General features: G+C 61.1%; 49 protein-coding genes (2 of these 49 only partly in view). 32 read left to right on the top strand and 17 right to left on the bottom strand.

Going from position 1 to position 57,671, the window contains the following annotated elements; translation table 11 throughout:
- Nucleotides 1-3,251, bottom strand: partial view of a CheR family methyltransferase gene (locus ABE571_RS06970; protein WP_346493431.1) — the 5' portion only. 73 nt of this gene lie to the left of the window's left edge; only the first 3,251 of its 3,324 coding nucleotides appear in the window; it begins with the start codon at nt 3,249-3,251; its stop codon lies beyond the left edge, outside the window.
- A gap of 62 nt (nt 3,252-3,313) precedes the next feature.
- On the opposite strand from ABE571_RS06970, the gene ABE571_RS06975 reads away from it, so the two are divergent.
- From ABE571_RS06975 to ABE571_RS07030, 12 genes are all read left to right on the top strand, one after another.
- Entirely contained in the window at nt 3,314-3,667 is a 354-nt protein-coding gene (locus tag ABE571_RS06975; protein WP_346493432.1) for a hypothetical protein, read from the top strand.
- A 45-nt stretch (nt 3,668-3,712) separates the two neighbouring features.
- The gene (locus tag ABE571_RS06980) at nt 3,713-4,228 is read left to right on the top strand and encodes a hypothetical protein (protein ID WP_346493433.1); all 516 of its coding nucleotides are present in this window, start codon (nt 3,713-3,715) and stop codon (nt 4,226-4,228) included.
- A gap of 63 nt (nt 4,229-4,291) precedes the next feature.
- On the top strand, nt 4,292-6,013 hold the full coding sequence (glgA, locus tag ABE571_RS06985) for a glycogen synthase GlgA (RefSeq protein WP_346477604.1): 1,722 nt from the start codon (nt 4,292-4,294) through the stop codon (nt 6,011-6,013).
- The gene (gene glgB, locus ABE571_RS06990) at nt 6,010-8,247 is read left to right on the top strand and encodes a 1,4-alpha-glucan branching protein GlgB (RefSeq protein ID WP_346493434.1); all 2,238 of its coding nucleotides are present in this window, start codon (nt 6,010-6,012) and stop codon (nt 8,245-8,247) included. The genes glgA and glgB overlap by 4 nt, the downstream gene beginning before the upstream one ends.
- The gene (treZ, locus tag ABE571_RS06995; protein ID WP_346477602.1) at nt 8,244-9,977 is read left to right on the top strand and encodes a malto-oligosyltrehalose trehalohydrolase; all 1,734 of its coding nucleotides are present in this window, start codon (nt 8,244-8,246) and stop codon (nt 9,975-9,977) included. Before glgB ends, treZ begins: the two co-directional genes overlap by 4 nt.
- An 83-nt stretch (nt 9,978-10,060) precedes the next feature.
- Nucleotides 10,061-11,890, top strand: a complete 1,830-nt coding sequence (malQ, locus tag ABE571_RS07000; RefSeq protein WP_346493435.1) for a 4-alpha-glucanotransferase — start codon at nt 10,061-10,063, stop codon at nt 11,888-11,890.
- Nucleotides 11,887-14,451: a malto-oligosyltrehalose synthase gene (gene treY, locus ABE571_RS07005; protein WP_346493436.1), complete on the top strand. Its 2,565-nt coding sequence runs from the start codon at nt 11,887-11,889 to the stop codon at nt 14,449-14,451. The genes malQ and treY overlap by 4 nt, the downstream gene beginning before the upstream one ends.
- Before the next feature lie 10 nt (nt 14,452-14,461).
- Nucleotides 14,462-14,626 carry a DUF2934 domain-containing protein gene (locus ABE571_RS07010; RefSeq protein WP_141056944.1) on the top strand — a complete coding sequence of 55 codons (165 nt, stop codon included), beginning with the start codon at nt 14,462-14,464 and terminating at the stop codon, nt 14,624-14,626.
- On the top strand, nt 14,623-16,734 hold the full coding sequence (gene glgX / locus ABE571_RS07015; RefSeq protein ID WP_346493437.1) for a glycogen debranching protein GlgX: 2,112 nt from the start codon (nt 14,623-14,625) through the stop codon (nt 16,732-16,734). The genes ABE571_RS07010 and glgX overlap by 4 nt, the downstream gene beginning before the upstream one ends.
- Before the next feature lie 141 nt (nt 16,735-16,875).
- Nucleotides 16,876-17,202 (top strand): KGG domain-containing protein, encoded by a 327-nt coding sequence (locus ABE571_RS07020; protein WP_346493438.1) that lies wholly within the window; start codon nt 16,876-16,878, stop codon nt 17,200-17,202.
- A 201-nt stretch (nt 17,203-17,403) separates the two neighbouring features.
- Nucleotides 17,404-17,913: a ferritin-like domain-containing protein gene (locus ABE571_RS07025; RefSeq protein ID WP_346477598.1), complete on the top strand. Its 510-nt coding sequence runs from the start codon at nt 17,404-17,406 to the stop codon at nt 17,911-17,913.
- A 246-nt stretch (nt 17,914-18,159) separates the two neighbouring features.
- Entirely contained in the window at nt 18,160-19,062 is a 903-nt protein-coding gene (locus ABE571_RS07030; protein WP_346477692.1) for a manganese catalase family protein, read from the top strand.
- A gap of 117 nt (nt 19,063-19,179) precedes the next feature.
- Here the strand turns inward: ABE571_RS07030 and ABE571_RS07035 are convergent, their stop codons facing one another.
- The 3 genes from ABE571_RS07035 to ABE571_RS07045 are packed head-to-tail and all read right to left on the bottom strand — an operon-like array spanning nt 19,180 to nt 21,483.
- Entirely contained in the window at nt 19,180-20,316 is a 1,137-nt protein-coding gene (locus ABE571_RS07035) for a zinc-dependent alcohol dehydrogenase (protein ID WP_346493439.1), read from the bottom strand.
- 58 nt (nt 20,317-20,374) lie between these two features.
- On the bottom strand, nt 20,375-20,878 hold the full coding sequence (locus ABE571_RS07040; RefSeq protein ID WP_346477596.1) for a hypothetical protein: 504 nt from the start codon (nt 20,876-20,878) through the stop codon (nt 20,375-20,377).
- A gap of 17 nt (nt 20,879-20,895) precedes the next feature.
- On the bottom strand, nt 20,896-21,483 hold the full coding sequence (locus ABE571_RS07045) for a DUF4142 domain-containing protein (protein WP_346477595.1): 588 nt from the start codon (nt 21,481-21,483) through the stop codon (nt 20,896-20,898).
- A 243-nt stretch (nt 21,484-21,726) separates the two neighbouring features.
- Between ABE571_RS07045 and ABE571_RS07050 the strand changes: the two genes are divergently transcribed.
- The 4 genes from ABE571_RS07050 (at nt 21,727) to ABE571_RS07065 (ending at nt 23,021) form a co-directional block, all read left to right on the top strand.
- A complete protein-coding gene (locus ABE571_RS07050; RefSeq protein ID WP_346477593.1) occupies nt 21,727-22,008 on the top strand; it encodes a DUF3247 family protein in 282 nt (93 codons plus the stop codon).
- A gap of 10 nt (nt 22,009-22,018) precedes the next feature.
- On the top strand, nt 22,019-22,213 hold the full coding sequence (locus tag ABE571_RS07055) for a DUF3606 domain-containing protein (RefSeq protein WP_181406109.1): 195 nt from the start codon (nt 22,019-22,021) through the stop codon (nt 22,211-22,213).
- A gap of 3 nt (nt 22,214-22,216) precedes the next feature.
- Complete coding sequence (locus ABE571_RS07060; protein WP_346493440.1) at nt 22,217-22,465, top strand: hypothetical protein; 249 nt, start codon at nt 22,217-22,219, stop codon at nt 22,463-22,465.
- Between the two features lie 109 nt (nt 22,466-22,574).
- Nucleotides 22,575-23,021, top strand: coding sequence for a hypothetical protein (locus ABE571_RS07065; RefSeq protein ID WP_346477591.1), 447 nt, complete (start codon nt 22,575-22,577; stop codon nt 23,019-23,021).
- Nucleotides 23,022-24,114: 1,093 nt separating this feature from the next.
- Here ABE571_RS07065 and ABE571_RS07070 read toward each other — a convergent pair.
- The 3 genes from ABE571_RS07070 to ABE571_RS07080 form a co-directional block, all read right to left on the bottom strand.
- The gene (locus tag ABE571_RS07070) at nt 24,115-24,600 is read right to left on the bottom strand and encodes a DUF4126 domain-containing protein (RefSeq protein WP_346477590.1); all 486 of its coding nucleotides are present in this window, start codon (nt 24,598-24,600) and stop codon (nt 24,115-24,117) included.
- Between the two features lie 39 nt (nt 24,601-24,639).
- Entirely contained in the window at nt 24,640-24,804 is a 165-nt protein-coding gene (locus ABE571_RS07075) for a hypothetical protein (protein WP_346493441.1), read from the bottom strand.
- A 602-nt stretch (nt 24,805-25,406) separates the two neighbouring features.
- Complete coding sequence (locus tag ABE571_RS07080) at nt 25,407-26,612, bottom strand: tyrosine-type recombinase/integrase (RefSeq protein WP_346493442.1); 1,206 nt, start codon at nt 26,610-26,612, stop codon at nt 25,407-25,409.
- A gap of 270 nt (nt 26,613-26,882) precedes the next feature.
- Here ABE571_RS07080 and ABE571_RS07085 point away from each other — a divergent pair, with 270 nt between their 5' ends.
- The 4 genes from ABE571_RS07085 to ABE571_RS07100 all read left to right on the top strand — a co-directional run bounded on the left by ABE571_RS07085 (nt 26,883) and on the right by ABE571_RS07100 (nt 34,986).
- Nucleotides 26,883-28,334 carry a site-specific integrase gene (locus ABE571_RS07085; protein WP_346493443.1) on the top strand — a complete coding sequence of 484 codons (1,452 nt, stop codon included), beginning with the start codon at nt 26,883-26,885 and terminating at the stop codon, nt 28,332-28,334.
- Between the two features lie 150 nt (nt 28,335-28,484).
- Nucleotides 28,485-29,207, top strand: coding sequence for a hypothetical protein (locus ABE571_RS07090; protein WP_346493444.1), 723 nt, complete (start codon nt 28,485-28,487; stop codon nt 29,205-29,207).
- 516 nt (nt 29,208-29,723) lie between these two features.
- Nucleotides 29,724-33,767 (top strand): hypothetical protein, encoded by a 4,044-nt coding sequence (locus ABE571_RS07095; RefSeq protein ID WP_346493445.1) that lies wholly within the window; start codon nt 29,724-29,726, stop codon nt 33,765-33,767.
- 187 nt (nt 33,768-33,954) lie between these two features.
- Entirely contained in the window at nt 33,955-34,986 is a 1,032-nt protein-coding gene (locus ABE571_RS07100) for an ankyrin repeat domain-containing protein (protein WP_346493446.1), read from the top strand.
- Between the two features lie 84 nt (nt 34,987-35,070).
- On the opposite strand, the gene ABE571_RS07105 is transcribed toward ABE571_RS07100, so the two are convergent.
- Nucleotides 35,071-36,462 carry a site-specific integrase gene (locus tag ABE571_RS07105; RefSeq protein ID WP_346493447.1) on the bottom strand — a complete coding sequence of 464 codons (1,392 nt, stop codon included), beginning with the start codon at nt 36,460-36,462 and terminating at the stop codon, nt 35,071-35,073.
- Nucleotides 36,463-36,982: 520 nt separating this feature from the next.
- Here ABE571_RS07105 and ABE571_RS07110 point away from each other — a divergent pair.
- Both ABE571_RS07110 and ABE571_RS07115 read left to right on the top strand, forming a co-directional pair.
- Nucleotides 36,983-37,252, top strand: a complete 270-nt coding sequence (locus ABE571_RS07110; RefSeq protein ID WP_197579814.1) for a hypothetical protein — start codon at nt 36,983-36,985, stop codon at nt 37,250-37,252.
- A 1,247-nt stretch (nt 37,253-38,499) separates the two neighbouring features.
- Nucleotides 38,500-39,153 carry a type III toxin-antitoxin system ToxN/AbiQ family toxin gene (locus ABE571_RS07115; protein WP_346493448.1) on the top strand — a complete coding sequence of 218 codons (654 nt, stop codon included), beginning with the start codon at nt 38,500-38,502 and terminating at the stop codon, nt 39,151-39,153.
- Nucleotides 39,154-39,504: 351 nt separating this feature from the next.
- On the opposite strand, the gene ABE571_RS07120 is transcribed toward ABE571_RS07115, so the two are convergent.
- Both ABE571_RS07120 and ABE571_RS07125 read right to left on the bottom strand, forming a co-directional pair.
- On the bottom strand, nt 39,505-40,365 hold the full coding sequence (locus tag ABE571_RS07120; protein WP_346493449.1) for an ImmA/IrrE family metallo-endopeptidase: 861 nt from the start codon (nt 40,363-40,365) through the stop codon (nt 39,505-39,507).
- A 20-nt stretch (nt 40,366-40,385) separates the two neighbouring features.
- Nucleotides 40,386-40,706, bottom strand: a complete 321-nt coding sequence (locus ABE571_RS07125) for a helix-turn-helix transcriptional regulator (RefSeq protein ID WP_019184228.1) — start codon at nt 40,704-40,706, stop codon at nt 40,386-40,388.
- Between the two features lie 660 nt (nt 40,707-41,366).
- On the opposite strand from ABE571_RS07125, the gene ABE571_RS07130 reads away from it, so the two are divergent.
- The 3 genes from ABE571_RS07130 (at nt 41,367) to ABE571_RS07140 (ending at nt 42,905) form a co-directional block, all read left to right on the top strand.
- Nucleotides 41,367-41,537 carry a hypothetical protein gene (locus tag ABE571_RS07130; protein ID WP_019184226.1) on the top strand — a complete coding sequence of 57 codons (171 nt, stop codon included), beginning with the start codon at nt 41,367-41,369 and terminating at the stop codon, nt 41,535-41,537.
- 65 nt (nt 41,538-41,602) lie between these two features.
- The gene (locus tag ABE571_RS07135; RefSeq protein ID WP_346493450.1) at nt 41,603-41,821 is read left to right on the top strand and encodes a hypothetical protein; all 219 of its coding nucleotides are present in this window, start codon (nt 41,603-41,605) and stop codon (nt 41,819-41,821) included.
- A gap of 286 nt (nt 41,822-42,107) precedes the next feature.
- Nucleotides 42,108-42,905, top strand: coding sequence for a MobA/MobL family protein (locus tag ABE571_RS07140; RefSeq protein ID WP_346493451.1), 798 nt, complete (start codon nt 42,108-42,110; stop codon nt 42,903-42,905).
- 147 nt (nt 42,906-43,052) lie between these two features.
- On the opposite strand, the gene ABE571_RS07145 is transcribed toward ABE571_RS07140, so the two are convergent.
- The 4 genes from ABE571_RS07145 to ABE571_RS07160 all read right to left on the bottom strand — a co-directional run bounded on the left by ABE571_RS07145 (nt 43,053) and on the right by ABE571_RS07160 (nt 46,301).
- The gene (locus tag ABE571_RS07145) at nt 43,053-43,277 is read right to left on the bottom strand and encodes a hypothetical protein (RefSeq protein WP_346493452.1); all 225 of its coding nucleotides are present in this window, start codon (nt 43,275-43,277) and stop codon (nt 43,053-43,055) included.
- Nucleotides 43,278-43,350: 73 nt separating this feature from the next.
- Nucleotides 43,351-44,274, bottom strand: coding sequence for a hypothetical protein (locus ABE571_RS07150; protein WP_346493453.1), 924 nt, complete (start codon nt 44,272-44,274; stop codon nt 43,351-43,353).
- A gap of 1,270 nt (nt 44,275-45,544) precedes the next feature.
- On the bottom strand, nt 45,545-45,928 hold the full coding sequence (locus ABE571_RS07155) for a hypothetical protein (protein ID WP_346493454.1): 384 nt from the start codon (nt 45,926-45,928) through the stop codon (nt 45,545-45,547).
- A gap of 64 nt (nt 45,929-45,992) precedes the next feature.
- Nucleotides 45,993-46,301, bottom strand: coding sequence for a hypothetical protein (locus ABE571_RS07160; RefSeq protein WP_346493455.1), 309 nt, complete (start codon nt 46,299-46,301; stop codon nt 45,993-45,995).
- A gap of 240 nt (nt 46,302-46,541) precedes the next feature.
- Between ABE571_RS07160 and ABE571_RS07165 the strand changes: the two genes are divergently transcribed.
- Together ABE571_RS07165 and ABE571_RS07170 are read left to right on the top strand one after the other, a co-directional pair.
- Nucleotides 46,542-46,901, top strand: coding sequence for a helix-turn-helix transcriptional regulator (locus ABE571_RS07165; RefSeq protein ID WP_346493456.1), 360 nt, complete (start codon nt 46,542-46,544; stop codon nt 46,899-46,901).
- A gap of 161 nt (nt 46,902-47,062) precedes the next feature.
- Complete coding sequence (locus ABE571_RS07170) at nt 47,063-48,901, top strand: DUF4209 domain-containing protein (protein ID WP_346493457.1); 1,839 nt, start codon at nt 47,063-47,065, stop codon at nt 48,899-48,901.
- Here the strand turns inward: ABE571_RS07170 and ABE571_RS07175 are convergent.
- Complete coding sequence (locus ABE571_RS07175; protein ID WP_346493458.1) at nt 48,898-50,646, bottom strand: ATP-binding protein; 1,749 nt, start codon at nt 50,644-50,646, stop codon at nt 48,898-48,900. The genes ABE571_RS07170 and ABE571_RS07175 overlap by 4 nt on opposite strands.
- A 455-nt stretch (nt 50,647-51,101) precedes the next feature.
- On the opposite strand from ABE571_RS07175, the gene ABE571_RS07180 reads away from it, so the two are divergent.
- The 3 genes from ABE571_RS07180 to ABE571_RS07190 all read left to right on the top strand — a co-directional run bounded on the left by ABE571_RS07180 (nt 51,102) and on the right by ABE571_RS07190 (nt 53,797).
- Nucleotides 51,102-52,694, top strand: coding sequence for a MobA/MobL family protein (locus tag ABE571_RS07180; protein ID WP_346493459.1), 1,593 nt, complete (start codon nt 51,102-51,104; stop codon nt 52,692-52,694).
- A gap of 550 nt (nt 52,695-53,244) precedes the next feature.
- On the top strand, nt 53,245-53,481 hold the full coding sequence (locus ABE571_RS07185; protein ID WP_346493460.1) for a hypothetical protein: 237 nt from the start codon (nt 53,245-53,247) through the stop codon (nt 53,479-53,481).
- A 145-nt stretch (nt 53,482-53,626) separates the two neighbouring features.
- Nucleotides 53,627-53,797 (top strand): hypothetical protein, encoded by a 171-nt coding sequence (locus tag ABE571_RS07190; RefSeq protein ID WP_346493461.1) that lies wholly within the window; start codon nt 53,627-53,629, stop codon nt 53,795-53,797.
- 546 nt (nt 53,798-54,343) lie between these two features.
- Here the strand turns inward: ABE571_RS07190 and ABE571_RS07195 are convergent.
- A complete protein-coding gene (locus ABE571_RS07195) occupies nt 54,344-55,309 on the bottom strand; it encodes an AraC family transcriptional regulator (RefSeq protein ID WP_346493462.1) in 966 nt (321 codons plus the stop codon).
- Between the two features lie 104 nt (nt 55,310-55,413).
- On the opposite strand from ABE571_RS07195, the gene ABE571_RS07200 reads away from it, so the two are divergent.
- Both ABE571_RS07200 and ABE571_RS07205 read left to right on the top strand, forming a co-directional pair.
- Entirely contained in the window at nt 55,414-56,658 is a 1,245-nt protein-coding gene (locus ABE571_RS07200) for an MFS transporter (RefSeq protein ID WP_346493463.1), read from the top strand.
- Nucleotides 56,659-56,797: 139 nt separating this feature from the next.
- Nucleotides 56,798-57,481, top strand: a complete 684-nt coding sequence (locus ABE571_RS07205; protein ID WP_346493464.1) for a thermonuclease family protein — start codon at nt 56,798-56,800, stop codon at nt 57,479-57,481.
- A gap of 5 nt (nt 57,482-57,486) precedes the next feature.
- Here ABE571_RS07205 and ABE571_RS07210 read toward each other — a convergent pair whose 3' ends face one another.
- A protein-coding gene (locus ABE571_RS07210; protein WP_346493465.1) for a hypothetical protein crosses the window boundary here: on the bottom strand, nt 57,487-57,671 show its 3' portion. Its footprint extends 178 nt past the window's final position; only the last 185 of its 363 coding nucleotides appear in the window; its start codon lies off the right edge, out of view — the gene reads right to left on this strand; its stop codon occupies nt 57,487-57,489.

The following is a 57,671-nucleotide window of genomic DNA, read 5'->3' on the forward strand; positions in this document are numbered from 1 at the left end:
GCGTTGAGTGTGTGGGACATGGCGTGAACGATAAGTTGCGTGCCAAAGCCGATGCGTGAAGGCGCATCGTAAATAGGTACGCCGGTTTCCTTCCACGTCAGCGCAAGCCATTGTTGGCCCTCGTTCTCCTTCAGTTCCCACTGCACCAACAGCTGTCCGCCGTCCACTTTGAAGGCGCCGTACTTGGTGGCATTGGTGGACAGCTCGTGAAGCGCCAGGCTGAAGGTCTGCGCCATGTCGAAGCTCAGTGCAACGCTGCGCCCCCTCATGGTGACCCGCTCCATCGGCACACCCAGCGAGCCAAGCTCTGTGCGGACCATCTCACCCAGATCGACCTCGCCTGCCAGGGTGCCGCCCAGAAGGCTCTGCGCGCGCCCGAGCGCAGCAAGGCGCAGGCCGAAGTCGGCCACTCCCTCGCCCTTGCCCAGCGTACGCAGTGCGATGGCCTGCACGATACCCAGCAGGTTGCGGGTGCGGTGCTGCAGTTCCGCAATGAGGACCTGCTGGCGCTCTTCCGAGCGCATCAGGGTGGTTACGTCCAGGAAGGTCACCACCACACCGTTCGAGCGCTCGGCGGCATCCACGTAAGGGCCCACCCGCACCAGATAACTGCAGCCACGATCCGGGCAGGAGGCGCGGCGTTCGATCATCACCTCTTCCTTCAGCACCCGCTTCAGGTCGGCGTCGAAGCCAGGCAATGCCACGCGCACCGACAGGTCGGTGATGGGACGGCCAAGGTCGCTGTTGCGGATGTTGAATATGGATTCCACCGCAGGCGTAAACGAGCGGATCGCCAACCGTTCGTCCAGGAACACCGTGGCCACTTCGGTGGCGCGGAACAAGTTGACCAGATCGCTGTTGGCACGGTCCAGGGCCTCCAGCTTGCCGTGCAGTTCCGCGTTGACGGTATGCAGTTCCTCGTTGACCGACTGCAGCTCCTCCTTGGAGGCCTCCAGTTCCTCGTTGGTGGACTGCATCTCTTCGTTGACCGACACCAGTTCCTCGTTGGAGGACTTCAATTCCTCCAACGCGGTCTCGTATTCCTCGATCAGCGACTGGAGGCGGTCGCGCGTTTCATGCAGCTCGCGCTCGGTCTGCGAGTGATGGTCGGCCCGGCCGCCAGACTGTCCCACCATGCGGTCGGAGGCCTCTTCCCTGGACAGCGCTGGCCCTTGGTCCACGAACAGCACCAAGAACAACGCTTCGCTGCCGATGCGCTCGTTGAGCGGCTCGATGATCATGTTGACCAGCTGGACACGGCCGTCCTCGACTTCCACCGGGAGCCCGCTGCGGTGGGCGCTGCGCCCACTCTCCACAGCCTCGCGGAAGATCGTACGCAGATCCAGCCGAAGTTCACGCCGCGCCAGGGTCAGCAGCTGTCGCGTGGGTGCGCCGGCGGGCACTTCCAGGTACTTGCCGGTCCGCCCGGAGAAATACACCACGTCACCGTCGCTGCTGACCACTACGTGCGGCGGCGCATAGCGATCCAACACCTGGGTTTCTGCGCTGTGCCGCATCGAGCCCGCTGGCGGCAGCCTGCGAGTGCTGCCTTCAACGGCCGCCTGCTGGCGGGGCAGCACCAACGACATGGGCAACCTCACCGTTGGCGTGGACCCGTTGCGACGCCGGAAGATCCGGTTGCGCTTGTCCACTGCCACGAACAGCTCGTCGAACTGGCTGAGGTTCTCGGCCGTGCCCAGGAACAGAAAGCCCTCCGGACGCAGCGCGTAGTGGAAGGTGGGAATGACCTGCGCCTGCACGTCCGGACCGAAATAGATCAGCAGGTTGCGGCAGGAAACCATGTCGATGCGCGAGAAGGGCGGGTCGCGGATGACGCTGTGGGGGGAAAAGATGCACAGCTCGCGGACCTGCTTGGAGACCACCATGCTCTCGCCGTCGGCGATGAAAAAGCGGTCCTGACGTTCCTGGCTGACCGAACTGAGCAGTGGCCGCGGGTAGCGAGCCGTCCGCGCGACCGCCAAGGCGCGGTCGTCGATGTCGGTCGCAAACAACTGTACGCGCGGCGGCGACTGCAGCGTATCGATGTGCTCAAGCATCAGAATGGCCAACGAATAGACCTCCTCGCCGGTGGCACATCCGGGTACCCAGACCCGAACGGTGTCCTCGGGACCACGCGCGGCCAGCAACTGCGGGATCACTTGCTCTTCAAGACTCTTGAATGCGTCCTTGTCGCGGAAGAAGTTGGTCACGTTGATCAACAGATCCCGGAACAGCAGGCCGGCTTCCTGCGGGTCTTTGCGCAGCACCTCGACGTAGGCGCCCAAGTCGCGCAGCCCCAGCACCTGCATCCGCCGGTGTACGCGGCGCAGGAAGGTGCGGGTTTTGTATCCACTGAAATCGTGGCCCACCTGGCTGCGCAGCAGCATGTAGATCTCGGCGACCGAGTCGGCGTCCTGTGCCGAGGAGCGCTGCGTCTGGGCGCTCTCGATGGCCTGGTCGAGCATGCTGATGTTCGCCGCGAACTCGGCGATCTTCGGCCCCATCGCCTCGGCCGGCAACGCGAAATCCACAAAGCCGAGCTGGATGGCCGAATCGGGCATGTCCGGGTATTGCGGGCCGAAGCCATCGGCCACCTGCGCCAGGGTCATGCCGCCCTTTTCCTGGATGGCCTTCAGGCCCAGCGTGCCATCCGCATCGCCCCCGGACAGGATCACGCCCACCGCCAGCGCCTGCGCGTCATCGGCAAGTTCGCTCATGAAGATGTCCACCGGCTTCGGCTCGCGGTGCCCCTCCAGGTCACGCAGCGTCAGCGTGCCGTGTTCGATGCCAAGCACGCTGTCCTCTGGCATCACGTACACATTGCGGGGTTCGACCACCATGCCGGCCGCGGCCTGCACTACCGGCAGCGGCGTGAACCGGGCCAGGATTTCCGGCAGCAGGGTCGTGCGTGAAGGATTCAAGTGGGTCACCACCACGAACGCCATATCGGTATCGGTGGGTACGCCGCGGAAGAACCCCTCCAGCGCCTCGACGCCGCCGGCGGATGCGCCGATGCCGACGATGTGGAATTTCACTGCTGCCGCCATGTGGCGATGCGCCCGGAATAGGAGAGGATTGCTCATGCTCGCCGCCGCTTTCGGGTGTGTCAACCAATTCGACAGCCCTGAACACGTGGGTACGATGGTTGCGATAAACGGTTTACGTGACAGGTGGGAACGCGGGCCATGAATGACGTAGAGGGCGCGTGACGATATGTGAGCGTCGCCTTGATGAAATCGTGACGCGGCCACGACCCGGTGTACGACCACAGCGGCCGATAGTGGGGTCAATCCAAGGCTGAAGGACGCGCCCCATGAACTGCACTCCCCAATTCCGCACGGCTACCCCCCGTGTTACCCGCTTGGAACTGACCGAGCTCTACGTAGGCGGCGATACCGTCGCCGTTCAGCTGGATGGCTTTCCCTGTGACGCCTGGGCCCAGGCGCTCACGGACGTCCTTTCGCAGGATCCGGCACTTGCCGCGGTAACCGCCACCATCGACGGTTGCTGGGTGCATTTCACCGGCGTGTGCACCTGCACCGGACCGCTTGCGCCACAGCTGCTTGGTGTGGTGCGGGCCGCCGGTGAGCGGGCCTACACGCCGCGCATTCTCCGGCCGGCGCACGGCGCGGTGCAACGCGCAGGCCACGCGCTGGCCCCCTGCTGAATCGCGCCGTCCCTGCCCATGCAACATGACGCGAGGAAGGATTCGATGCACGCCGCTGCGCCTGGTCCGTTGAACGGCGAAGTGCATCACGGGGCGAGCGACGCGCTTGCAAGGAAGCCACGATGCGCGCCCGCCGATTGGTTTCTGCAGTCACTGATCAGCCTGATCAACCACCGCCCCCACCTGCGGCTTGGTGTCGTACTGCACGTGGGCGGAATGGCGGTGAGTGGAACCATGGTCGCCGGCACCGCTTACTTCGAACGCTTTGCGCGTGCCTTTCCGGACGCACTGGACCTGGTCGACCAGGCGCAGCGGCAGACAGCGCACGACAGTATTGCCATGCACGCAGCAAGGTATGGAATGCGCAACGCGGATGACAGTGTGGATCCACCTGATTACGTTCATCTGATCGATGCGCAGGTGATCCCGCGTGTATCGGAAGGCACGGTCGATGCGCCGGTCGGCGTGCCATTGTGGAGGGGCAGGGTGCACGCGGTGGATGGCTTCCAGCTACGTTGCCGTAGCGCAGTCCCGGATTCCGGCAGGGGGAACGATCCCTGAGCCAGGGCGCTTGCTGCGGCGCGTGACTGGCATGCAAAGAACGCGAGCGCACGAGTCACATGTTTGTCGCGTTTGTTTCACGGGCCTTCCATCAGGTCCAGCAGTAAATTCCACGCCAAGGGCACACGTCCGGATGCAACAGGACGGGCGCAGTGTCCACAACGATTTTCGGCACCACGCCGTGGCGTTCGTTTCCGGTCCCGTTTGCTCCCCCTACCCGAGAGTGCTCCCATGTCGCGCCTGCGTCAGCCGTGCCTGCCTGTTTCTCCGTCCGTGCCGCCGCCTGCCTTTGCCGAGGCCTGCTCCCACGCGCAGCTGGACCACCGTCGCCCTGACTCGCCGTCAGTGGATGCGCAACTTCAGGCGGCGCGCCGCGCGCTGTTTGTCACCTCGGAGATGGCCGACTTCATCAAGGCCGGCGGGTTGGGTGATGTGGCCGCCTCGCTGCCACGCGCGCTGCGTGGCCGCTCCGATGTGCGCGTACTGATTCCCGGTTACGCGGCGGTGCTTGCAGGTGTCCCGGTGCTGCGCAGGGTGGGGCACGTACCCGGGATCGCCGGTATTCCCGCCTGCGACATCGGGGAAGCGATGACCGGCGACGGCCTACCCGTGTACGTGCTGCTCTGCCCGACGCTGTACCAGCGCGACGGCAGCCCGTATGTGGATGGCAGCGGCCACGACTGGGCCGATAATGCGATCCGGTTTGCCGCGCTGTCACGGGCGGCGGCGATGATGGCCTGCGGCGCTGTCGGCCTGGACTGGGTGCCGCAGCTGTTGCACCTCAATGACTGGCCCTGTGCCTTGGCGGCTGCCTACCTGCGCTGGCAGCACTCGCCCGTCCCGGCGCTGTTGACCATCCACAACCTCGCGTACCAAGGGTTGTTTCCGCTAGCGGCGGCATCGCTGCTGGGGATCACGGCTGAACAGCGCGACAGCATCGTCTTCCATGGGCAGTTGTCATTCCTGCAGGCCGGCATCGTTCATGCCGACCAAGTCAATACGGTGAGCATCAGCTACGCGCGCCAGATCACCGGGCCCGAGCAGGGCTGCGGACTGGACGCGTTGCTGGCCCGGCATGCGGACGGCGGGCGGTTGAGCGGCATCGTCAACGGGATTGACAGCAGCTGGGACCCGCGCCACGACCAGCACCTGTGCGAACACTTCGACCTGCACCGATGGGCTGGGCGCGCGGCCAACAAACGCCGGGTGCAACAGCGGTTCGGTCTACCACATCGCGAGGGGCCCCTTTTTGCCGTTGTGTCGCGACTGGTGCATCAGAAGGGCGTGGATCTCAGCTGCGCGGTAGCGCCGCAGATCGCTGCAGCCGGTGGCCAGCTGGTGATCATCGGCGGAGGTGAGCCGATGATTGAGGCACAGGTGGCCGCCCTGTCGCGTCGGTACCCGACCTGTGTCGGCGTACAGCCGGGCTTCGACGAAGCGCTGGCGCGGCAGATGTTCGCCGGCGCGGACTTCCTGCTGATGCCCTCGCGTTTCGAACCCTGCGGTCTGAGCCAGATGTACGCGCAGCGCTTTGGCTGCCTGCCCATTGCGCACGCCACCGGCGGGCTCATCGATACCATCGAGGATGGCGTCACTGGCCTGTTGTTCGACCAGGCCGAGGCCGATGCCTTGCGTCGCTGCGTGCAGCGCGCTTTCCGCATCCATCGCATCCCCGAGCTATTGGCGGCCATGCGTCGGGCGGCGATGCTCCGGCCCAGCAGCTGGGAGACGGCCGGTACGCATTATCTGCACCTGTATGACCGGGTGATGGAGCGCTGCGCATGAGCGAGGGCGCACCAGGCGTCTACGACGGCGGCCCGGCCCATCCACCGCTGGGTGCGGGCGCGGCCCTGGCCGGCAACGACGAGGCCTTGAACGCGGTGGCCCAAGGCGCACCCTGCGATGCGTTCGCCGTACTGGGGCCGCACCGCGTGGGTCCCGGCTGGCGGTTGCGGGTCCTCATGCCCGGGGCGGCCAGGGTGCAGGTCCGGCATCCCGGTGGCGGCTGGATGGCGTTGGCGCCCGGCCCGTTACCCGGTCTGTTCGAGATGGACGCGCCCTGTGCACCTGGCAGCTTGCTGCGGGTGCACTGGTCGGACGGCCGATGCCAGCAGTTCGAGGACGCCTATGCGTTCGGGCCGCAATTGGACGACGCTGCAACGCAGCGTTTGCGGGCCGGCGATCCGGACGTGGTACGGCAGTGGCTGGGCGCTCACGCGACCTGCTGCAACGGTGTATCAGGCATCCGTTTCGCGGTCTGGGCGCCCAATGCGCAGCGGGTGGCACTGGTCGGGGATTTCAATGGCTGGGATGCGCGCCGCCTGCCCATGCGGCTGCACCCTCACGCTGGCGTGTGGGAGCTTTTCGTGCCCGGCCTGACGGTTGGACAGCACTACAAGTACGTCCTCACAGCCGGCGACGGCAGCATGGCGCTCAAGGCCGACCCGGCGGGGCGTGCGTACGAACTGCCGCCAGCGACGGCCTCGGTGATCACGGGCGCGCAGCCTTACGCGTGGCATGACGCGGACTGGTTGGCGCAGCGGAAGCCGGCCGTGGGCCAGGCCATTGCGATCTATGAGGTCCACGCAGGTTCCTGGCGCCGCGACGCGCAAGGACAGCCGCTGGACTGGTGCGCACTGGGTGACCAGCTCATCCCCTACGTTAAGGCGCTGGGCTTTACCCACATCGAATTGCTGCCCATCAGTGAGCATCCTTTCGGAGGCTCCTGGGGCTACCAGCCGCTGGGGTTGTTCGCCCCGACTGCGCGGCACGGTCAGGCGCATGACTTCGCGCGGTTCGTCGACCGCTGCCATCAGGCAGGGCTTGGCGTGATCATCGACTGGGTCGGCGCGCATTTCCCTGCCGATGCCCATGGCATGCAACGCTTCGATGGCACCGCGCTGTATGAGCATGACGATCCCCGGCTGGGCGTCCACCCGGACTGGAACACGCTGATCTACAACTATGGGCGCGCGGAAGTAGGTGCATTCCTGATCGCCAGTGCGCTGGAATGGATCGAGCGCTTCCATGTCGACGGGCTGCGCGTGGATGCCGTGGCATCGATGCTCTACCGTGACTACAGTCGCCCGGAGGGCCAGTGGTTGCCCAACGCCCTGGGCGGCCGTGAGAACCTGGAAGCGGTGGCATTCCTGCGCCGCTTCAACGACGCCATCGCCGCACGCTTTCCCGACGTACTGGTGATGGCCGAGGAATCCACGGCATGGCCGGGTGTGACCGCGCCGACAGCCGACGGTGGCCTGGGCTTTACCCACAAATGGAACATGGGCTGGATGCACGACATGCTCTGCTACCTGGAGCGCGACCCGATCCATCGCAGCCACCACCATGGCGAGATCACCTTCAGTGCGCTGTATGCCTTCTCTGAACGCTTCGTCCTTCCGCTATCGCACGACGAAGTGGTACACGGCAAGGGTTCATTAGTGGGAAGGATGCCCGGTGACCGCGCTCAGCAGCTGGCCAACCTGCGTGCCTGTTACGGGTTCATGTGGGCTCACCCGGGCAGCAAACTGCTTTTCATGGGCGGTGAATTTGCCCAGCCGACCGAATGGAACCATGACGGGCAGCTGGACTGGGCCGTAGCCGCCGAACCCGGGCATGCAGGCGTGGCGCGACTGGTGGCCGACCTGAACCGGTTGTTGGCGACTGAGCCGGCCTTGGCGCAAGGCAATGACGATGAAGCCAGCTTTGAATGGAGCGTCGGCGATGATCGCTGCAACAGTGTGCTGGCGTTCCTCCGCCGGCCGTCGTGTTCAGGCGCCACGCCGCTGCTGGTGGTCTGCAACTTCACCCCGGTCGTGCGCCACGGCTACCTGGTGGGCGTGCCTGCCGCAGGCGGGTGGGACGAGGTGCTCAACACCGACAGTGCGTTCTACGGCGGCAGCAACATCGGGAACGGAGGCCGCCTGCATGCGGTCGAGCAGCCGATGCATGGCCAGCCCCAGGCGCTGTCGCTGACGTTGCCACCGCTGGCGACGGTGTACCTGAGGCCACGCCCATGAGCACCGCACAGCGATGGGGGGCCTGGCCACTGGGCGACGGCCAGTGGTCATTCGCCCTGTGGGCACCGGCAGCCCAGCGCGTCGAGCTGATCCTGGAAGGCGAAGCGCTGCCGATGCCGGCCATCGGCGACGGCTGGTTCGCCACGCAGCTTGCGGCCCACGCGGGCGCCCACTATCGCTTCCGCATTGACGGCAGTATCAGCATTGCCGACCCGGCTTCGCGCTGGCAACCGGAGGGGGTGTGCGGCCCAAGTGCCCTGCTGGCAACCGACTACGCTTGGCAGCACCCGTGGCGCGGCCGTCCTTGGCGCGAGGCGGTTATCTACGAGCTGCATGTCGGTGCGGCCGCGGGCACCTACGCGTCGGTTGGTGAGCAGTTGCCCGCGTTGGCGGCGTTGGGCATCACGGCGTTGGAGTTGATGCCCGTGGCCAGCTTTCCGGGCAACCGCAACTGGGGCTACGACGGCGTGCTGCACTACGCACCTGCGGCCGCTTACGGTGACCCGGCCGACCTGAAGGCACTGGTGGACCGCGCGCATGGTCTGGGCATGATGGTGCTGCTGGATGTGGTCTACAACCACTTTGGCCCGGAGGGCAATCCGCTTTCGGCAGTGGCGCCGGCGTTCTACCGCACCGATGTGACAACCCCCTGGGGGGATGCGATCGACTTCCGGCAGCCGGCGGTGCAGCGCTATTTCATCGATAACGCGTTGATGTGGCTGGACGAATACCAGTTTGACGGCCTGCGGCTGGACGCGGTGCATGCGATACAGCCGCGCAGCTTCCTGCATGCGCTGCAGGCGCAGGTGCGTGCCGCTCTGCCGGGGCGCCACGTGCATCTGGTGCTGGAAAACGAAGACAACCAAGCCTCACTGCTGGCCAATGGCTTTACCGCCCAGTGGAACGACGATTTCCACAATGCCCTGCATGTCCTGCTCACCGGCGAGGACGAAGGCTACTACCGTGATTACGCCGATGGCCCCGCCGAACACCTCCGGCGTGTGTTGGCCGAAGGCTTCGCCTGGCAGGGCGAGGTCAACCATGCCGGACGCCGCCGCGGTGAGTCGAGCGCCGGCCTGCCGCCGGAGCGGTTCGTGGTGTTCAGCCAGAACCACGATCAGGTAGGTAACCGGGCGCATGGCGAGCGGCTGGTAACGCTGGTGGGACAACGCCGTGCATCGCTTGCGGTCGCATTGACCGCGCTGACGCCCATGGTGCCGTTGTTCTTCATGGGCGAGCCCTGGGGGGCGTCGACGCCCTTCCTGTTCTTCACCGACTACCGTCCTCCGCTTGACGCGGTGGTCCGCGAAGGCCGCCGGGCCGAGTTCGCCCCGTTCAGCGCTTACCAGGACAGCGCCGAGCGTGCGGCAATTGCGGACCCCAACGCGGTTGCCACATTCGAGCATTCGCGCTGCGCCTGGCCCGCGGCCGATGACGCAGATGCGGCGGTGTGGCTGGACTGGTTCCGCGCCCTGTTGGCCATCCGCGCGCGGTGGCTTTCGACCGCCAGCCACGTTGCATCGCTTGATGCCCACCTGGTGGCGCCGCGCGCGCTATGCGCCGGCTGGCAGGTGGATGAGCAGCAGTGGTGGTTGGCGATCAACGTGGGCAGCGACGAGGTGCAACTGACGCCTACGCCGGGCGACGTGGTATTCCGCATTGGCGCGCCGCTGCCGGATGGACGACTGGCCCCTGACTCGCTCGTCGCATGGGTGGGCCCCCTGCCATGATCAATGTGCCTTCGCTCTCCGAACTGGCCGGCGCCGCTGGCCTCTGTTGCACCTGGACCGACGTGAATGGCCAGAGCCGACGCGTGGCCGACGCCACCTTGGCCGAGGTACTGCGGGCGCTTGGGCTCCCGGCCACAACCGCGGCTCAGCGTCGTGAGGCAATGCACCAGGCCGTCGGGAGCGTAGCGCCGCCGCTGCGGACGTGCCAGGTACAGGAATGGCTGGAGATCGGGGCGGCCGAGGCGGCCTGCGAATGGCAGCACGAGGACGGCAGCTTGGTGGCCGGGCGGACGGACGCAGCAGGCAGCGTGCAGGCACCTGGCCGCCCCGGCTACTGGCTGTTGCGGCAGGGCACTGCCGAACTGCGTGTAGCGGTGGCACCGCCGCGCTGTTTCGGCATGTGCGATGCGCTGGGACCGCAAGTACGGGGCTGGGGCCTTGTACTGCAGGCCTACGCTGCGCGTGGCGAGCATGACGCCGGGATGGGCGATACGGCTGCCTGCGGCGAATGGGCGTGGCGCGCCGCGGGCGCCGGGGCCGACGCACTGGCGCTGGGGCCGGTGCACGCCGCCGGTGGGATTGATGCCGGGTTCAGCCCCTATTCCCCGAGTGACCGGCGCTTTCTGGAACCGTTGTATGCCGCGCCGGTCGAGCTGCTGGGGGATGGCGCGCGCGCGGTGCTGATGGGCGACCCGGATCTGCGCGGCGAACTGGAGCGCCTTGAGCAGGGCGACTATATCGACTGGCCCGCAGCCGCGGCGGCCAAGTGGCGCTGGCTGGCCCGGGTCCACCGCGCCTGCGGGCAGGCTGCGCCCGACGTAATGACGGACCTGCAGCGCTATGAGCGCGACGGCGGACCGGCACTGGCCGCACACGTCGCCTTCATGCATACCCGGCATGGCCACAACCCGGCCGTGTACCTGTTCGCACAATGGCTTGCCACGCGGGGCTGGCAGCGCGTGCACGATGGCGCACGGCGTGCCGGCATGAAGATCGGGCTGATCGCCGACCTCGCCATTGGCTTCGATCCGCACGGTGCCGAGGCCCATGCCGCGGGCGACACGGCACTGCACGGGCTGTTGCTGGGCGCACCGCCAGACCCGTTCTGTGCGGCGGGCCAGGTATGGGGCATTACCAGCTATTCCCCGACAGGGTTGGCCAGCCGTGGCTTCCTGCCCTTCATCCAGTTGCTGCGTGCGGTCATGCATGATCGCGGCGGGGTCCGTATCGATCACATCCTCGGGTTGCAGCGGTTGTGGGTAGTGCCCGGCGGCGCGGACGCGGGGGAGGGCGCCTACCTGCGCTATCCGGTACGCGATCTGCTCAACCTGGTTGCGATCGAGTCCTGGCGGCAGCGCTGCATCGTCATCGGGGAGGACCTTGGCCTGGTGTCGCCGGACATCCGCACGCTGTTAGCCAAGCGCGGCGTGCTGGGAACCGACGTGCTTGCCTTCTGTCGTGACGCCGCCGGCGCGTTCCTGCCCCCGCAGGCGTGGCGCCGCGATGCGGTGGCCATGACAGGCACTCACGATCTGCCCACCCTGGTGGGTTGGCGGCGGGGCTGCGACCTGCGCTGGCGTGAGCGGCTCGGGCAGCTGGACGCGTCCACGCTGCGCCACGAACAAATGCAGCGACGGCATGACGTGGCACAGCTTGATCGTGTGCTGCCGATTGGATCCCACAAGGATGCCGCTGCCGTCCGGCTGGCTGCTCTGCGCCATGTGGCGTCCAGCGCGGCGCCGCTTGCGTTGGTGCCGGTGGAGGACGCGCTGGGCCTGGATGGGCAGGTGAACCTGCCAGGCACCGTCGACCAACATCCCAATTGGCGCAGACGCCTGCCACGGCGTCTGGGGGCAGCCCTGCAGGAGGCGATGGCGTGCATGGCCGAGGTGCGCGGGAGGAACAGTCCATGACGCCGGTACGTGCGACCGCGCGGCTGCAGTTGCATGCCGGGTTTACATTGGCCGACGCTGCTCACCAGGTGGACTATTACGCGCGCCTTGGCATCAGCCATCTGTACTTGTCGCCGGTGACGCGCGCCGTTCCCGGGTCCACCCACGGTTACGATGGCGTGGACCCGACCACGGTGAGCGATGCGCTGGGCGGGGAGCCGGCGTTGCGCGCGCTGTCCCGCCAGGCTCGTGCGCACGGCATGGGGCTGGTGCTGGATATCGTGCCGAATCATCTGGCCGCCCATCCGGACAACCGCTGGTGGTGGGATGTACTGGCGCACGGGCGCGGCAGCCGCTACGCCAGCTGGTTCGACATCGACTGGCGGGCGCCCGGTGCCAACGGCCGCGTCATCCTGCCCGTGCTGGACCGCCCGCTGGCGGCCGCCCTGGATGACGCCGTGCTGCGGCTGGCCACGCGCGATGGCGGGGTGGTGCTCATGCATCACGACGTCATGCTGCCGCTGACCCTGCCCATGTCGGCGGAGGGTGCCGGCGGCGACGCTATCGCGGCGCGTTGCGCGGCCCTCAATGCGCGGGTATCGAGCGCAGACCCGGACTGGCGCGCATTGCTTGAGGCGCAGGCTTACCTGCTTACTTGGTGGCGCCAGGGCGACGACCGGCTGAACTATCGGCGTTTCTTCACCATCGCCAGCCTGGTGGCACTGCAGGTGCAACACGAGGATGTGTACCAGGCGGTGCACCGTCTGCCGTTGTCGCTGCTGGAAGCCGGGATCATCGACGGTCTGCGTGTGGACCATGTCGACGGATTGGTGGACCCGCGTGGCTACCTGGCGCGGCTTCGCCGGGACATGGCGCAGGCCTGTGCGGGGCGGGGGACTTCGCCACTGTTGTGGGTGGAGAAGATCCTGGCGCCGGACGAATCGCTGCCTGACGACTGGTCCTGCGACGGCACCACCGGCTACGACTTCATGGACCAGGTATCTGCGTGGCTGCACGACGCACGCGGGCAGACACCGCTGGCCCGGCATTGGCACCGCGCTTCCGGACGACCGTCGTGCTTTGCCACGGTTGAACAGGCGTGCAGGCGCGAGGTGTTGCAGACCGGCCTGCGCAGCGAGCGGGATGCCACGCTGGCCGTGGTGCGTCGCCTCGGCCGCGCTGGCCACCTGGACACTGCAGCGCCGGGCGCGCCGGTGGTGGAGCGCGCCATGACCGAGCTGCTGGTGCATTTCCCGGTGTATCGCAGCTATGTGCATGGTCGGCGGCACGGCCCAGGTGATCGCGCGAGTTGGGCGCAGGCATTGGAGGCGGTCGAACGAAGCACGCCCGAAGACACGGCGCTGGTGGCCCGGCAGCTGACAGACTGGTTCTGGGGTGACGCGGAGGCGCCCGCACAGAAGCGCGCGCGCGACCGGTTGCGTCGGCGCATCCAGGCATTGAGCGCTCCGCTGAACGCCAAGGCGGTGGAGGACCGCGCGTTCTACCGCCATGGCGTACTACTGTCACGCAACGAAGTGGGCAGCGACCCGGACCGGTTCGCCCTCGACACGGCGCAGATGCACGCCTGCGCCCTCGCCAGGCGCGAACGCCACCCCTACGCACTGCTGGCCACCGCCACCCACGACCACAAGCGTGGCGAGGACGCGCGGGCCCGGTTGGCCGTGCTGTCGGAGCGACCGCCGTGGTGGGTGCGGCAGACCGGCGTGCTGCGGCGTCTGGCTACGCGCAGCGGCATGCCGTTGCCCCCGCCGGACGTAGAGCAGATGCTCTGGCAAACGCTCGTGGGCGCATGGCCGGTAACGCCGGTCGACATGTCGTGGTTCACCGCGCGCATCGTGCAATGGCAGGCCAAGGCACTGCGTGAGGCCGCGCTGCACTCCAGTTGGGCCGATCCTGTGGAAGCGGTGGAGCGGGATGTGAAAGCGTTCGTGGAGGGCGTGCTGCTTTCGCCGCGCGGCGAACCGATACGGCGGCGTCTGCACCTCTGCGTCAGCGCGGTGGCGGCGGCCGGCGCGCGCAATGCCCTGGCCCAGACCGCGCTGCGGCTGACCTTGCCGGGAGTGCCGGACCTGTACCAAGGCACCGAAGGCTGGGACCTGTCGCTGGTGGATCCGGACAACCGCCAGGACGTGGACTACCCGCTGCGCCGCGGCTGGCTGGACGACACACGCACGTGGTCGCACCTGCTCCAGCACTGGCAGGACGGCGCGGTGAAGGCGCGCCTGGTGCAACGGTTGTTGGATTGCCGGGCACAGCAGCCCGCGCTGTTCGCCCAGGGCGACTACCAGCCCCTTCAGATCCCCGCGCACGTGCCGCTGCTGGCATTTTCCCGCCAGCACGGCCAGGTGCGGCTTCTCGTGTTGGTGGCCAGGCACACTCATCGCAGCCCCGCAGTACTCGGTGCCGGGCTCGCCGACTCGCACTGCCGCGGGGCGGCGCTGCAGGTTCCACCGGGCCGGTATCGCAACGTGCTGACCGGCGCCACGATCGACGCCGGGCGACGGCCCGTGCGCCTGCGCACCTTGCTGGGCGGCAGCCCGGTGGCCATTTACCTACGTTGACAGGAGACCCATGGACGACGTGCAGAAGCAGTACCGGACCCAGGAGCTGGCCAGGCAGATCTGGGAAGCCGAAGGGCGACCAGACGGGCAGGCCGACCGGCATTGGCGCATGGCAGAGCAACTGGTCGCCGCCGAAATCGAAGCGGCCCAGCACGACCAGGCGCCGCAGGCATGACCCGCGCCGCCGTGGGAGCCCGTTCACGCGTGCGACAAGGTCAGCCGTTTCCGCTGGGTGCCACCTGGGACGGTATGGGCGTGAACTTCGCCCTGTACAGCCGGCACGCCACCAAGGTTGAGCTGTGTCTGTTCAACGCACGTGGCCGGGAGGTGGAGCGGATCGCACTGCCTGAATACACCGACGAGGTGTGGCACGGCTACCTGCCCGATGCCCGGCCCGGCATGCGCTACGGCTACCGGGTGCATGGGCCGTATGCGCCGGATGCCGGACACCGGTTCAATCCGCACAAGCTGGTGCTCGACCCTTACGCGAAACAACTCGTGGGCGACATCAAATGGGCGCCCCATCTGTTCGGTTACACGATCGGGCACAAGGACGCCGACCTGAGCATGGACCGACGCGACAGCGCGCCGTACATGCCACGATGCGTGGTGGTCGATCCGGCCTATACCTGGGGGCGTGACCGGCGACCCTGTACGCCCTGGGACCGGTCGGTTATCTACGAAGGCCACGTGCGCGGCCTGTCGATGCAGCTGCCTTCTGTGCCGGACGCCCTGCGGGGACGGTTCTCCGCCGTGCACGCCGATGAACTGGTCGACCACCTCCGGTACCTGGGCGTGACCGCGCTGGAGTTGTTGCCCGTGCACGCACACGTCGATGATCAGTATCTGGTCGAGCGTGGTCTGAGCAACTACTGGGGGTACAACACCCTGGGTTTCTTCGCCCCCCACCCGGGCTTCCTGTCCGGAACGGACATCGCCGAGTTCAAGCAGATGGTCGCCGGGCTGCACCACGCCGGGCTCGAGGTGATCCTGGACGTGGTCTACAACCACACCGCCGAAGGCAATGAACTGGGCCCGACCCTGTCGTTCAAAGGCATCGACAATGCCAGCTACTACCGGCTTGCCGACGACCGCCGTTACTACATCAATGACACCGGCACCGGGAACACCTTCGACCTGACCAACGCCGGTGCATTGCGCATGGTCATGGACTCGTTGCGATACTGGGTGCAGGACATGCACGTGGATGGCTTCCGCTTCGACCTGGCCACCATCCTGGGGCGCGAGCACGCCGGTTTCGACCCCTCCAGCAGCTTCCTCGACGCGGTACGTCAGGATCCCGTTCTGAGCCAGGTGAAGTTGATTGCCGAACCATGGGATATCGGGCCGGGCGGCTACCAGCTGGGCCGGTTCCCGCCGGGCTGGTCGGAATGGAACGACCGGTTTCGCGACACCATGCGCGCGTTCTGGCGGGGCGACGAAGGACAGTTGTCGGACTTCGCCACACGGCTGATGGGCTCGGCCGATCTGTTCTCGCACCTCGGGCGCCGCCCGTCGGCGTCGGTGAATTTCGTTACTGCACACGACGGATTTACCCTGCACGATCTGGTCAGCTACAACGACAAGCACAACAACGCCAATGGTGAAGATGGCCAGGATGGCAGCGACAACAACCTGTCGTGGAACCATGGCGCGGAGGGTCCCACCGACGACCCAGACGTGCGCGCGCTGCGCCAACGGCAAGTACGCAACCTGTTGGCCAGCCTCATATTCTCCCAAGGGACGCCGATGCTGCTGGCCGGCGATGAATTCGGACATGGACAAAACGGCAACAACAATGCCTATTGCCAGGACAACCCGTTAACATGGTTGGACTGGGAGCGCGCCCAGAACGCGGAAGGTCGCTCGCTCAGCGCGTTCGTCCGCCGACTGCTGGCGTTGCGACGCCGCTACCCCCAGTTGCGTCGCAGCCGCTTCCTGCAGGCACGCGACGCGCACTCTGAAGAAGGCGTGCACTGGTACCAAGCCGACGGGCAGCCAATGACCGTGGACGACTGGAATCATCCCCAGGCGCGCAGTCTGATGCTTGAGATGCCCGCAGCGTTGGACGCCGGGCAGACGCCCCGCCAGACAAGCCTGCTGTTGTTGATCAATGCGGGCGCCACAGATCAACGGTTCATGCTGCCAGCGCTGGATACCGGTCGTTGGAAGATCATGATCAGCAGTGCGGCTGCGGCGACGGAGATCGGCGACGACGGTTCGGTCGTGTTGGTCGACCGCGCGCTGATGCTGCTTGCACGACGTCATGCTGCGGAACGCTGAAGCGTCCGTGTCATGATGTCGTGGACTACTGCCGCGTCCGGTATCGCGTTTCGTCCTCATGCGCTCGACGGGGTTTTCAAGCATCGCGCTCTACGCTGGATACGTCGGCAGTCCCGCCGACTTCTACGCTAGGAGAACGAAATGGCAAACAGCAACAACCAGTCCAATCGTGGCTTCGCTGGCATGGACGAAGACAAGCAGCGTGAGATCGCCGCGCAGGGCGGTCGCGCCGCGCACGAGTCTGGCAACGCGCATGAATTCACTTCTGAGGAAGCACGCGAAGCAGGTCGCAAGGGCGGCGAGGCCGTGAGCCAGGACCGCGAACACATGTCCGAGATCGGCCAGAAGGGCGGTCAGCAGCGCCAGGACGATGGCGGCAACCAGGGCAACAATCAGGGTAACAACCAGGGTAACAACCAGGGTAACAACCAGGGTGGTCGTCAGCAGGGCGGTCGCCAGCAGAAGTAACCCCTGAGCATCACCCGTTGGCCCGGCACCGGGAGCGCAATGGCTCCGGTACCGGGCCTTTTCTTTATGGCGAACGCTAATTCAGTTGTGGAGGCCCTAACACCTTCTGCACCGGATGGACACGGTGTATCCACCGTCTTTTGGCAGTCGGTTGACAACGCGTCCTGCAAGCTGGACGTCCTTCTAGGGAGAATAGTCACCATGACCGAGATCAAGGAAAACCTGTTGGACTGGCTGCGCGATGCTCATGCCATGGAGCAGCAGGCAGAGCAGATGCTGAAGGCACAGGCGGGTCGCATCGAGCACTATCCCAAGCTGAAGGCGCGTATCGAGGAGCACATCCAAGAAACGGTGGGCCAGCGTGAGCGCCTGGAGCAGTGCATCAACCGCCTGGGTGGCTCGCCCTCCATTCTCAAGGACACGTTGGGGAAGATGGCCGCTGTGGGGCAGGCGATTGGCGGCATGACCGCTTCGGACGAGATCGTCAAAGGCGCCATGGCCGGCTATGTGTTCGAGTGTTTCGAAATCGCTAGCTACACGTCGCTGATCGCTGCGGCGCGGACCGCCGGCGAGCATGAGGTGGCACAGGTGTGCGGTGAAATCCTAGTCCAGGAAGAGGCGATGGCTGCTTGGCTGCTTGAGAACCTGCCCGACGTCACCGAGGAGTTCCTCGTGCGCGACGGTACCCCGGGCGTCACCGCCAAAAAATAGTCCATTGCTACACCGCGTATAGGCGCGTGTATGTACGCCTATCGCACTGAAAAGTTACAGGAAGAACCCCGGCATGACGCCGGGGTTTTTCGTTTCTTATCCCTGCAGCGTTGCGTGAACGATGCATCAGCATCCGCGCGCACGGCATCATCCAACCCCCACATTGCTTCGACGGGCCTGCACGCATCGCACGCGCATTGTCATGCGACCCGGGACGCCCCGGTGACACCCGAGAAGGAGACCGAGATGTTTCTTCACCACAAGAAGTTGATGTACACCGTTCGCGTGCGCCAGAGCGACCCGGCACTGGCGACCTTGATGCTGGAACAGTTTGGCGGTCCACAAGGCGAACTTGCCGCTGCCATGCGCTACTTCACCCAGGCGCTTGGCGAGTGCGACCCCGGGCGCAAGGATATGTTGTATGACATCGCTACGGAAGAGATCAGTCACCTGGAAATCATCGGCACGATCATCGCCATGTTGAACCAAGGCCCGAAGGCGGTGCAGTCCGAGGCCATGGCCGAGGTCGAGGAAATGCGCACGCTCGGCCAGAACAGCACCAGCCATACCGAGCAGATCCTCTACGGCGGTGGACCCGCGCTGGTCAATTCCAGTGGCGTGCCGTGGACGGCGGCCTACGTGGATTCCATTGGTGAGCCCACTGCGGACCTGCGTTCGAACATTGCCGCCGAGGCACGCGCGAAGATCGTCTACGAGCGGCTGATCAACGTTACGGACGATCCCGGCATCAAGGACGCCCTCCGCTTCCTGATGACGCGGGAGGTGGCCCACCAGAAGTCGTTCGAAAAGGCGCTCTACAGCATCAACCCCAACTTCCCGCCTGGCAAGCTGCCCGGCGATCCTGCGTTCACCGACCTGTACATGGACATGTCCCAGGGCGAAGGCGATCGTGAGGGCAGCTGGAACAGCGGCGACTTGTGGGAACGCGTGAGCGACCGCGACGCCCAGGCTGCCCTGGATGGCGGCGATGGATCTTTCTCCGTGGGCCTGACAGCCGCAGAAAAGGCAGCGGTCGAGGAGATGACAACGCGCACGCTGTCCAATCCGGCCGTACAACCGCCCACTGGCGCCGAACTGGGCGCAGGCGTGGGAGCGGGGGCCGTGCTGCGCAGGCCGCGGGAGCCCTGATCAATTCCTGGCGGACGCCGGGTGCGGTCACGCACCCGGCAGGGGACAGGGCACGCTGGAATGGCCGTCCGGTGGCGGGCTCCGACGCGTATGCGGCGCCGACCCGCAATCGCTGTTTCATCCACCCGGAACGAACACCGCCCGAACGCAGCCGTCCTTCTTGTGCTTGAACAGATCGTAGCCGCGAACGGCGTCTTCCAACGGCATCCGGTGGGTGGCCATGAAGCGGGGCAGCAAGCTGCCCTGCTGCGCCAACGCCAGCAACCTCGGCAGGTAGCGCTGGCCGTGCTGCTGAGCGGTGCGTACCGTAATGCCCATATTCATCAACGTGCCCAGCGGGAACTTGTCCATCAGCCCATACACGCCCAGCACCGAGAGCGTTCCGCCTTTGCGACAGGCCATCACAGCTTCGCGTAACGCCTGGCCGCGGTCGGTGTGCAGGTGCAGGGCCTGCTTGACGCGGTCATAGGCATGGCCAAGCCCCTTACCATGCGCTTCCATTCCCACCGCGTCGATGCAGGCGTCGGGGCCATGGCCGCCAGTAAGCTCGCGTAGTGCATCCGGCACGCTGTCCACGGCGCTGTAGTCGATGATCTCGCTGCCCACGATGTCACGCGCCATGACCAGCCGTTCGGGCAGCCGATCAATTCCGATCACCCGTTCGGCGCCCATCAGGCGTGCGCTCTGCTGGGCCATCAACCCGGCCGCCCCACATCCCCACACCGCCACGATGTCCCCGGGCCGGATATCGCAGAAGTCCGCACCCATGAAGCCGGTGGGTCCGGCATCGGACAGGAACAGCGCGTCTTCGTCGCTGACCCCGTCGGGCACCGGGAAGCACCCGACATCCGCGTGGGGAACGCGGATATAGTCGGCGTGCGACCCCGCGTAGCCCCCAAACGCATGTGTGTAGCCAAAGATACCGGCGGTGGGATACCCAAGCGCGGGTTCCTGCAGGTGCCCGTTGGGGTTGGTGTTGTCGCACAGGGAATACTCGAGGCGCCCACAATGCCAACAACTGCCGCAGGATATGAAGGAGGGGACCACGACGCGTTGGCCCGGACGCACGTCCGTCACGGCCGGCCCGGTGTCTACCACGGTACCCATGAACTCGTGGCCGATGATGTCGCCTTCGCGCATGCCGGGGATGTAGCCGTCGATGAAATGCAGGTCAGAGCCGCAGGTGGTGCTCAGCCCGACCTTGATGATGGCGTCGCCTGGCGCAACCAACACCGGGTCCGGGGTGGTTTCCACGCGTAGCTCGTTGACGCCGTTCCAGCACAGCGCTCGCGTCGGTAACTCCTGTTCGGCCTCAGCGTGCGGCCGGGTTGGACGTCAGGGAGGGGATCTCGCCACTTTCGAGCAGCGCGCGAAGCCGTCTCAGAATCTGACCGGCCAGCGCACCCGGCGGCGGATCAAGCAGCCGGGTCAACAGACCTTCGATCAGGCCGTCTGGCGCATAGCGGACGCGCAGCTCAACTTCGACCCCAGGGCGGTGCGCGCAGGGCCGCACCGCAAGTGAGATGGCAGCCTGAGCGCCATCATCTGTTTCAAGCACTTGTTGCACCAGCATGGTTGATGGTGCGTGCGTGCGCAGGCGAACAACCGGATGCCGGCCCAACGGCGCGGTCAGCCGCCACAGACTGGCCTCGCTGCCCAACTCGACGAGCTCGGCAGCGCCGGCAAACAACTGGCGCTGTACCTTTGGGTCGCACCATGCGGTCATGACCTGCGCCACGTCGGCCTGGATGGTCAGGGCGCGCATGATCAGAGCGGGGTCGGTCGCCTCGACGTTGCGCGGATCGGGAACATGCATGGCGTGCTCCGTAAGTGTCAGTCAGCCGCTGTCGCGTTGCCCGCCAGACGCTCGGCCCGCGCAAGGTGGTCGGCGACATGTGTGCGCGTTTCCTTGAGGAACGTGCGCAGATCGGCCTGCGTGGCGGCCGGGATGATCACGGTGTCCAGCGTGTCCAGTGCCTTGCGATGATCTGTCACCATGGCGCTGAGGTAGGCGGCATCGAAGGCAGCGCCTTGTTGCCTGGCCAGCGTCGCCGCCTCGGCCTGCGCTTCGGCGGCCTTTGCCTGTGCCGGGGCGCTACGCTTGTCAGGCTGCCAAGCCTCCAGCGCGCGCTGGTTCTGCGTGTGTTCCTGGATCATGGTCTGGGCGTACTGGCGGGTGGCTGCGTTCTGACCGCGGGCAAGCGCGAGCTGCCCGGCGTTGACCTCTGCCTGGTTGATGGCGGCCAAGACGCCCAATGCTTGGCGCTGGCGCAGCTCGCCCGATGGGTTGGCGCCGGTTGTGGCGTGGGTGGACGTGCGTTCTGCAGGGCGTGGACTCGGGGCGCTCTGTGCATTCAGCGCACCGGCGACCACCAAGCCGAGAACGACGGAGGTAACGCGCAGGCGGACGGTGTAGGACATGGCACATTCCCATCGATGAGGAGTGTGGATCCTGCCGCGACAGGCGCCAAGGCCATGAGACGCTCCCGTGTTCGTGCAGGTAGAAGCCGTCGACGTCATCGTCACGGGCGGTTCACCGCGCCGCCTGCGTCAAATTCAAGTGATGGACAGGGGCGGTGGGATTCGCATGAGCACGACGCCAAGCACAGCAGGTGATCGCAGGCCGATCGCTACAGTGCGCTTTTCCGGCAGGAGAAAAGGCGAATGACCCACCATGCCCCCCGCGTCCACACTGAAGCGGCCGCCATAGACCGACTGAAAGCACTGCAGCTGCAGCTGGGTGGCGAGATCGTCGCCGAACTTCACCTGCGCACCGGTGAGGTGATCGTGGCGACGGTACCGGAGCGACCGACCGTGCAGCAGTTTCTTGATGCAGACGGGAACGAGGGCACCAATGGGGTGGTGCGGCTGGACACCGGCGATGCGGGTGTTCACTTGATCTGGCTCGATGAGGTGGACCATGTGGTCCGCCTGGGTTCCTGTTAGGAGGATGAGGATGCGCAGACCACCCACCCCGGCGGAGACGCCCGGCGGCAAGCCGAAGGATCCGGATCGGATCAATATCAATGAGGAATGGGAGCTTCGGTTCTGGGCCCGGGAGCTTGGCCTGAGCGAAGATCAGCTCAAGCAAGCCGTGGAGGAGGTAGGCGTACTGACGACCGAGCTGCGCAGGTACCGGCCGCCGCATTGAGCCATGTACGACCGCGTCGACATCGACCATATGCTCGAAGAGCTGGAAGTGCTTCTTCCGGTGTGGTCTACACGGTACCCCGAAGCAGAGTTCGTCGCCATGCTCGCTACTGCCTCGGACTACATCTGCCGGGGTGCAGACGCGGAAGCGCGCACGTACGCGCTACAGCGGCTGGGCGTGCTTGTTCCGGGGAGCGGCTTCGACGCATGGGCGTCGCGTTACGGCAACGACACGGGTCGGAACCCAACATAACGCCCCGGCCAGCGGGGCAGAATTGCCTCAATTACGGCCTGAGAATGTTGACGCCGTCTTGGCGCGTGCTGAGTGTACTTTTCCGTCATTGTTCCAGAGGAGAACGGCAATGGCCGCAACAAAAGAAACTCCGTCGGTTCCCAAGGTGTTGAGGATCGAAGCGATGCTGCTGGACTTCGGCGAAGCCGCCGTTGTGATCGAGTTGGAGGCCGAGCCGCCCAGGCGATGGTTCAAGGCACTCAAACGCGAAATGGTTTACGCAGCGGGCCTGGAGACTGCATCGGCGAAGTTCGACGGCTGCTTCGTCTACATCGTGGGGTTGGATTCGTCCCTCGGGAGCGCTGTTCGCTGTGCCAGCCGATTGCTTGCAGCGGTGCAGGACGGCTGGGAGCACAGAGGCGTCACTTCACCGGAGACATCGCATTTGACTGCGGACGGCGCTCGCCCTTCAGCCTCTTGCACGCAGACACCGCTTCGCGCGATGGGCTCAAATGAGGCGGTGGACATGCGTGCGACGGACGGCCGCTCCGTGTCCACACCATCAATATTCGTTTGAAGAGGGCCGGCGTTTTGCCCATACGAAATTGAGCCAATCGCGGACCTTCATTGTACGCCCGAGCGTGCCCCAGCGCGGAGAACCCGTAGATGCTTCAGAGTGCAGGGGCATGCGCAACGCGTGCGGTCTGCATCTATCAGCTGTTCAGGCCCGGATTACTGTTGTGGTGCATCCGGGGAGGCGAGGCCCCCGACCGACCGCCGAGAAAACTCAACGAACCGAGCCGCCGAAATAGCCTGACGGCTCCCGCACGCAGGACACTCCAGCACCGCGCCTCCTCCCGGTATGTTCACAAGGCTGGGCGGGGCGTCGGCCTGAGTGACGTGGTGGCAGGAAAGACATTCGGCCTGAACACGGACCACTCTGGACTCCTTGTCCGAACCTGGCCGCGCTGGGTGCACGTTTACTTCAAACAGATAGAACCGCCCTGTGTTTGGCATGCTCGAACGTTCGCGTCAAGGGGCCCGTGGGTCAATAGGCGCGGGCCTGAGCCTGGGTTTCATCATAGGCGACCGCGACAGGAGGAGCCAAGGGGCTGGTGCTCCCGCCCGGCTTCTTTGCTCCGGGCTTGGGACGAGCGGAAAAAGCACATCCATGCCCAGCCCAAGCCCCACCAGGCTGCTACCTGGTTTCGATCACCAAGGCTTGGCGAGATACAGGAACCACGGGACGGACCCGTATCGGCCCTGCAGGAGCGGGCTGCGCAGTTGCCTTGAAAGGCGGGTGAGCAGCCGTGAGCCGGGCATTGCTGACCGCGTGATGGGACCCACATTGCACACAGCGAAAAAGCGCGCCACCTGGAAGCTCGATCAGGGAGGCTGTGGTCGAGGCAGTGGTCGTTCTGCACTGGCCACACTCAACCGTCAACGACAGTATGCGTGCCACATCGCCGGACGAAGCAAAACTCGCTTCAAAGGAGCGAACGACGAACGATGAGGTTGGCATCAGGCCTCCTGAACAAGGGAACGGTCAGAGCATGTCCGGCCACCCGTGACGGGGCTGTGGTGGCAGATTCTCGTGTCCGCTGCCCAAGCGGACGTCGTCCCGTTCGGAAGACCCGGGACCACCGACGGAGGACCCCACTGCAGGGGTCTCATCTCCGACGTTCTTTCGGTGTGGTGCCCCCGGCAGCCCATTTTGTGATGAGGGCAGCACTGCCGACGGCAATGGCGTCTTCCACGGCTCCTGTGCTGCTTTGGCCGTAGCGGGCGATTGCTCGCATGCGCAGGTTGAAGGTCACGTAGGCCATACCAACGGCGGCGCCGGCACCGAGAAGCGCGCCAAGCTTTCGCTGCCGATGGGGAGCGAGCGCCGCGCCTGCAATGAGCCCGGTAGCGACGCGCGCAACCATGCCTGCCGGAACGATGCGGTCGGGGGCCGATTTCATCTTGTCACCAACGAGCTCTCCGCCTGCCAATGCGAGCATGCCTGCGGAGGCGAGCTTGTCGGCCAGAAGACGAGGGGCACCATTATCGGCGGGCAAGTCACCGCTCCGCGCGGCGTTGGTCACTGCGGCCAAAGGGGTCATCGCGCGCATTCCCGCGACGGCTCCCATCAAAATCGAATGGATCAAGGCCATCTGGCTCTCCTGAATGGGGTGGAATCGCGGAGCCGGCTCTTAGGGCTTTGCCGGACGCTCGTAATCTTCCGTTTTGGCGGTGTGTTCCGCCTCAGGCATGTCCTTGTCTTTCCACGTGGCGTCATCGTTCCGGAGCTTGTCCGGGGTGTGCGCCTTGTCCTGGTCATCCACGCCGGCGCCGGGATTGAGGGGAAGTTTGCTCATGGGGCGCTCCGTGGTGGTGTCGCCCTCTATGCTGCTACCTCCGCCATGAGAACGGCGTTTGGGCGGGCTCCACATTTTCACCACGCTGCCGTCACCGCCTAGCCACGTCGACGCGCCCTCACCTCGGGAGTGCGCTGGTGCCAGTGCTGCGACTTTTCGGGAGGTCGGCGGCTTCATACCGCAGGTCACAGGCGGGGATGTGGCGCCGATTTGGGCACTTCAGCTCTCGCGAGCGAGCAGTGCTTAGCGAGCTCGCTTGGATGTTGGCATTGACACCGGCATGCCGGTTTACGAGGGCTATACGATCGAACGGGGCAGGTTCAACGGAACCATCTACTGGGCCGAGACCCAACTGGACCAGGACGATCACTCGCATCTAATTGATCCGGATGCCGAGCTTCAGGCTGTGATGCGCCACCAGTAGGGCCTCGCCGCCGAGCTACTGGAAGAGGCCTGTCGCACGTTCGGCTTGGGGCTGGTGATCAGTGTCCGCTTCTGGCCGGAAGCGGCTTGCCGGTGGCTATATGGAACAGCACGTACTGGTCCTAGCGCGGACCGCCACGGTAATGAGGCCGGAAGGAGGCTGGCCCCGCAGTCCTGCCTCACCCATAGTTAGGTAGTACGTAATCACTCCATGCCTGCATCATTGGTCGACGCTGTTCCAGCAGGTCGGTGCGGTGGTAAGCCGCTTCCACTTGACTCTTAACAGTATGGGCCAGCGCACGTTCTGCAAGATCTCTGGCGTAGCCATGCTCGCTGCACCAATCTCGGAAACTGGAGCGAAAACCGTGTGCGGTGGCCACTCGACCATTTGAGTCGCTGGGAGCCTCTAGTCGCCGCAACAGCGCCGTCAGGGTCATATCAGACATTACGGTTCTCGCGCGAACAGACGGGAAGGGCAGCTGATGGTGCTGGCCGAACTGCTGTTGGAGCAGAAGCAGCGCTTGCCTTGAGAGGGGTACTCGATGTGCTTGTTTCGCCTTCATCCGGCTAGCCGGAATTGTCCAGACTGCGCCCTGGAGATCCACCTCATCCCAAGTCATCCCGCGGACCTCCCCGGAACGGGCGGCAGTGAGAATAAGAAAGAGCATCGCTCGCCTTGTGACGTCCAGATCCGCAGCGCAGTCAAGCTCTGAGGCCGCAAACGCTGGCAGTGACTGCCATGGCATGGCTGGCTGGTGCTCCCGCCGGATGCTTATGCTCGCCTGTCCAGGAAGAAGGTGCCCCACTACGTCGACGGGGTTCGCGTTGTTGAAGCCATGGGCCCATCCCCATGCCATCACAGCATGAATCCGCTGCCTGACCCTCGAAGCTGTCTCCGCCTTCTCCAGCCAGATAGGTCTTAGTACGTCGGCCACATGACGCGGACTGAGCTGATCGATCCGGATTGCGCCGATCTTGGGAAAGGCATATTCAGTTAACGTGTTGATCCATTGCTGAGCGTGTTTGGCGTTCTTCCAGCCGGGCCTCAGCTCTTCGTGTACTTGGATAGCAGCCTCTTGGAAGGTTGGGACTACTCGTCTCTGTTCCTGAGCCTCCTTCTCAGTCAGCGGGTCTTGCCCGTTTGCGATCTGCTCACGCATCTCGCGGCCGATCTTTGCAGCCGTGGCGATTCCCACAGCGGGGTAGGCGCCCAGCCCGGCATTGCGTCGCTTGCCGCTAACGGGGCTTACGTAGCGGAGTACCCACTTGCCGCTGCCTTTTTGCTTCTTCGAGGGGAGCAGGGTCAGACCGGTTACGCCTCCGTGGGGAACCGGTCGGCTACCGGGGGGAATGCCTCTGGCCTTGAGATCTGTCAGGAGTGCCATGAGGCCCTTGGGTGGTTTCAGTATGCCATTGAGTATGCCATTTGTAGGCCGCTGTGAACGCACGTGCGTGGATGGTGCTGGATGCCATGCGAGCGCAAGGTGTTGACGCGGAGGGATAAATGACCGGTTCGAAGTCCTTCCTGGACTGCTGTGGACCAATACATGGACGTCACTCTCTCCGCCAATGTTCATCTAAGTTATTGATTGTATTTAACTTATTTCGAATACACAGGTCTGCCAGCGGGACACAGATCGGGGCACATCTCCCGAATGCGCATCCCCCATCACCTTATCCGTAACCCTTCTGGCACTTACGCGTTTCGCCAGCGCGTGCCCAGCGACTTGCAGTCTGTCCTTGGGCTCAGGCTCATCAAGCAAACGCTTCGAACGTCGAACTTGGCGTCAGCCAGGTTGCGCGCGATTGTCTTGGCATCAGGCTATGCTCATGCCTACGATCTGCTGAGGGACCAGCGAGTGGACCGCTTTAGTAAAAAGGATTTGGATGCGCTCGTCGACCGCGTGAGCGGCGGTGCAGATCGACGCGATTTGACGCTTCATCGAACGCAAGCGTCGGACGGCACGATCACGGAACGCTGGCAGATCGACAGCGAAAACGATGTCCGTCTGTTCCGGCAAGCGCACAACTTCGCGACGGCGGCAGAGGTGGCGGTCATTGGCATGCTCGACCCCGAGCCGACGCCCGTTCGCGAGCCGCGTCCTCAGGTGAGCGAGACGATTTCGTTGGAGAAGGCGCGCGATGCGTGGCTGGCAAGCATCAAGCCGCGCACGTTGCCCAAGACATACACGATCAAGACAGCCGCAGTAGGGTCGCTCGTTGCGTTCCTGGGGCCCAAGTCAAGGATCCACACCGTCACTAGGCCCGACCTGGCGCGCTGGTATCAACACCTTCGTGATGGCGGGGCGTCGACGCCAACACTGACGAACAAACAGAGTTATGTGGGTGGGAAAGGGGGCTTTTTTGACTGGGCGATTGCGTCTGGCTACTACGCCAAGGGCGACAACCCAGCGACTGGGCATGTGAGCTACTCGCTGCGGGAGAAGCGTGCTAGGCGTAAGCTCGGTTTCAAAGCTTACGACCGTGATCAGATCCAAACGATCTTCTCGCCGAGCAACTTTGAGAAGCTCTCTGAGAATGCTCGATGGGCGTCGCTCCTTGGCCTCTACACAGGCGCACGAGCGTCGGAAGTGGGGCAGCTCTTGATTGCAGACATCTTGTTGGAAGGAAAGCTCCCTTGCATTCGAATTTCCGACGAAGGCGAGAACCAAAAGGTCAAAACGGAGGTCAGCCTTCGAACGGTTCCTCTTCATCCGGAACTCTTGGCACTGGGCTTCATGGATTGGGTTGCAACCCGCAAAGCAGTAGGTCACAAGCGTCTGTTTCCCCAGGCGAAGGGCGACGCGCTCAATGGTCAAGGCAATTGGATCACGAAGGCGTTTAGCCGACACTTGGCTACAATTGGCAAGGACTGGCCGAAGGCAAAGCGGGGCTTTCATTCGTTGCGAAAGACCTTCATTCAAGAGCTCCAAACACTCGGTGTAGCATCCGAACTGCGCGCTCAGATCGTCGGGCACGAGCTCGATGATGAGCATCACGCCACTTACAGCCGCGCCTTCACTGCCAAGGAAAAGCTAAGCGGTATGGGCAAGCACTCCCCCGGGCTCTCTTCGCTGAACTACGGGTTGTTTTTGCGCTCTGCCTAACAAAGTGATGCATCTATGCGGCGATTTCTCCGCCCGTTCGAAGAGGGCTGCAAAGCCGTTTGTATCAAAGTTTCCGATGCCATTGCGACAGGGTGACACCGTGCGAGCGCGCCACTTCGCGCCACTCCTTCTTTTCTGGATACATGATATATGGCCACACTCACAGATACCTTTGATGATCTTTCACACGCGTTGCGGCTTCTCCAAGAGGCAGATTTCCGAGCGAACAATGGTTTGCTACTCCTGGATCGAGCCGAAGCTGTCGGGAACATCGAAATGGCCTGGACTGGGGTGCTGAATTCATTCCACAGCCTATATGATGCGACGGAAAAGGACTCGCGATGTGAGCTGGACTGGTATGCCCACCCCGAACTGGCAACCATCTTGGTGCTCAGAAATGCTCGCCATCATAATCACGCGAAAAAGGTCCGCACGCTCTATACGCACTATATTCAAGAGGCGCAGAAGATTGGTCGGATGGAGATGTATGTCCTGCTTGACTTTGTCGCTGCTGAGGAAGGAGGAGATACGTTCGACCTCCATCTGGCATGGCAAGATCTGAGGGATCTCTTGGAACTGCCCCAAGCCACAACTCGGATTAGACCGTCGTTGGCGTTACAAATTAAGGCCTACCTTGGATCAGGTGAGTTTTGTAGATATGCATCCAGATTCAATTTGCCCGAGGAGCGTGTGGTTTTTAACGTAATTCCTCTAATCTGCAATGCAGCGGCCAGGGTCACCGCCGCAATCCAGGGCTGGATTGAGCCGACTTCAACAGAAGCGAAGACGTTCCTTTCCCTCTTCAAAGATATGCCTCAATCGGACACGCGTTTTCCCGAGGTGAATGCTGGACCCATCGCGTTCGTGTCTTGAGCACATAGCGCTGCCGCTATGAAAGGTGAGCTGGGAGAGATGCCCGGCGATTTGACCAACCTCGATCTTTCATTGCGCTGCTTCTTTTTGCGAATTTTCGCGCTCTGCAAAGACTTGGCTTACAACTTCAGTCGTTGAGGCCAGTCGGAGATGAAACGATGGTTTGTCCTCGTCCTTCGGATGCATCTTCACCCCCCTTGCAGAGGTTTTCTTAACCTCCGCCTGGATGCGATGGGAGCGCGGCGGGTGGCTGTTAGCCGCACGTGCTGGTGTGTGAGGCTGACTCGTAGCTTGCGGCGAGCGATGGAGTTGCCGCGCTCTGGAGAAATCATGCGTCCCTCACAATCGCGTTGCTAGCTGTCATCTTAGTATCGTAATTTCCTTAAACGCTTCCCCGCAAAGTTACGTCCGTGGTCCAATGTGCCGTGTAGAATCGCGGCATAAGGGTGGGGGCCTGCTATCGTCTGGGGGCGCTTGTGTGAGCTGGCCGCTGGCCGATAACTCGAAGGCTGTATTGTGGATCGTCAGGTCAAGCAAGTAGAGCCGAAGTTGGAAGATGGCGGGGCGGCAGCTTTTAGCGCCTTCCGGCACGTCAAGAATATCGTCGTTCTCGGAGATCCAGGGGCTGGCAAGAGCGAGCTCTTCCGCTCGCAAGCCCAGGCGACTAACGGGGCCTTCTTCACGGTCCGTGAGTTGCTCAACACGCCACTCAATGACATCCCATCTGACCAGGTGCTTTGGATTGACGCACTGGATGAGACCCAGGGTGGGCGTGGAGGCCGATCACCCGTTGACGAACTTACGCACAAATTGGCAGAGATATCGCCCTGTGGAATGCGTTTGTCCTGCCGCGCGGCGGATTGGTTGCATACCACTGACTTCGAAGCGTTGAAGCCATACGTTCGTAAGGGCGGCCAGACCCTTGTGGTGCAATTGCTCGCGCTCAGCAGGTCCGAGCAAGCGCAGATTCTCCAAAGCAATGGGTTTGAAGATGCTGAGGACTTTCTTGAGCAAGCTGAGCGCCGAGAACTTGGCGAGCTACTTGGCAATGCCCAGACGCTCCTCATGCTCGCGGCCGTCTCAGGTAGAGGGGACTGGCCTGCAAGTCGCACGGAGCTGTTTCAACGCGCAGCGTTAGGTTTGCTGGACGAGGTCAACGACCAACATGCTGATCGCGATCAAGGCGCCGCTCATATCCCTGGCAGCCAATTGCTCAATGCGGCGGGAGCCCTTTGCGCGCTTCGCCTGACTTCCAGCTGTTTAGGATTCACTTGGAAAGCGCGGTCCGTAGGGAAGGATGTTCCGAGCTACAAGGAGGTAACGCTGGCGTCCCAGGATCATCTTCTGGCGTGTCTGAAAAGGCGCGTTTTCGTCGCGAGCGGGATGGACAGGGTGGACTATGTCCATCGCACCGTTGCCGAATACTTGGCAGCGCGCTGGATTGCTGATCGTGTCCGTGCAGGACTGCCGATGGGGCGTGTATTGGCTTTGATGGGGGTTCGGGAGCGTCCACCGACAGCGCTTAGAGGGCTGGTGGCGTGGCTTACGTCTCAACTTCCCGATCCGTCATCGTTACTCCATCTGGATCTGGTCGGGCTGCTGATGTATGGGGACTTGTCTACATGGTCTACTTCGATGAAGCTGCGCCTGCTAGAGGCGCTGCTTTCGGAGAGCAAGACCAACCCTCTCTTCTTTCGAGAGACGCACCTCCCTTCCGGCGCTTATGCGCTTGCCGACCCGGCACTGCTGGTCAGCTACCAAGAGCTGTTGGGCAGTCCAAGTGCCGAAGTCTCCACCAAGCTCTTGGCGATTGTCGTCCAGAAGTCGGGGAGGATGACGCCTGGGATTGAGGGGGCGCTGGAGCGCCTCATCTTAGATGGGTCGCAAGTGATCGTTCTCCGCATGGAAGCGATCCACGCATTGCTAGAGGGCAGCCTGGCGCACCGACAATTGCTCGTCGCTGCCTACGAGCGGTTGGGGACAAGCGCTGATGACACGCAGCTTCGCTTTCTTTTGCTGCGGGCTCTCTACGACGGCGGGTTGGGTAAGGAGGAAATTGTTGTCCTCCTCCTACATTTTCTCCGCATGAACGAGCGCATCCCCATCGGAGCAAGTTGGGGGTTGACCGATGTTGTGACGCCAGTTAATGCTGCCGAAATCCTTCGCTCAGTCGATCTGCCAGTGCCAAGTGGGCCGCTGCTGGTTAGACGCAATACGAGGGAGTTTGCGCGTATCTATGGCGAGCTCTTTGCCAAGGCGCTGGCTGTTGAAAGCGCGGGGCGCCTGATTTTCGATTGGTATCTGATCTACTGCCATCATCTGAGCGGTGAAAATCCGGGCAAGTCGTTGCTTCTTTCACTCTCAGGAGGTGAGGGCCAAGATTTAAAGCTGCTTCGGAGCGTGTTGCGGCACATCGATTTCGGTGTTGGTGTCAATCTGCCGTGGGATCGTTTTATGCGTCTGTTCGGTTCCGTCTTGGATCCGCAAGTAGTGCTTGATGAGATGGAGTCTGCTCTGCGGGAAACTTGCGATCCGCGTCGTGGTCAGATCTACGCAGCGTGCCTTCGGCAGGCCATACGGGATGATGTGTCACCTTATCCTGTTTTTTGGCGTCTCTACGCGCTGGCAGACAATGACGTAGGGCTAAGCGAAATCAGGTCGTTCCACTCAGCTGCCTACCTGGAAGTGGCGCCCGTCCTGGACATTGAAGAGCTGCACAGGCAAGACAGCGAAGCCGAGGCTGAGCGGTGGTTGCGCGCGCTCGGTGCTGAGTTCTCAACTAAGCGTGAGGAAGTTGTCGCGGGCAAGGCCTCCGCTTTCCTGGATAGCTTGGCAAGAGTCTATTTCGGCCAATGGCTGCCCATTCGATTCGCCGCATCGCTTACGCCGCCCGCCCGGCTGGAACAAGTTTTGGGTGCGGACGATGCTCTGACAACCTTGCGTGGCTTCGCGGTATTTCTCTCCAGCGGCGAGCTACCAAGCATTGGCGCGCTGCTTTCAAAGCGACGACGTCAAGCGGAATTTCGCTGGACAGCGCTGTTGGCAGCACTTGATGATCATTGGCGCAGGAGCGCTCGGATCGCTGATCTTCCGGAGGCCGTTTGGTCTGCGGGGTTGGCGGTTGCTTTGCTTTGTCCGGTGTATGGCGAAGTAGATTCGCATCCCCGCGTGTTGGAGCACGTCTGGTTTGGCCCGCTCTTAGAAGCCAAGCCCGAGCTCGCCATCCAGACATATGAGACTGTTCTTGCTGCTGAGCTCGCGCTTGGTGGTCACGAGCTTCGAGCGCTCAGCGCTCTGGAAAACGTTGAGCTTGCGGGTCAAGATCGGGGTGAGGCCATTGTCCGAGTGCTCCAAGCGCACCCAAGAATGGCTGAGTATGACCTGCTTCGGATGCTTCGCTTGTGCAAGGCCGAGGGCTGCTGGAGCGACCTCCCGGCCTTAGCAAGAACCCAGGTGGATCAGCTTTTGACTGAGCAGGACAACGACACCGAGCATCTGAGGGGCGGCTTGAGGGGCGGTTTGGCTGCGTGGCTTTGGTGTGGCTTCTCGCTCAGTCCAGAAGCTTACTTTGATGTGCTGCAAGGACTGAGTGGTGATCGAGAAGAGTCGGCGATGTGGGCTCTCCTTGAAGACGGCGGTGAAGCATCATGGGGATCTCAGAAGACGTGGACGTATAGCCTCACTCAAATTGAGTTCATCGTGACCTGGGTGGCATCGCGCTATCCCTATATGTCGCATCCAACTGGATCATCGGTGGGAACACGAAATCCTTGGGACGCCGCTTCTATGGTTAACACGATGCTTGCGCAGCTTGGCAGCGATCCGGGCCGGGCGGCGGGAAATGCTCTGACGCGGCTGGCGGATCTGTCGGGTTTGATGAGCTATAGAAAATACATTTTGCACCAGCTTGCAAACCACAAGACGGTTGTTGCGGATACGGAATACGAAATACCGACCTGGGAAAAGGCGATGGGAACCTTGGAGAACGGAGCCCCCAGTAGTGCGAAGGATCTTCATGAACTTGTGTGCTGCCACTTGGAGCAAATTGCCAAGTCACTTTCGACACGCAACGATGACCCGTTTAAGCAATTTTGGAATACCGGGTCGTATGGTGAGATCATTGAGCCGAAAGTGGAGGAAGTTGCCCGGGATTGCCTGCTCGGTATGCTGAAGCCATTGCTAGTCCCGCACGGCGTTCGCGCTGAGCCTGAGGGGCATATGAGCGCAGATAAGCGCGTCGACATCGTTGTTTATGGCAATCAGATCAAGAGCGTCATCGAGATCAAGCGGGACTTTCATAGCGATGTGTGGACGGCGGCAGCTGGGCAACTTCATCGACTGTATTCCATAGATCCGGAGGCCAGTGACTTCGGCATATATCTGGTCTTTTGGTATGGCGAGAAGCGAAAAGCCACTCAACCTCTGCCGCCCAATAGAGGAGTTCGACCAGCCACCGCTAAAGAGATGCAAGCGATGCTTCAAGACGATCTTCCTGCACATCTGCGAGCATCGACGCGAATAGTGGTGATGGATGTGACTGGCGCGCGGGACGATGCTTAGTTGCCCCACGTCAACTGCCCGCAAAAGGCTTGGCCGCGCGGGTTCTGTTGGTAAGTGAGCCACGGTTCTAGCTGGCTCCCTGGCCCGTTATTCCGATAGGCGTTGGCGGCAAGAGATCAGCCTCGGTCGTGACTCACTTGACGAACAATGAGCCTGCCCTAATCTAAGATTCTTTGGGAGATGGCGTGTGACTCTTGGCCGCAGCTTGATCGGAGACATCCAAAGCGCGGATGTCAGCGCCATCATGAAGGTCTTCTCTGAGTCAACTGATAGTGGGCGCTTGGCATGGGAAGTGGTTCACGACGCCATCAATGCCAATCGTGAGGCGGTGATTGAAGCATTGATTCCCATGTTGTCCTCCAACGACAGAGTCTTTGCCTTGGCGTTGGCGGCCGAGGAGGGGCTTGCCAATGTTGTTCGTAAGCTTGTTCCGCTGACTGAGCCAAGGGCAAGAAACTCGCTAGCGCTGGTGTGTGCAGCTCGGGCAGGGCACAAAGAGGTCGTGGAGCTACTGTTGCCCGTTAGTGACGCGCTAGCGGAACACTCCGCTGCACTATACGAAGCAAGCGCCTGCGGGCACGCGGACGTGGTGAAGCTACTAATTCCGCACAGCGACCCTCACGACAAGGACAGTCGAGCTCTTGCTCAGGCTGCTCACGAGGGCCATCTTCGTGTGGTCAAACTGCTGCTTCCGGTGTCGTCATCCATCACATGCGCGACTCAGATCTTTCCAACGGTAGCTGGCTACGGGGCAACAGAGGTCGTCAAACTCATGCTTAAAGCTAAGCTCCCAGACGCTGCGCACACGTATGCAGCTGCTTTTGACGTTGCGGCGAGCAAAGGTCAACTTGAGGTCGTTCAGCTTATCTTGGGTGCAATTGATCAGCTAGGACGCCCGCGACGTTTCGGCGAGAAGGCGATCTACGATGCAGCCAGCAACGGCCACCGAGAGATCGCGGAGTTGCTGGCACCGACCGTAGGTCAAAGCGCGTGTAATGCGGCGTTGGTCGGAGCAGTCGGTCACGCGCAGCGAGAGACAGCCCGAGTTCTCATTCGCCATGCAAGCTTGGATGAAGTCAGGGCGAGGCTGTTCGGTCCTGAGCACCACACGCTACTGGACGAGCTTGTGGCTGAGGTAACTGCACAGCGGGACCGTGAGGCCTTGAACAAGCAGACCCGGCTGCCAATGGGGTCGCGATCAAAAGCGGTGCGGCTCTAATAGGTTCGTCGCGCTCTCCGAAGATCCAGCTTGCGATTGCAGCTTGGCGCTGAGGCAGGCTGGAGCGCAGCTTTCGTTTCGCAGTTACGGATACATCTTCGCCCCTTTCCCTAGCTTTTCTTTGAACTGCCCGCGTTGATACACCGGGAGCACTACGGACGGGTTGTATTTCGCCAATGCCGCGATTTGACGCTCGCGCACCAGCTTCGGCGAGCGGTGGATGTAGTTGCTATGCAGCACGGGAACCTTCTTAGAGATGGAGTGCCCCGTGATGAGAGCAATGTCCTCTTCATTGACGCCAGCAGCTTCCAACTCTGTGGCAAGCGTGTGGCGGAAGCCATGGAAGCCAACACCCTTCGGGAAGCCCAAGTCTTTGAAATAGTTGCTGAGCTGGATGACAAGGGCCTGGCTGTATCTCGCATTGGAGCTGCCCGTTGCCTTGTTCACACCCGCTGAAAGCTGCGGAAACAGGCGAGGGTGACCGCATGCTCGGATGTCAGCAACGAAGTCCAAGAGTCCTGCGTGGAGAAGGGCGGGGTGCACCGGGATCATTCGAATGGCGCTCTTGCCTTTGAGGCGTTGGCGGCTTTGTTGTCCCGTGCTGCCGCCAAGATCGGCATCTTTGGTCATCCGAATTGCGATGCACCAGGTGCCCTGATCCTGAACGATGTCGGTGACCTTCAGTTGCGCGACCTCATTGACGCGCGCGCCCGTATACAACCCGATCATGGGTGCCCACCATCGGTGCGGGAACTTGGATGCCCATGCGGCGAAGGTGTCTCGATTGAAAATCTTCTGCACGTCTGCGGTGCTCAGTAGCCGCTCTACACTCTTGCTGCTTTCCAGCAGGCTGGCCTTGACGGGCCGGAACGCGGACATGGGCGAGTGGGGGATGGCTTTGGTGTTGACGAGTGCTTGGAAGAACGTCGTGAGCATTCGACGATGGAGCTCTAACGTCGCCACGGCGGGGGCAGGCACGTTGAGCTTTTTGCCTAGCGCGATTAACTGCTCAGCGGTCATTCGTTGTAGCACCGGGTCAGTGGTCAGGCTCGGCGGCGATGAGCGCAGCAAGTCCCACATTTGGTGAATATGACGGTGGTCGATCATTGAGGCAGGAATGTCGCCACAGGTCATTTGTAAGATCTTCAACGAGCGCGCAGCTGCTTTGATCGTTGTGTTTTGCAACGCGCGGCGCGACATGTCAGCCAGGTAGTCCGCAACTTCCTCTGAGAGACGACGCGCAGGGCTCGCGATTGGAAGTGTGTCCGGAAAGCGCGTGCTGTTGCGACGGCGTCGAGAGTTTTCGAGCTGCTGGATCGTAAGCTGCAATATCTCGTAGAGCTGGATGCCAGCCTGGCGACTGTTGACGACGACGTCTTTGAGTTCTAGCTTCCCAAGTTTGATGCTGCTGATTTGAAGCGAGTCGGTGGTGCTGAGAGGGATTTTGCGGTTGAAATTGGATAAATCAGAGGTCATCTACGATCCGTATTTGCGAAGGTAGATTGTTGATAAGAGATAAACATTTTCTGTCAATTGGCAATTCTGAACTATTTTCTCGTGGCTGGTTGATGTCCGGGCGTTGAGAAATCTTCCTGCCAGAGGAGACAGTTTCTAATAAATATTGTTGCTAAGAATTTCCGTAGTTCTATTGAGGCGCAAGGCCTCTAGAGGTTATCTGTGCCGTGTTATAAAAGAACTTGCCATAGTGTTTAGTTATCCATGTACGCCAAAAGTAACGGGTGATTAATATGAATTCCAGATAAACGTGGCGGGTTGGGCGCGATGCCATTAATATCTAAAGAGGACCTTTAGGCATTCTAAGGCCAGCCGGATGGATCCATTCGGTGCGCGCTGACCAAAAAGTGGAAATTAAGAATAACTGGCGTTGACGGCGTCTTGTCTGTCTGATTTGCGTATCCAAATAGAAGGTGCTGCTGTCATATCTGGACGCTATGATGCTGTTGCCGGAAATGACTCCGGCTAACAAGGAGGTGTCATGAGTGACATTACGGCCGATGAGGCACGTGCATTGCAGCAGAATGCAGTGGGGAGCTCTGAGGAGCTTTGGGATGAGTATGTGGGCGTCATTCGCGCAAGCGCAACGATCGGCAAATCAGACGCAACCCTTGGCTTGAAGCCGAAGTTCACTGCTGTCCAGATGGCGGCGGCTGCCGAAATGCTCCGTCAGCGCGGTTTCAGTGTTCAGGAGAAGGGGGAACACCTCGAAGTCTCCTGGGCAGATGTGCAGAGCGTCCACGCCCTCTGAGTTTGCTCTCACCGAGCAATCGCGCTCCTTAGGCCCTTCGGCCTGAGGAGCACTAGGCAAGATAGAACAGGTGAGCTCAGTTGATGCTCACCTCATGGACCCCGTTCGCCGGTAAGCGTCCGCCCACCTCACCTACCCAGCAACCTAAACCGTGCGCAGTGGCGACAAAAGAAAAGCCGACAGGCGCCGGTATGCCCTCATTTGCCTGGAAGATGAGTGACCGGCAGATCGCTGAGACGCTGGACTAGATCCGAAATTCCTGGGGCAACGCGGCCAAGCCTGTGGACGAGGCAGGGTTCGCGCGCCTAAGGGCGTTGCTATCGGCAAGAGATCAGTTGCCTGCAAACTAGCAATGGAGTCGTTCGCATTACTAAGCGCTAATCGTGGTGGCCAGAAGCCGGGTCAGTCTGTTTCCCGTTGGGCCCTGGTGATTGCTGGGCAGCGGGCTCTAGGCAATGCTATTCGTCGTGCACGGACGAGCCAAGGGCTGACACGAATTGAGCTCGCCGAGGCGTTGGGGATGCATCGCACGCAGCTTGGCCATGTTGAGCAGGGCTAGAGGGACTTCCAGCTCTCGACCCTAATGCGCTTGGCAGATGCTTTGGGATTGCCGTTGTCGATGTTGGTCAGAAGTGCTCAGCTTTGAGCTCCACGAGGGCGCATAGGCTGAGATCCTCAGGGCTGATGCTCGGTTCAACGGGACGGAGGACCTCGGAGACTCCACTGAGCTGAACCCGTTCATGCTGCGGCGGCTCCATCACCATTAGACGGCGTCAGGGTCAGTCTGTTATTGCTGTTAGGCTATCCTCATCTCGACGGCCCATATGCCTGATAGGCTCGAAAGGCATGGTCCTTCATATGTATGAACGGACCCGAAAGCGCTCCCTCCTGCAAATGGCTAAAAGATCGAGGGACTTGCGCATCGCCTGATAAGCAGCTAGGATGTTGACCAAGGTGACTCGCCACCGTTAAGTGCGAACTTGAAACAGGTGACTCGCCACCATAAGTGCGAACTTGAAACAGGTGACTCGCCACCATAAGTGCGAACTTGAAACGGGTGACTCGTCACCATAAGTGCGAACTTGAAACGGGTGACTCGCCACCATAAGTGCGAACTTGAAACAGGTGAGTCGCCACCATAAGTGCGAATTTTAAACTTGATCGAACAATTCTCTTGTGTTTTGCTTACAAGAGGGGAAGCGGCCCTAGTGGCCGCTTTTTTTGTTGCTCACCAGGGATGTGATGGAATGAAATTCTATGTAATTCAGGATGAATACGTGGCGCATCTTTTAGCTGTTGACCATCGCGTTTCGTACAACAAGAACATGACGCGAGTTTTCATTGGAATTGTCTTTGAGGTGGGTGACTTCGATTATTTCGCACCACTTACTTCCCACAAGCCTTTTCATGAAAGTATCACTGCATCCGATGTGCGCTTCTTCAAATTGCATGAGCCTAATAATTCCGATAACCCATTAGGCATGATTCGTCTTTGCAACATGATTCCTCTCGTTTCAGGAACCTACTCGCTGCTTGATATGAGCAACATTGATGAGCGCTACAAACGCCTCATCCAAAAGCAAATTCGATTCATTGCAAGCCAACAAGACGAAATTAGAAGGCGCGCCGCTCTGCTTTACCAGCGCGTAGGCGAGGGCCGGCCTGCCGACTTGATTGCAGATTGCTGCTCATTCAAGAATCTTGAAGGAGCAGCCCGTTCATACGCGACGAAGAACGGTCTGGCCCTTCGAACTCAACAGGCACCGGTCCGAACCACCGTAAAGAAAGTGGTTTCCCGAGATAAGAGGCCAACACTCACCCTGGCTGGTCGTATCTCAGATCCTGGCCTCATCGCCGGGCCCGCTGCTTCTAAAGACCAAGGTAACGAGAGCCATATCTAGCTTATAGATAGCTCCGCTTCAATCGCAGTTAGTCGCTTTTTCTCTGTGCTGCACTGGCTACGTTTGGCGACGTGCAAGACAGGACACACATCCGGTTTGCGATCTGTTGCAGCGCTTAGGCAGTCCGGCAAGTGCGAGAGGAGTTTACGCTTCGTGATCCGATTGACATCCTATTTCTAGGTGAAATGTTTTTCGCCTGATGCTCTTGGTAACGACGGCGGCAGCGCTCCGTGGGTTTGCCTGGATACGACCGATAGGCTCGAGAGAGGCTAGGTTGATGCAGCCGAAATGCGTCGTAAGCTCTATCCAGCCTTCGTCATTCCCGACGAAAATAGGGCTTGTGAAGCGTGCTTAGTCGTGCCAAGGCGCCCAAACCCTTGAACGTCTGGGGAGCACTAGAAGCGTCAGGGTGTAGTCGAACTGGTCAGCGCTGATCTTCATTTCCTTAAGGCTGAGCCCGTCTTCTGCATGCTTGAACCACACGTGTGCGGGAAGTTCCACACCCAATCGTTCGTTCGCGATCTGACTGTTAGCAGCCAAGGTGTCCTCACCGATGGCAATTGCGCTTTGCCGCGCACGGAAGAACGCGCCACCTTCTCGTGCTGATCGGCTCGAGATTGACCAGTTTATGAAACCATCGGTGTGAGAAATGAGCACGGCGCAATGGTCGGTGTGGTCGATCCAGCGCAATGCAGCAGCAGTGAGCGATACGCCATATCGATCGGCGCAGTCGGCGAGCAGCTCAAAGTCGGCGCCGTCCTGGGTGCTTTGGCGGAAGTCATCCAAGGGCATCAGAAGCGTTGCTGCAAAGGCGTTGGCCTGGGCTTCCATTGATGCCTCTTGCTCGGTCAGACTCACCATGTCTTGCGTGGCGCACTTAAAATCGATGCGATCTTGTCGATGCAGCAAGTAGTGGCCAAGCTCGTGAGCTTGCGTGAAGCGGATGCGGCCTGCGGATTTCAGCGTCTGATTGTAAAGCAGCATCCACTTGCTGCGCGTGTCATTTGCGAAAAGCGCGCCTTCAAAGGTCTCTATATCGGCCGATTCGACATTAGTGATGGGGTCATCCCAGCGGAAGATCTCCGCCGCCCCCTTGGCCAGCGCCACGACATCAACTGGAAATCGTGGATCCCCGTGCGCCGCCGACATTGCGTTGAGCAAATGCGTCAGACGGTAGGCAGCCTTGGAGGGAGTGAGCACATCAGCGTTCATCGGCCAATCCTTTGGCAAAGTTAGGACTTCTTGAAGGTTTCCATGATCCTGCGCATCTGCTCTTTGGCGGTTGAGTCTAGTTCGCCGTAGTTCCTAAAGAACGCTTGGTCGAGATGCCGCTCCTCAGGACTTGTTGCTTCCTCATCCAGGAAATAGGACACATCCATAGACAGGGCCTTAGCTAACGCGGCGAGCTTTTCAACCGATGGGCGAGGGGACTCTCGGTTCTCCAACTCCCATAAATAGCTCTTACTCATGCCAGCAGCATCAGCAAGCGAGTCAAGTGTGAACCCCTTCTCGCGCCTTAGGTTCTTGATTTTATTGCCAAAAATGGTGGACATCGACGGTTCCTTGAAGGCCGGCACAGCGCCAAGTGCCACTATACCGAACAAAAGCTTTGACAGGAGCGAACGACGCGGGCAAGATCGTACTGAAAGTTCGCTGCACCGAACAAAAAATATTGCTATAAAAACGTGACTCAGTTCACATTCTGCCTAGGAGCTGTGCTAGAGTCCAACGCAAAAGGGCCCGACCGGATGGTCGAGCCCAATATATAGGGGGTCTTAATTTTTTCACCACAACATGCAGTGGTTCAGAAGGTCACTGCGTAAAGCAAAAAAACCTCACCTGTACGGCGTTCAGCCGGTGGGGTCTTGAAGACTGGCTGCCTCGTAAACAGCCGTAAAAGTATAGCGCTCCGCAAAAGAGTGTCAATACACCAGTCTTGAAGTTGTCGGATGAGCGCCCTCAACCAAGAAGACTACCGGCCGTGTCTACAACGACCGCTACCCCTCGTCCTGGCTACAAGCTCATCTTCCGGGCAGTCATTACCTTGAAGAACGGCAAGAAGCTCCACGCTTCTGCTGCGGGCTTGAAAGCTTGGCCGATCTGGGTTCCTGACGTGTAGTCAGGTGATGTGCGGGGCAGCGATGCTGCCCCGCCTTCAACGGTCAGGACCAGTCGCCTCTTGTGCTTTTCTTCCTCAACTACCGAGAACTTCAATGGCAACTAATCCACCGAAAGGCGACGGTCACCGCAATGGCGCGGTGCGCAACCGGTCGCAAACCCAGACCCCGGCCGGCAATTTCGTCAAGCGAGATACGGGCACCGGTCGCTTCATGGACGTCAAAGCAGACAAGACGCCCTTCAAGGGCGTGCGCAAGGAAAAGTAAGTAACGGTCGGTGGTGCTAGGGCGCCACCAACCTCTTAGCTGCTGACAATTTCAGGAGAAGCGCTTTGCCGAACTTCATCATCAACAAAAACGCCCAGACCAACGGCGATCACGAGGTGCATAACACCACCACGGGATGCACCTTCATGCCGCTGTCGGCTAATCAGATCAGTCTGGGCTCCCACTTGACTTGCAAGCAGGCCGTGGCCGACGCGAAAGCCCGTTGGCCGCAGAATCGCATCAACGGGTGCTATTACTGCGCCAACGCGTGCCATACCAGCTGATGCGTCATCCAGGGTGCCGGCCTATGCCGGCGCCCTTTCTATTGCATGCCGAAAGCGCGACAGCCGAAGCCAAGGCTGATGCTCTTCAACCGAGTCGATTTCGCTGAGGCATGTGCGTGGTGTTTGGCCCCGGCTGGCCGCCATGCTGAACGTAAGAAAACGATGAAACGGCGCGCCAAATCCCATGGCCTTTAGGCGTCACGCTTGTGCTGATTTGTTATCGCCCAGACTCCTTGTTTGTTAAGCCCCGCCGCCTATACATGGATGCTCAATCAACGGAGCATTTATGGCCATTTATCACACTCGCGTCAAAACCTTCAGTCGTGCCAAACAACACTCAGCCGTCGCGGCTGCCGCCTATCGCGGCGCACTCTGTCTCACCGATACACGCACCGGCATCGTGCACAACTATCACACTCGTTCGGGCGTCCAGCGTGTCATCTGCATCAGTCCCATCGGTGCGCCTGAGTGGACCGAAGATCCGGAGCAACTGTGGAATGCTGTCGAAGCTGCTGAGAAGCGCAAAGACAGCACTGTGGCTCGCGAGTTTGAAATGGCACTGCCTCATGAGCTTGATGATGATCAGCGCTGGGAACTCGCGTTGGATGTCGCTCGCAAACTTGTGCTGCGCTTCCAGTTCGCCATCCAAGTCAGCATGCACGAGCCGCCTAAGAATGCAGATGCGCGCCACTACTACGCCCACCTCCTCGCAACGACACGCAGGGTGGATGCGCAGGGACTCGCTCAGAAGACGCGTGAGCTCGATGGCGTCATCAATGGCAAGCCACAAGTCGAATGGATTCGTGCAACCATCGCCCAATCGATCAACGACCACCTTCGACAAGCCTCAGATGCAGGGCGAGCGGCGCTGGGTGCGGGGCAATCGAAGGTTCAACCCACATCCCCGGGGCATCTGTTGTCGAAACTCGTCAAAGAGTTCGAGAGCGCAATGCTGGCTCACCAGAGAAAGGACGTAACTCAGCCGTGGTCTGCTTCTGACGATTCGGTTGTCTTGAACAACAACGATGCAGTGTTCGCGGCGCGGCAGAAAGCAAACAACGCTCCATCGCAGCGCCCGTCGTAGCGCGTTGGCACCGCTGTGCAAGAGTCCCAACAACGAGTCCTCTGCTGGTGGCTCGCGCGCCAAGCATGTCGTCAACGAGCGATCTTGCTAAGCGCCGCAGACACGGTTCCGCGTTAAAGCGCCTAGTTGTTAGCGGTCAGCCAACAGTCAATGCAGGTAAGGCTTGATCACTGCTTGGCTGAGGGCATGGAGATCATAGCTGCCATCCACATAGCGATCTAAAGCCGCATGTATGCGGGCGTCGGGTTGCTCCCCTTGATCAGCTAAGCATCGAAGCCAGAAACGCACATGTATTCGGCGCGATTCCGGGGTGTTCGGCTCGTCGAAGTCGGGAAAATCTGAGGTGTTGAGGTTATAGGAGACTGTATTCATGCCTGATTCCTAACGGGAATCACCCGCTTGTCAAGTCGCGCTTCCTTGGTCAGCGACCTCAGGCGGGCTTGCGTCAACTGACGTAGCCTTGGATCGAGTTCTTTAGCTTCCCATCGCCTCCCTTTTCGTGAGTGACCAGATCTAGCGTCTGGGGAAGACGTTTCATGAGTCTGTGCGTTTCCAATTTCCGCGTTGTATACGCCTTATCGTCATACCCCATCGTCTCGACGATTAATGCACCCCTCTTCAGTATATCGCTAGCATGGAGGATGAAGTCCGGCCTGACCTTGGCCGCCGTCTCCCCGTCCATTACTGTCAAGTCAGTCAGCGGCTTGGTGATGGTGTAGGGCTTGGATGCCTGCTTCATCTTGGATAGTTCGCGCCGGAGTATGCCCAAGGTCTGGCGCTCCAAGTCGGAATCGACGAGGAAGTATTCCCTGTCCGAATCCATTGGGTGCAGGTAGACCTGGTCAAACTCTGCGCTTACCCCTGGTCGCTTGGATGCCAGCGCGATGGCCAGCCAAGGCCCCGGTGTGTTGGCGCCTGGAACGATGAGCCGTCCGGAAAAAAAGAACTGCTCTCCATGCACATTCGTCAACGCATGTGATGTTGCGTTGCTCTGGTAGTCGATCACTTGCTCAATGATGAATCCTTGGGGAACGGTCCTGCCCCAATCCTTCTGGTCTTGCTTATCGAGTTTCTTAATGAGCGGTTGAGCAGCGTAGAAGCTAAGTTTGCACCAGTCGAACAGCGATTTTCCCGGAGCGATGACATGCTTGCGCAGCTCCACCACAATTAGTGATTTCGCGTCAGTTGTGCTTAGCTTTCCTTGTTGAAGAACATTGAGCCCGGCGCCCTCAAGAATTGTGAAAAGAACAGCGGCGAGCTTGGGCGTTCTCTTGGCCGCGCGCGCTTCCGATGTGCCGTGGGGTCTGGGAGCCGCGGCAACCAAAGGTGCCGTCGCACAGGGACCACCCATCGCTGGAAGCACACTCATCATTCCAGTGATTGATGAGCGAGGCTGATGAGTCGGAGTGTCCGTGAGGTCAGGCCTCTCGCGTTCAAAGTCGCAGCCCTCTTTATGGGGGTTGCGACCATACAAAGGAACGAGAACGGCCGGCCTACTTGCGCTTCGGGGAACGGACCGTGGAAAGAGCAGCGGGGTTTCCGCACTCAATGCTCCGGTGCAGCCGCAAGCTGCCCACAAGCGCTTTGCGATGAGTGACTGAATGCGCGCAACAGCAGCGTGCTGCGCGGTCCCTGCAACGTTCCCGCCCTTAAAATACTCGGAAAGGTGATCGACTTCGACAGGTGTGAGCTGCTCAACCAAAGCAGGTGTGTCACCGCTTTCGGCGGGCTTAACGATGTAAAAGGCGTATTGGGCTGGCATCGGCCAACTGTGCTGGACCGAGCACCGTTGGGTCAATAGGAAAAAACGTCTTAAAGGCGAGTAGCCGCTTTTGTCAGGCTTACGGCCCGCGTCTGTCTAGCGAGTCTCTCGCGATTCGCGCGAGATGTGAGCGTGCCGAGCCAATCGAAGTAGCCTCGAACATCATGAGGTAAGCGCTGAGAAGAATTGCAGGCATTCTTAAGGCCAAGTAGCTCACCGGAAGACAGCCAATGATAGGGCGTCGTTGCCCATGGCCATCCGGTGCGAAGCAATGTGCCGCTCGCATGGTCCCATCGCGCATTGCGCCATGGCCAAGGTGGACTTGTCTTTCGCCTCAAGTCGATGCTATCACCTTCGGCTTCAAGCCAGGCACGAAACAGGTGTTGATCATGTGGGCTGGCGTGGATATAGCGTGCGATGATCTGTTTGGCGCATCGACGCTCAAAAAGGCGGTCCGACTGATCCCTCCACCAGTCTGCCCAAAGCTGGTCAAACGTCCGGCCGCCGCAGCGGCCATCAATTGCATAGAGCGTTCTGCTGTCGTTGACTTCTATCCACAGATACGCGTTTTGATTGACCATTGTCTGCGTCAGGGCGGCCCCCTGCGTGGCAAAGTAGGTGTCGAAACAGCGGGGTTGCATTGGCAGCGAGGGGAACGCTTTTGCAAATGTCGGTGGAAGAAGTGGCATGGAAGATACATAACCGGAATCTTGTTTCGGTCAAGTCTCACGAACGTATATTGACGTCGTGCAACAGCGTCGTTAGCCGGTGTGAAGCAATGAGCTTCGGCAATTTTCTAGCGAAGCACAATGCGGACGCTCGTTGTTGAGTGATGCTGGTTGCTAATAGTTCGCGATACGTTTGGAGTGTCCGCAGCCTACCTGTCGTTAATCGCTTGGTTCAACAGCTCATACCAGCGATTCATCTCCGCTTCGTTGCCGAACTTGATCGTCCAGACAGGCTGGTCGACGTCGCGCACGCTCACCGTCAGCGTGCCTTCGCGCTTAGTGTTGTGCCAATGCTTTTCCCAGGCGCGCACGTCAGCAAGAGCGTATATCTTGGTCTGGTTGCGGGCGCGAAACTTGATCCTGGAGCGCTCAGGAGACAGCGCGACGGCGGTCGAGCGAGAAAAGTAGCTTCGTGCGTAGTCTTGCTCAAAGTTGCTGCGCTCGCTGCGCAGTTTGAAACTGCGGCCCAAACCAACAAGCACAAGCGCGGTGGCGCCGAGGACGAGCAGGAGGAAGAACGTGCCGACGGTCATGGGAATTCCTGATTGGCTCTGGGGTGATAAGCGCTGGCTGCCGTGCGAAGCGCGTCGCGGTCAATTAAAGGGTGCGACTGACCACGCCGATCACCTTCCACGCGCCGCCGACCTCAGCGAAGGTGAAGACACCATTGAAGTCTTCATCAAAGCGGCCATTCATAGCCAAGACGCGGGCCTGGACGGGGCAGTTGTAGCCACCGTTGCCTTTCTCGCACTTGCCGATAGCAAACTTGGTCAAGCGAGCGTCGTCAGACCCGTTTGCCTTCACAAAGACAAGCATCGCGTCCTCCGCCTTGTTTGCAGACGGTCTAGCAGAGCACGCAGTCAGCAGAAAGGCGGTGGCAAGTGAAGCCAGGAGGGTCTTGGGCATGGTCATTCCTTTGAGGTCGGAAAGCGGATGGGTGAGGGCAGGGAGTGCGGACAAAGGTTTAGGCAGGTCCCGGGACTCGGCCGGAGACCGCAAGGGCCGGTATGGACGAGCAGGCTTGAGCGAGCGTCAGGCGATGGAGGAGTGCCGATCCCGAGCAGGCTTGCCAAAAAGGTTACGTCAAACGTATGATGCGTTCAACGTAACTTTGCGTTGGGCGTAACTGACGTTCATCATTCCCTGATGAACGCGCTCGCCCTCTCGATCCAGACCCTTATCGCGACCCGCATGAAGGAGGTCCGCAAAGCGTCTGGCGTCTCTCAGCGGGCCCTGGGGAAGAGCGTGGGGTTAGATGACAAGCGGGCAGGGCCCTACATCAGCCGCTATGAGAGCGGCGTCCATGCGACCGACTGGGAAACGACCTTGAAGATCGCCCAGTCCTTGGGCGTGTCCGTGGCGTATTTAGTTGCCGAAACAGCCGAACTTGCTGAACTCATCAAAGCGGTCCAGGACTATGATCCTGAGGAGCTGCGTGAGCTTGCCGAAGACATTCGATCTTGGCGGAAGTTAAAAGAGGGCAAGGAGTCGGGGCAGCCGACGTAGCGCTAGATGAGATCCGCATCGAATTTGCGCTTCTCGATCCGCGTCGGGGCGCGTTGAGAGGGTAGGCACCCATGTCAGAAGAATCAGCTCCACCGCTCCAAGACGGCGATAATGATCATTCAGCGCACTCCCAGAGCGCAAAGCTTGAGGGAGTAGCCGGCGTGGCTGTTTCCACAGCCGCGCTGGACGGGTTCGAGTGGGAAGCGGCGCTGCCTGATGAATTTGGGTCCGTTCATCGACACAAGGCAATGCAGCGTGCTCGGGAACTTGCCGAAACCCATCAAGCCGATGGGAACGCCGAGAAGGCAGGAGTGTTTCGCCTGCTTGCTGCGGTGATCTCAATGCATCAAACCGGAACCAGCACGCAGCCCTTCACCGCTATGTTCCAAGACGGCACCAAGTGTTCAGCAATGCCGGCGCATTTGGACAAACAGGATGTGCAACTGCTTGGGCTGTTGGCCGAGCGCGCATCGGGCACCTGGCTTCGAGCGAGAATTGCGGATGTGGGCGCGGTAGCGGCTCGGCAGCATGGCCTCCCTAGTTGGGAGATGGGGCGCGTTGCGGCCCATGCTTATCTCGAAGAAGCGCGGAAGTGGATCTCGGGGCATGAACCTATCCGTGCGGTGGACGCAGTCAAATATATGCAGCGTGCGCTGCAACTGAGCTGGACGTATGCCAGGAAAGATCAGGAGTTTCATGACAGGCTTTGGCTTGCCATTGAAGAAGCCTTCGACTGCGCAGCAGAAAAGCGTTCGCTTGGCGTTCTCTTTCCGCTCGGCGAAGAGGTCATCGCGCGTCGCTCTGATCTTGCGGCACGCTATGCGGAGAAGCTTGAAGCCTTAGCGGAACAGTTCAAATGTGAGTCCGACGCCAGCTCCTTGGACTTCGCGTCCCGGTCGTTCTCACATGCAGCCCGCCTATGGCACGCAGCCAAAGATGAACGACGTTCAAGGGCGTGCTACCACAAGGCCGGCGATGCTCTTATTGAGTTGGCGCGTAAGCCCGGTCAGGCAATGGTGCGCGCGGAGTGGATGAGCGAGGGTATTGCGTTGCTGCGCCGACACCGTGGAGATCGTGAGCGGATACGCCAATTGCAAATCGAATTGACCGATGTCCGCCAGTCGATCCAGGAAGAGATGCATGTGCTCAGCCATCCTTTTGATGTAAAGGATCTGGTGGAGCATGTGGAGCGGAAGCTTGATGCCGATACTCTTGAACGCGCGCTTTTGCAGCTCGCTTTCGCCTTCTCCCAATTTAGTTCGGCCGAGGAAGTTCGGTCCGGCGTTTTGGAGTCGAGCCGGAAGTTTGCCTTTCAGCACCTGTTTTCGCGTGTCACCTACAACGCCGACGGAGTGCCAATCGCTCGATCCGCCCCCTTAGACGTCAACGACGCACAAAGCGTTGAGCATCAGATGGTTCACAACGTGTGTGAGTTTCACCACCCCATCCTAGGGAACGTCGCAGTGCTGAGGGCAGTCAATCTGCTCAGGCATCGCTTCGCGCCCTCTCTGAACGAAGTCATGCAAATCGTCGGTGGCTCGCCGTGTGTGCCGGAGGGTCACCGCTGGTCGATCTCGCGCGGAATACTTGCTGGCCTAGAACACGATTGGCATGAGGCAGCAATATTTCTTATTCCCCAGGTCGAGCCATTCATCCGGGCGGCTTTCAAACGCGCGAACGTGAACACGCTTTCCGTGAAGGACCATGGGGAGGAAGAAAAATCACTGAACGAGCTCCTCGATCACCCGGAGGTGTCAAAGGTTCTTTTCCCTGACCTCGTGCTCGAGCTCAAAGCCATCCTTTGCCATAGAGCCGGGCATAATCTCCGAAATCGCTTCGGGCACGGGTTGATCAACGACGAGGATCTTGCGTCGACGGCAACCATCGTGCTGTGGTGGACGATGCTTCGTCTTATTCTGTGGCCCTATCGTCATTTGCTCCTCGAGCGAGATGCCTTTGAGCTGGCTTCGACAGATGCCGGGCCTTCCGAACCGGACTAATCGTTCCACTTTCGGATTGTGGCCACCAATTCTTGCATGCGTTTGGCCCAGTCAAAGCGTGGGGCCATGATGGCTGGTGTGGTGTGCTCGCGAGAGGCGAGGGCAAGCTCAACCTTGTCGATAGTGGACCGATTGAGCTTGGCTTCAACGTAAGAGTCGCCCTTCTTCGTCCTGGATGCGCTTGGAAAGAAGAGCTCGAACTGTGCAGGATCAACGGGATCAGCTTTCATGCCGAGCGCTTTGCCAATCACTAAGCCAGGCAGGTAAGTCTCAATTTCTTTGCCCGCAGTCACCCACATGTATCCATCCGGCAGCTTTGCGATCTCCTCCTGCGCTTTGACCACGCGCGGTTTGAGCGTCGCGCCCTTAGAAGATCGATCGCTATCGCACACCAGAGCGGCGTTGCGATTGAGTCGGATGAGCTGGATAAGCGCCTCGGGGTTGGGCGCGGTCGGATCGACAAAACTTGTGCGAGCCAACAGCGAGCCACCGTAGAAGGCGCAGGCGTAGTCACGGCCTTCCAAGAGGCTGCCTTCGGAGAAGGTCTCAATCCAATGGTTTAGGTAGATAGCATCTGAGGGACCTTCAACCCAGATGATGCCATTGGCCTGCAAGATGTCTGACGCGCGTGCGCCTAGGTCACCGACCACTTGGGAATGATCGAAGTGTGCCGAAATCGTCTGGGTCGATGCAGCGGTCCCATCATGCGAAACCCGCACGAATTGGGCGTGATCCGAACGACTGAACTGGTCCAGGGTTGCACTGGAATGAGTGGTGAGGAAGATGGTGCAGCCGTTCTCGACGGCAAACTCGTCAATGAATTTCAGCAGACGCCGGAGCAGTGATGGATGAAGGTTGTTCTCAAGCTCCTCAAACGCAAATACGTAGTCACTCGCGCTTTTGCTTTCGAGCAAGGGGACGATCAGAAGATTGAGAAGCACCAAGATGACGGTCTTTAAGCCACTGCCGGAACTGCTGAGCGGGATGAGCCCCTTGAGAGCCTCTTCCAAGAAGATCTCCCATTCGCCACTTGCCTGTTCATGCACCGAAATTGCTGAGAAGGAGCCGTCCGGACCGAAGATATGGTTGAGCGCTGCTCGCAGTTCGCTTTGAATGAGGCGCCGCGTCACCATGATGTTGTCCGCCCGGATGAGGTGGTCACGGATGATGTTCGTCGCGCCTTGCCCGTCTGGTCCAAGAGCAAGCTTGGCGGCGGCAGGCTCATTTCGTATGTCGCGATCAGCCAGCATGTGGCGGAAAAATTTGTCGGCAAATGGGCCCCGGAGTCGGCTTACTGCCTTGCTAAGCTCCACCTCTGTCGCGTCGTTAACTTCATGAGGGAGAATTCTGCCCCAGGCATCAGGCCTTTCCTTCGCCCGATGTGACACCTCACTCACGAGCTCGTGGGCGTTCTCGATCCAACTCACTGGTGTGTCGACGAACCGCAGTCCGTGATGCGTCCAGTTGCTTTGGGTGTTTGGAACGCCGAGGGCACCAGAGCGCTGAGAATTGGAAAAAATTCCTTGCAGCGTCCCTTCGTCGAAGGTGCCCGTGAATCGATACGAGGCAGGAAGGCGCGACTTGGTGCGATCCGGCGAGCAAAGACTCTGGACCACTTTCAGCAGCTGCGATTTGCCGGTGTTGTTGCGCCCGATGATGACATTGATCAGCTTGAACTCGTCAAAGCCGCAGAACTCTGTGGTGAAACAGCTCAGACCCTTGATCTTGACCCCGGTGATGGGCATAGCATTCCTTGCAAATTTGGACTGGGACGAAGCGCCGCATGACGGGGCCCTCTCTGTGACCCGCATCTCAGTCTAGCGCGAGAGCAAACGGCGCCAGTGGTAACCACTGTTTAGCCCTATTCATATTTCGTTCACCAAAAGATACGCACAGCGTAAGTTGTTTCGCGATTTGGCGGCGGCAACGAAGACACAATTTAGAGCGTGGAAGACCCCTAAAAATCAAAGTCAAAACCGCACTTATGGTTTCCGCTCCGCGTAAACCGTGCGGCCTGCCTGGGTTTTGGCCGAGCGCTGACGCGCCCGCATTTGACGGGGTCAAATGGCCAGGCAGGCAGACCAATTCGGTCGCCGAGGAAAGTGTGAGCTAGCGCTCGCTTACGTAGTTGCCCGACAGCACTAGACGAAGACAAGTCGCGCCTTTAATTGGGTGCTCCATTCACAGGAGCCCTACTTAAATGGCCATTTATCACGCAACACTGAAATCGTTCTCTCGCGGAAAAGGCGAGTCCTCCGTCGCCGCTGCTGCTTATCGTGCCGGGTTTGATCTTGTTGATACCGCAACAGGTCTTTATCACCGCTACTCGCACCGGCATGGTGTTGCCCATCATCAAATGCTCGCCCCCATTGGAGCGCCAAATTGGTGCTATGACGCTCAGAAGTTTTGGGATGCCAACGAGGCAGCCGAAACACGTGCTAACGCCCGCGTTTGCCGTGAGGTCGAGGTCGCTTTGCCTCACAGCCTCTCAGACGCCCAGCGCAAAGCCCTAGCCCTGGATCTGGGGCAGCTCATGGTCGACCGCTATCAAGTTGCGGTCTTGGTTGCCATTCACGCGCCCTCGAAAGAAGGCGATCAGCGTAATCACCATGTGCACTTGTTGATGTCGGCGCGAAAGGTCGACTCTAGAGGACTCGGCGAGCGCGCCGGTATGGCGTTTGACTCGCGACAGGGCGGCGGTGCCAAGGCCATTCGGGAACTTCGCAAAGCCATTGAAGGCGTCATCAATGCGCACTTGGAGCGCGCTGGCGGCACGGATCGAGTGGACCACCGGACCCTGAGGGCTCAAGCCCGGGAAGCTGCATTAAAGCAAGATTTTGTCCGTGCCAATGAGCTCAGCCGCCCACCAACGAAGCATATGGGCAAGACCCGGACCGCGATGATGCGCCAAGCCAAGAAGATGGGTGTGGATCACGCGCTTACAACAGGGAGCTTTGTGGAGCGGGTCATTAGTCGACGCTTGCAAACCGCCGCGCTAACGCATGGCGTGCCCAAAGGGCACTCCCACCAATCTGCGCTGGCGGATCGTGCGCGCGAGCAGGCGGCGCTACCCCAAGTCACGGCAGGCAAAGGAATTACGGAGGGGAGAACGGGCCCGGTCGGTGGACGCATCATGCCAACAGCCGTGCCGGTAGGGATAACGCGGAGGATTAGTCGTGTCATGCGCTTAGCGCGGGCGACTGGGCAAGACGCTGACGTTCTCAACGCCGAAGCAGAGCTCGTCGAACAATGGTTGGAGAGCCAGCGCCAAGCTGCGCAGGACTCGCTCGACATGCTCCGAAGCGTAGGCGGCATCCAGATCGAGCCACAGTTTCAAAAAGCCTATACCACGCTCATGTGTCGGCGAGTCGATGCGTATGCGACCAGTCAGTTCTTATATGAAGACACTGAGCGCTTGGCGCAAGCGGTGATGAGCTATGCGCACGCTGTCGCCCGACCTCAACATGCGCGCATGGCTTATCTGTCGGCTCGTGCCAAGCTCTCCGAGTATGAGGCCACGCCAAAGTCACGTGAGGCCGCTCGAGCCAAGCAACGCTACTTCCGAGCCAAAGCGCACATTTCCAAGCGGGCATCGGCGCTGCAAGCGGACGCGATCAATCAGGCGCGAGAGCATATGGTGGAAGCGGGCAACCACCTTGAGCAAAGATTTGGCATAAAGGAACCCCGTGCAAGCAGCTCAAGCATAAGCATAGGCGAGGGCGACGCCAGGAATGGCGTTCATTCAAATGGTCAGCTTGATCTTCGCCCACGCCCTGCTAGACCCAAGGCTTAAATGGGGGACGCAGGGCGACGGTCTGCACTCACCATACTGAACACGCTGACTTGTGCTGATTGACTAGCGGCGCTCTACGTTGGGAACCAAGAGCGATCATCGCGCTGCCCATGGGCAGAAGACTCGGTGGGACTAACGTTGCTTGGAGGGTGCCCAGATCGTAGACTTGCTGGACACTCACCAGGACACATTCCTGTCTGGGTTCTGCTGGAAACTCAATGGCTTAGGCGCGGGAACGTTTAGTCCCACTCTCTCCGCCAATCGCGCATAAGTCGCTGACTGCAACAGCTTTTGATCCGGGCCCGACCGCAGGTTACGACGCGAGCGCAGGGCTCACTGGGTTCTGTTTCGGTGGGCCGAATTCACATGATCGCGAGACTTGGCCGCCGGCCAAAGCTCGATACACAATTTGACAACTATCCGCTTGTAGGCGAGAGTTGATAGCGCCACTGCAGGTCAACCTGCCATGGGCAAATCAGCTTGCATTGCCGCTAGGGATGCAGGCGGGAAACTTAATCCTAGCGGTGCCGTTACACGGCAAGGATTACACGTGCGTATTGAAGTTGTAGCAGAGACGCCCGTGACCGGAGTCTGTTCGAGCGTGGCCTACCCCTATGTGTTTTTCTCGCCCTCCGTGTCAGGCGGCGAAGACGAGGGTGATTTTGACGACGAAGATGAAGACTACGAGGACGGAGACGACGAGGACGGAGACGAGCCGCTCGATGAGGTTGACCCCGAAGACCTGGAGGGTTGGGAGCACAATATCCTCCGTTGGAACGAAGGCTAGTTAAGTCGTTCTCAATAAGTTGTTTCTAAGCCCCGCCAGTGTGCGGGGCTTTTTCGTTTAAGCCCGCTATCTCGATCCGGATCGACCCTGGCTCCAAGTCGGCAGCGTGCGGGCACCTATCATCGTCACAATTGTCGAGGCCGTCATGCAGCTCACTGCCATCTTCAGCCTGGCCGAGCTGACGGTCACCGGCTGGAAAATGCCGAACGTCCCCAACGAAGCGGAGGTTGCCAGTCTCTCGTTGCTGGCGAAGATGATTTTACAGCTTCTCCGTAATTTGCTCGGACGCCACGTGCTAATGAACTCCGCATTCTGATCGTGCTGCCCGCTGCACGGTCCACTGTCTAGCGCGGAAGATCGTGGCGCTTGGGCCTCCCTTTGATCAGGCGATAGAGCAGTTCAGTAGCTGGGTACATGTGTCCTACGGGTCACGCCATCGCCGGCAGCAGCTGACACCAGTGAAGCGTTTCGGGAAGACTGTCTACGTGCAGTGGATCCACTGAACGATCCCCCGAGCGCCCCAAGGCAATCATCGCCATGTTCACAGCGGCAGTGGTGGACCCTGCTATCTGCGTAAGCGAGGGAGCCTAACATCCATCACCGGAACAGCTTGGCACCCTTACAGTGAGCAGCTTGAAGCTGTCTGCATCTCGTGGCACCTCCTCAGGCGAAACCATGGTGCGCGACTGACCTCTGTGTGCGTGAAGCATGATCAGCCGCAGCCGCAGCCGCAGCCGCAGCCGCAGTGGCCGCCCTCGGTCTCCGGGTGCCCCACGCTCAAGTCGGCCCAAGCGCCGATGGCGCAGCGGCGATGAGCCGCGAACCGCGAGGCGATTGTTCGAAAGAGGTGCTGGCGGCGCTCCTACAAAGAGGCCAACCCACGCCCCCGCCGAGTCGCGCCAGGCGAGTACCCCATAACACGCTTGTAAGCCCGACTGAAAGCCGCCTGCGACGCGTACCCAAGACGCTCTGCCACCACCTCGATGGAGAGGTTCTGCTGGCTCAGCCATTGACTGGCCAATTGCATACGCAGCTCAGTCACATATCGCAGCGGCGCGGTTCCGATGACCGTCTGGAACCGTTCCGCGAAGACAGACCGTGAGATGTTGGATTCCGCAGCCAGTGCTTCGACCGTCCAGTCACGCCCAGGGTCTTTGTGCAGGGCAAGCAACGACAGCGATAGACGAGGGTCGCGCATCGCCATGACCAGGCCGGAGGCGCCGTTGCAACCACGCTCGACCCAGTCACGGACAATCATGGCGGCCACTGCATCCGCCAGCCGCGCGAGTATGCCTGCATAGCCAATGCGTCCGGAACACACCTCGCGCTTCATCGCGTCGACCATCGGCAACAGCCCAGGGAACTGCGTGGCGTTGCCATCGCACAACATCACCGCCGGCATTACCTTGCTCAACCCTTGCATGCCGCCCAGATCGAACACCATGCAGCCGTGGAAGAGCACGGCGCTGGGCACGGCATGTGTGCTCGGGCACGTGTCTATCCCGCTCACTGCGTCGCCCAACGGGGCTGCGTCGATCGTTTCCAGGCACTGGACAGGATGGTCCTCGCCCGACAGCAACGCGTGTTCGTCTCCGCGGGGAAGAAGCACGACATCTCCGGCGGATAGACGGTGTTGGCTGCCGTCTGCGCCACGAAGAATCGCCGTGCCCACTGCCAGGTAATGGAAGTAGGCATGGCCTGGCTTCGGGGGAAATCCGAGCCCGAAGGTCGGCCCGGTCTGAATGCGCCGGTATTGAACGCCATGCAGCCGCATGCCGGTCAGCAGTTCGCTGATCAGGTCGGTGGGCTGGAGTGGCGTGTGGCTCATGGAGACGGTCCGGGGTTTCGATCAAAAATACAGGTCGGACAATCATAGATCATCCTGATCGGGCTCCCTAGACTCTCGGCTGCACGAATGCACTGGGATCTGTGATGAGCAATAACGTAGTTGATGTCGCGAACACGCCTGATTCTGTGGACAGGGGAAGCGGGGAGCCTTCTTCATCGGCATGGGTGGCGGTGTTTTCGCTGGCCATGGGGGTCTTCGGGCTGCTCACGGCGGAATATCTGCCTGCCAGCCTGTTGACCCCGATGGCGGCGGATCTGGGGGTGTCGGAGGCGCTGGCCGGGCAAGCGGTGACGGTCACTGCGGTTGTGGCCTTGTTCGCTGGGCTGCTGGTGCCGCGGCTGACCCGCTCGATAGATAGGCGCCTGGTGCTGTTGAGTTTCACGGCCCTGATGATTCTCTCCAACGCCTTGGTGGCGTTGTCGTCCAGCATGGGCGTGCTGCTGGTGATGCGCGTCCTTCTGGGCATCGCGCTGGGCGGTTTCTGGAGCATGGCAGCGGCCGTGGCCATGCGGTTGGTGCCGCCCCAGCGCGTGCCTCGCGCGCTCTCGATCATCTTCAGCGGGATTGCGGTCGGCACGGTGGTGTCGGTTCCGTTGGGGAGCTACCTCGGCGGGCTGCTGGGTTGGCGCAGCGCCTTCTGGGCGGCGACGGCGGTGGGTGGACTCACGTTTGCGTTCCAGTGGTTCACGCTGCCCCGGATGGCCCCGCGCCAGGCGGCAGTCCCGCAGTCGGTGGTGGCGCTCCTGCGCCGCCCAGGCGTTGCGGTCGGCATGCTGGGCTGCGTCCTGGCGCACACCGGTCAGTACTCGCTCTTTACTTACATCCGCCCAACGTTGGAGAGCCTGGGGCAGATGAGCGCCGATGGCCTGGCGCTGATCCTGCTCGGGTTCGGTGTGGCGAATTTCGTTGGCACTCTCTTGGCCGGTTGGCTCATGGAGCGCAGTCTGAAAGTCACGCTGGTGCTCATGCCTGCCTTGGTTGGCGTAGCCGCGCTGGGCATGCTCCTGTTGCCGGTGGGCGTCGGTGGGCTGTCGATCCTGGTAGCACTGTGGGGTCTGGCCTTCGGCGGCGTGCCGGTTGCCTGGTCGAGCTGGGTCGCCCGTGCGGTACCCGATCAGGCTGAGAGTGCCGGCGGGATGGTGGTCGCTGCAGTGCAGTCCTCCATCGCCGCGGGCGCCGCCTTGGGCGGCCTGGTGTTCGGACTGGGAGGCATCGTCGCAGTCCTTACTGTTGCCGCGACGGTGATGCTCCTCGCCAGCCTGCTCATTGCGTTCCGGGTCAGGGTGAGCTCGTCGGCGTTGTCGGCAGGTCCGGCGTTTCATATCTAGGCGACCACACCAGGAATGCACGTCGGGAGTGAAGGACTGTCGATGTAGTCGGCGTCCTGTCTCCGCTTCCGCTAAAGTGCTCGGCCTTGTTTTAACTGGCGCTCGCTCCCGAGCGTGCACTTGAAGGACGTTGTTGTTGATGGTGGTGAAAGGTCTGGTGGTGGTGTTTTTGGTTTCTGCGTCGTTTTCTGGTGTGGCAGCAGAGCTGGTTGGCCGCGCGACGGTCACGGACGGGGACACCCTCACCGTGGCCAAGCAGCGCATCCGCCTGTGGGGCATCGATGCGCCGGAAAGCGCCCAGCAATGCACCACCAACGACGGACGTGCTTGGCCCTGTGGCCGACGGTCCGCTGCTGCGCTGGACGGCTATGTGCTGGACAAGACGGTTCGTTGCCAGCCCAAGGACACGGACCGCTACGGTCGGGTGGTGGCGGAGTGCTTTGTACAGGGGCAGTCGGTCAATCAGCGGATGGTGCGCGCCGGTTGGGCGGTCGCGTATCGCCAATACGCGACGGCATTCATCGCAGACGAAGCCGACGCGCGCCAGCACCAGCGGAACCTCTGGCAGGGGACGTTCCAGATGCCAGCTGACTATCGTCGCAGCAAACGTGAGCAGACGGCACGACAAGCCCCGGTGGCCGCGCAGCCGGCGCCGGGCGGATGCCGCATCAAGGGCAACATCTCCCGCGAAGGCAGGAAGATCTACCACGTGCCCGGCCAGCGGGACTACGCGCGCACGAGCATCGACCTGAGCCACGGCGAGCGCATGTTCTGCAGCGCGTCGGATGCACTGCGAGCGGGGTGGCAGCCGGCGAAGCGCTGAGCGTCTCAAACCCTCCCATACAGGCGGCGACGCAGCGCGCCCGCCGCTGCCGCGATAGCCATCGCCGGCAAGGCCAGGACCAGGGCATATACCAGCCCGGCCAGCAGCAACGGTCCAACGCCGGACATCACGGCCACCACCGGCACCTGCAGCGCCATGAGCAACAGTCCCCATAGCCACGCCTTCCGGG

The sequence above is a fragment of the Stenotrophomonas sp. TWI273 genome, from assembly GCF_039674765.1.
GTDB lineage: Bacteria > Pseudomonadota > Gammaproteobacteria > Xanthomonadales > Xanthomonadaceae > Stenotrophomonas.

Bases quoted from the DNA above. Each gene is read 5' to 3' on its own strand.
- ABE571_RS07085 (WP_346493443.1), top strand. From the start codon at position 26,883: ATGCGCATCCCCCATCACCTTATCCGTAACCCTTCTGGCACTTACGCG.
- ABE571_RS07180 (WP_346493459.1), top strand. From the start codon at position 51,102: ATGGCCATTTATCACGCAACACTGAAATCGTTCTCTCGCGGAAAAGGC.
- ABE571_RS07080 (WP_346493442.1), bottom strand. From the start codon at position 26,612: ATGGCACTCCTGACAGATCTCAAGGCCAGAGGCATTCCCCCCGGTAGC.
- ABE571_RS06980 (WP_346493433.1), top strand. From the start codon at position 3,713: ATGCACGCCGCTGCGCCTGGTCCGTTGAACGGCGAAGTGCATCACGGG.
- ABE571_RS07195 (WP_346493462.1), bottom strand. From the start codon at position 55,309: ATGAGCCACACGCCACTCCAGCCCACCGACCTGATCAGCGAACTGCTG.
- ABE571_RS07145 (WP_346493452.1), bottom strand. From the start codon at position 43,277: ATGAATACAGTCTCCTATAACCTCAACACCTCAGATTTTCCCGACTTC.
- ABE571_RS07065 (WP_346477591.1), top strand. From the start codon at position 22,575: ATGGCCGCAACAAAAGAAACTCCGTCGGTTCCCAAGGTGTTGAGGATC.
- ABE571_RS07045 (WP_346477595.1), bottom strand. From the start codon at position 21,483: ATGTCCTACACCGTCCGCCTGCGCGTTACCTCCGTCGTTCTCGGCTTG.
- glgX (WP_346493437.1), top strand. From the start codon at position 14,623: ATGACCCGCGCCGCCGTGGGAGCCCGTTCACGCGTGCGACAAGGTCAG.
- ABE571_RS07120 (WP_346493449.1), bottom strand. From the start codon at position 40,365: ATGAACGCTGATGTGCTCACTCCCTCCAAGGCTGCCTACCGTCTGACG.
- ABE571_RS07110 (WP_197579814.1), top strand. From the start codon at position 36,983: ATGAGTGACATTACGGCCGATGAGGCACGTGCATTGCAGCAGAATGCA.
- treY (WP_346493436.1), top strand. From the start codon at position 11,887: ATGACGCCGGTACGTGCGACCGCGCGGCTGCAGTTGCATGCCGGGTTT.
- ABE571_RS07060 (WP_346493440.1), top strand. From the start codon at position 22,217: ATGTACGACCGCGTCGACATCGACCATATGCTCGAAGAGCTGGAAGTG.
- ABE571_RS07205 (WP_346493464.1), top strand. From the start codon at position 56,798: ATGGTGGTGAAAGGTCTGGTGGTGGTGTTTTTGGTTTCTGCGTCGTTT.
- ABE571_RS06975 (WP_346493432.1), top strand. From the start codon at position 3,314: ATGAACTGCACTCCCCAATTCCGCACGGCTACCCCCCGTGTTACCCGC.
- ABE571_RS07040 (WP_346477596.1), bottom strand. From the start codon at position 20,878: ATGCATGTTCCCGATCCGCGCAACGTCGAGGCGACCGACCCCGCTCTG.
- ABE571_RS07165 (WP_346493456.1), top strand. From the start codon at position 46,542: ATGAACGCGCTCGCCCTCTCGATCCAGACCCTTATCGCGACCCGCATG.
- ABE571_RS07075 (WP_346493441.1), bottom strand. From the start codon at position 24,804: ATGAGCAAACTTCCCCTCAATCCCGGCGCCGGCGTGGATGACCAGGAC.
- ABE571_RS07020 (WP_346493438.1), top strand. From the start codon at position 16,876: ATGGCAAACAGCAACAACCAGTCCAATCGTGGCTTCGCTGGCATGGAC.
- ABE571_RS07130 (WP_019184226.1), top strand. From the start codon at position 41,367: ATGGCAACTAATCCACCGAAAGGCGACGGTCACCGCAATGGCGCGGTG.
- ABE571_RS07150 (WP_346493453.1), bottom strand. From the start codon at position 44,274: ATGAGTGTGCTTCCAGCGATGGGTGGTCCCTGTGCGACGGCACCTTTG.
- ABE571_RS07160 (WP_346493455.1), bottom strand. From the start codon at position 46,301: ATGCCCAAGACCCTCCTGGCTTCACTTGCCACCGCCTTTCTGCTGACT.
- ABE571_RS07115 (WP_346493448.1), top strand. From the start codon at position 38,500: ATGAAATTCTATGTAATTCAGGATGAATACGTGGCGCATCTTTTAGCT.
- ABE571_RS07030 (WP_346477692.1), top strand. From the start codon at position 18,160: ATGTTTCTTCACCACAAGAAGTTGATGTACACCGTTCGCGTGCGCCAG.
- glgB (WP_346493434.1), top strand. From the start codon at position 6,010: ATGAGCGAGGGCGCACCAGGCGTCTACGACGGCGGCCCGGCCCATCCA.
- treZ (WP_346477602.1), top strand. From the start codon at position 8,244: ATGAGCACCGCACAGCGATGGGGGGCCTGGCCACTGGGCGACGGCCAG.
- ABE571_RS07070 (WP_346477590.1), bottom strand. From the start codon at position 24,600: ATGGCCTTGATCCATTCGATTTTGATGGGAGCCGTCGCGGGAATGCGC.
- ABE571_RS07125 (WP_019184228.1), bottom strand. From the start codon at position 40,706: ATGTCCACCATTTTTGGCAATAAAATCAAGAACCTAAGGCGCGAGAAG.
- ABE571_RS07140 (WP_346493451.1), top strand. From the start codon at position 42,108: ATGGCCATTTATCACACTCGCGTCAAAACCTTCAGTCGTGCCAAACAA.
- ABE571_RS07055 (WP_181406109.1), top strand. From the start codon at position 22,019: ATGCGCAGACCACCCACCCCGGCGGAGACGCCCGGCGGCAAGCCGAAG.
- ABE571_RS07200 (WP_346493463.1), top strand. From the start codon at position 55,414: ATGAGCAATAACGTAGTTGATGTCGCGAACACGCCTGATTCTGTGGAC.
- ABE571_RS07050 (WP_346477593.1), top strand. From the start codon at position 21,727: ATGACCCACCATGCCCCCCGCGTCCACACTGAAGCGGCCGCCATAGAC.
- ABE571_RS07010 (WP_141056944.1), top strand. From the start codon at position 14,462: ATGGACGACGTGCAGAAGCAGTACCGGACCCAGGAGCTGGCCAGGCAG.
- ABE571_RS07025 (WP_346477598.1), top strand. From the start codon at position 17,404: ATGACCGAGATCAAGGAAAACCTGTTGGACTGGCTGCGCGATGCTCAT.
- ABE571_RS07190 (WP_346493461.1), top strand. From the start codon at position 53,627: ATGCAGCTCACTGCCATCTTCAGCCTGGCCGAGCTGACGGTCACCGGC.
- ABE571_RS07155 (WP_346493454.1), bottom strand. From the start codon at position 45,928: ATGACCGTCGGCACGTTCTTCCTCCTGCTCGTCCTCGGCGCCACCGCG.
- ABE571_RS07105 (WP_346493447.1), bottom strand. From the start codon at position 36,462: ATGACCTCTGATTTATCCAATTTCAACCGCAAAATCCCTCTCAGCACC.
- ABE571_RS07175 (WP_346493458.1), bottom strand. From the start codon at position 50,646: ATGCCCATCACCGGGGTCAAGATCAAGGGTCTGAGCTGTTTCACCACA.
- ABE571_RS07090 (WP_346493444.1), top strand. From the start codon at position 28,485: ATGGCCACACTCACAGATACCTTTGATGATCTTTCACACGCGTTGCGG.